The 57,671-nt window shown below is 68.3% G+C and carries 50 protein-coding genes, 1 tRNA gene and 1 pseudogene (2 of these 52 only partly in view); 29 read left to right on the top strand and 23 right to left on the bottom strand.

Going from position 1 to position 57,671, the window contains the following annotated elements; all coding sequences use genetic code 11:
* Positions 1-1,102: the 5' portion of a globin domain-containing protein gene (locus tag F7R91_RS06045; protein WP_408056008.1), read on the bottom strand. 305 nt of this gene lie to the left of the window's left edge; only the first 1,102 of its 1,407 coding nucleotides appear in the window; the start codon lies at positions 1,100-1,102; its stop codon lies off the left edge, out of view.
* 405 nt (positions 1,103-1,507) lie between these two features.
* Entirely contained in the window at positions 1,508-2,140 is a 633-nt protein-coding gene (locus tag F7R91_RS06050; RefSeq protein ID WP_150945251.1) for an HAD family hydrolase, read from the bottom strand.
* Between the two features lie 195 nt (positions 2,141-2,335).
* On the opposite strand from F7R91_RS06050, the gene F7R91_RS06055 reads away from it, so the two are divergent.
* Positions 2,336-3,202: a GNAT family N-acetyltransferase gene (locus tag F7R91_RS06055; protein ID WP_150945253.1), complete on the top strand. Its 867-nt coding sequence runs from the start codon at positions 2,336-2,338 to the stop codon at positions 3,200-3,202.
* Positions 3,203-3,222: 20 nt separating this feature from the next.
* Here F7R91_RS06055 and F7R91_RS06060 read toward each other — a convergent pair.
* Positions 3,223-3,528, bottom strand: a pseudogene (locus F7R91_RS06060) (MFS transporter); the annotation flags it as partial.
* A gap of 45 nt (positions 3,529-3,573) precedes the next feature.
* Here F7R91_RS06060 and F7R91_RS06065 point away from each other — a divergent pair.
* Positions 3,574-4,026 (top strand): GNAT family N-acetyltransferase, encoded by a 453-nt coding sequence (locus F7R91_RS06065; protein ID WP_150945256.1) that lies wholly within the window; start codon positions 3,574-3,576, stop codon positions 4,024-4,026.
* A gap of 52 nt (positions 4,027-4,078) precedes the next feature.
* Here the strand turns inward: F7R91_RS06065 and F7R91_RS06070 are convergent, their stop codons facing one another.
* Together F7R91_RS06070 and dnaB are read right to left on the bottom strand one after the other, a co-directional pair.
* Positions 4,079-5,464 carry a serine hydrolase domain-containing protein gene (locus F7R91_RS06070; protein ID WP_150945258.1) on the bottom strand — a complete coding sequence of 462 codons (1,386 nt, stop codon included), beginning with the start codon at positions 5,462-5,464 and terminating at the stop codon, positions 4,079-4,081.
* Positions 5,465-5,524: 60 nt separating this feature from the next.
* Positions 5,525-7,003, bottom strand: coding sequence for a replicative DNA helicase (gene dnaB / locus F7R91_RS06075; protein ID WP_150945260.1), 1,479 nt, complete (start codon positions 7,001-7,003; stop codon positions 5,525-5,527).
* A gap of 461 nt (positions 7,004-7,464) precedes the next feature.
* On the opposite strand from dnaB, the gene F7R91_RS06080 reads away from it, so the two are divergent.
* Positions 7,465-8,802 carry an MATE family efflux transporter gene (locus tag F7R91_RS06080; RefSeq protein WP_150945262.1) on the top strand — a complete coding sequence of 446 codons (1,338 nt, stop codon included), beginning with the start codon at positions 7,465-7,467 and terminating at the stop codon, positions 8,800-8,802.
* Positions 8,803-8,923: 121 nt separating this feature from the next.
* On the opposite strand, the gene rplI is transcribed toward F7R91_RS06080, so the two are convergent.
* The 4 genes from rplI to rpsF form a co-directional block, all read right to left on the bottom strand.
* The gene (gene rplI / locus F7R91_RS06085; RefSeq protein ID WP_150945263.1) at positions 8,924-9,370 is read right to left on the bottom strand and encodes a 50S ribosomal protein L9; all 447 of its coding nucleotides are present in this window, start codon (positions 9,368-9,370) and stop codon (positions 8,924-8,926) included.
* A gap of 18 nt (positions 9,371-9,388) precedes the next feature.
* A complete protein-coding gene (gene rpsR, locus F7R91_RS06090; protein ID WP_003949403.1) occupies positions 9,389-9,625 on the bottom strand; it encodes a 30S ribosomal protein S18 in 237 nt (78 codons plus the stop codon).
* 44 nt (positions 9,626-9,669) lie between these two features.
* Positions 9,670-10,263, bottom strand: a complete 594-nt coding sequence (locus tag F7R91_RS06095; RefSeq protein WP_150945265.1) for a single-stranded DNA-binding protein — start codon at positions 10,261-10,263, stop codon at positions 9,670-9,672.
* 78 nt (positions 10,264-10,341) lie between these two features.
* A complete protein-coding gene (gene rpsF / locus F7R91_RS06100) occupies positions 10,342-10,632 on the bottom strand; it encodes a 30S ribosomal protein S6 (RefSeq protein ID WP_004950685.1) in 291 nt (96 codons plus the stop codon).
* A 264-nt stretch (positions 10,633-10,896) separates the two neighbouring features.
* On the opposite strand from rpsF, the gene F7R91_RS06105 reads away from it, so the two are divergent.
* From F7R91_RS06105 to F7R91_RS06115, 3 genes are all read left to right on the top strand, one after another.
* Positions 10,897-11,211: a hypothetical protein gene (locus F7R91_RS06105; protein ID WP_150945267.1), complete on the top strand. Its 315-nt coding sequence runs from the start codon at positions 10,897-10,899 to the stop codon at positions 11,209-11,211.
* Positions 11,212-11,390: 179 nt separating this feature from the next.
* Positions 11,391-12,512: a peptidoglycan bridge formation glycyltransferase FemX gene (gene femX / locus F7R91_RS06110; protein WP_150945269.1), complete on the top strand. Its 1,122-nt coding sequence runs from the start codon at positions 11,391-11,393 to the stop codon at positions 12,510-12,512.
* A gap of 92 nt (positions 12,513-12,604) precedes the next feature.
* Positions 12,605-13,636 carry an alanine racemase gene (locus F7R91_RS06115; protein WP_150945270.1) on the top strand — a complete coding sequence of 344 codons (1,032 nt, stop codon included), beginning with the start codon at positions 12,605-12,607 and terminating at the stop codon, positions 13,634-13,636.
* A gap of 136 nt (positions 13,637-13,772) precedes the next feature.
* On the opposite strand, the gene F7R91_RS06120 is transcribed toward F7R91_RS06115, so the two are convergent.
* Positions 13,773-15,272: a glycosyltransferase family 87 protein gene (locus tag F7R91_RS06120; RefSeq protein WP_150945271.1), complete on the bottom strand. Its 1,500-nt coding sequence runs from the start codon at positions 15,270-15,272 to the stop codon at positions 13,773-13,775.
* Between the two features lie 109 nt (positions 15,273-15,381).
* Entirely contained in the window at positions 15,382-18,054 is a 2,673-nt protein-coding gene (locus F7R91_RS06125) for a transglycosylase domain-containing protein (RefSeq protein WP_150945273.1), read from the bottom strand.
* 375 nt (positions 18,055-18,429) lie between these two features.
* Between F7R91_RS06125 and F7R91_RS06130 the strand changes: the two genes are divergently transcribed.
* The 4 genes from F7R91_RS06130 to F7R91_RS06145 all read left to right on the top strand — a co-directional run bounded on the left by F7R91_RS06130 (position 18,430) and on the right by F7R91_RS06145 (position 22,189).
* A complete protein-coding gene (locus F7R91_RS06130) occupies positions 18,430-19,110 on the top strand; it encodes a PadR family transcriptional regulator (RefSeq protein WP_150945276.1) in 681 nt (226 codons plus the stop codon).
* 43 nt (positions 19,111-19,153) lie between these two features.
* Entirely contained in the window at positions 19,154-20,236 is a 1,083-nt protein-coding gene (locus F7R91_RS06135) for an inositol-3-phosphate synthase (protein WP_150945278.1), read from the top strand.
* Between the two features lie 95 nt (positions 20,237-20,331).
* Positions 20,332-21,594, top strand: a complete 1,263-nt coding sequence (locus F7R91_RS06140) for an MFS transporter (protein WP_150945280.1) — start codon at positions 20,332-20,334, stop codon at positions 21,592-21,594.
* Positions 21,595-21,718: 124 nt separating this feature from the next.
* Complete coding sequence (locus F7R91_RS06145) at positions 21,719-22,189, top strand: LppU/SCO3897 family protein (RefSeq protein WP_191971368.1); 471 nt, start codon at positions 21,719-21,721, stop codon at positions 22,187-22,189.
* A gap of 103 nt (positions 22,190-22,292) precedes the next feature.
* Here F7R91_RS06145 and F7R91_RS06150 read toward each other — a convergent pair whose 3' ends face one another.
* The gene (locus F7R91_RS06150; protein WP_150945282.1) at positions 22,293-23,732 is read right to left on the bottom strand and encodes a CCA tRNA nucleotidyltransferase; all 1,440 of its coding nucleotides are present in this window, start codon (positions 23,730-23,732) and stop codon (positions 22,293-22,295) included.
* 231 nt (positions 23,733-23,963) lie between these two features.
* Between F7R91_RS06150 and F7R91_RS06155 the strand changes: the two genes are divergently transcribed.
* From F7R91_RS06155 to trxA, 7 genes are all read left to right on the top strand, one after another.
* Positions 23,964-26,351, top strand: coding sequence for a DUF6049 family protein (locus F7R91_RS06155; protein WP_150945284.1), 2,388 nt, complete (start codon positions 23,964-23,966; stop codon positions 26,349-26,351).
* 44 nt (positions 26,352-26,395) lie between these two features.
* Positions 26,396-28,639, top strand: a complete 2,244-nt coding sequence (gene murJ / locus F7R91_RS06160; RefSeq protein ID WP_150945286.1) for a murein biosynthesis integral membrane protein MurJ — start codon at positions 26,396-26,398, stop codon at positions 28,637-28,639.
* A 118-nt stretch (positions 28,640-28,757) separates the two neighbouring features.
* Entirely contained in the window at positions 28,758-30,455 is a 1,698-nt protein-coding gene (locus F7R91_RS06165; protein WP_150945287.1) for a protein kinase family protein, read from the top strand.
* A 38-nt stretch (positions 30,456-30,493) separates the two neighbouring features.
* Entirely contained in the window at positions 30,494-31,237 is a 744-nt protein-coding gene (gene sigM / locus F7R91_RS06170) for an RNA polymerase sigma factor SigM (RefSeq protein ID WP_225320541.1), read from the top strand.
* Positions 31,234-32,154 (top strand): anti-sigma factor, encoded by a 921-nt coding sequence (locus F7R91_RS06175; protein ID WP_150945289.1) that lies wholly within the window; start codon positions 31,234-31,236, stop codon positions 32,152-32,154. Before sigM ends, F7R91_RS06175 begins: the two co-directional genes overlap by 4 nt.
* Positions 32,155-32,322: 168 nt before the next feature.
* Positions 32,323-33,291, top strand: a complete 969-nt coding sequence (trxB, locus tag F7R91_RS06180) for a thioredoxin-disulfide reductase (RefSeq protein WP_150945291.1) — start codon at positions 32,323-32,325, stop codon at positions 33,289-33,291.
* 50 nt (positions 33,292-33,341) lie between these two features.
* Positions 33,342-33,674: a thioredoxin gene (gene trxA / locus F7R91_RS06185; protein WP_150945293.1), complete on the top strand. Its 333-nt coding sequence runs from the start codon at positions 33,342-33,344 to the stop codon at positions 33,672-33,674.
* 77 nt (positions 33,675-33,751) lie between these two features.
* Here trxA and F7R91_RS06190 read toward each other — a convergent pair whose 3' ends face one another.
* The 9 genes from F7R91_RS06190 to rpmH form a co-directional block, all read right to left on the bottom strand.
* Positions 33,752-34,369: a GNAT family N-acetyltransferase gene (locus F7R91_RS06190; protein WP_150945295.1), complete on the bottom strand. Its 618-nt coding sequence runs from the start codon at positions 34,367-34,369 to the stop codon at positions 33,752-33,754.
* 321 nt (positions 34,370-34,690) lie between these two features.
* Complete coding sequence (locus F7R91_RS06195; RefSeq protein ID WP_150945297.1) at positions 34,691-35,788, bottom strand: ParB/RepB/Spo0J family partition protein; 1,098 nt, start codon at positions 35,786-35,788, stop codon at positions 34,691-34,693.
* Entirely contained in the window at positions 35,785-36,858 is a 1,074-nt protein-coding gene (locus F7R91_RS06200; protein ID WP_150945599.1) for an AAA family ATPase, read from the bottom strand. Before F7R91_RS06200 ends, F7R91_RS06195 begins: the two co-directional genes overlap by 4 nt.
* A 340-nt stretch (positions 36,859-37,198) precedes the next feature.
* Entirely contained in the window at positions 37,199-37,918 is a 720-nt protein-coding gene (rsmG, locus tag F7R91_RS06205; protein WP_150945299.1) for a 16S rRNA (guanine(527)-N(7))-methyltransferase RsmG, read from the bottom strand.
* A 123-nt stretch (positions 37,919-38,041) separates the two neighbouring features.
* Entirely contained in the window at positions 38,042-38,554 is a 513-nt protein-coding gene (locus tag F7R91_RS06210; RefSeq protein WP_150945301.1) for a Jag family protein, read from the bottom strand.
* 15 nt (positions 38,555-38,569) lie between these two features.
* Positions 38,570-39,847 carry a membrane protein insertase YidC gene (gene yidC / locus F7R91_RS06215; protein WP_150945303.1) on the bottom strand — a complete coding sequence of 426 codons (1,278 nt, stop codon included), beginning with the start codon at positions 39,845-39,847 and terminating at the stop codon, positions 38,570-38,572.
* A 3-nt stretch (positions 39,848-39,850) separates the two neighbouring features.
* A complete protein-coding gene (gene yidD, locus F7R91_RS06220) occupies positions 39,851-40,204 on the bottom strand; it encodes a membrane protein insertion efficiency factor YidD (protein WP_150945305.1) in 354 nt (117 codons plus the stop codon).
* The gene (gene rnpA / locus F7R91_RS06225; RefSeq protein ID WP_150945306.1) at positions 40,201-40,572 is read right to left on the bottom strand and encodes a ribonuclease P protein component; all 372 of its coding nucleotides are present in this window, start codon (positions 40,570-40,572) and stop codon (positions 40,201-40,203) included. Before rnpA ends, yidD begins: the two co-directional genes overlap by 4 nt.
* A 21-nt stretch (positions 40,573-40,593) precedes the next feature.
* Positions 40,594-40,731, bottom strand: a complete 138-nt coding sequence (rpmH, locus tag F7R91_RS06230; RefSeq protein WP_003956500.1) for a 50S ribosomal protein L34 — start codon at positions 40,729-40,731, stop codon at positions 40,594-40,596.
* A 364-nt stretch (positions 40,732-41,095) separates the two neighbouring features.
* Here rpmH and dnaA point away from each other — a divergent pair, with 364 nt between their 5' ends.
* The 10 genes from dnaA (at position 41,096) to F7R91_RS06285 (ending at position 54,300) form a co-directional block, all read left to right on the top strand.
* Positions 41,096-43,060, top strand: a complete 1,965-nt coding sequence (dnaA, locus tag F7R91_RS06235) for a chromosomal replication initiator protein DnaA (RefSeq protein WP_150945308.1) — start codon at positions 41,096-41,098, stop codon at positions 43,058-43,060.
* An 859-nt stretch (positions 43,061-43,919) separates the two neighbouring features.
* Positions 43,920-45,050, top strand: coding sequence for a DNA polymerase III subunit beta (gene dnaN, locus F7R91_RS06245; protein WP_150945604.1), 1,131 nt, complete (start codon positions 43,920-43,922; stop codon positions 45,048-45,050).
* A 139-nt stretch (positions 45,051-45,189) separates the two neighbouring features.
* Entirely contained in the window at positions 45,190-46,065 is an 876-nt protein-coding gene (gene gnd, locus F7R91_RS06250; RefSeq protein WP_150945310.1) for a phosphogluconate dehydrogenase (NAD(+)-dependent, decarboxylating), read from the top strand.
* 52 nt (positions 46,066-46,117) lie between these two features.
* A complete protein-coding gene (gene recF, locus F7R91_RS06255) occupies positions 46,118-47,239 on the top strand; it encodes a DNA replication/repair protein RecF (RefSeq protein WP_150945311.1) in 1,122 nt (373 codons plus the stop codon).
* A complete protein-coding gene (locus F7R91_RS06260; RefSeq protein ID WP_150945313.1) occupies positions 47,236-47,769 on the top strand; it encodes a DUF721 domain-containing protein in 534 nt (177 codons plus the stop codon). The genes recF and F7R91_RS06260 overlap by 4 nt, the downstream gene beginning before the upstream one ends.
* Before the next feature lie 385 nt (positions 47,770-48,154).
* A complete protein-coding gene (gene gyrB, locus F7R91_RS06265) occupies positions 48,155-50,218 on the top strand; it encodes a DNA topoisomerase (ATP-hydrolyzing) subunit B (protein WP_150945315.1) in 2,064 nt (687 codons plus the stop codon).
* Between the two features lie 42 nt (positions 50,219-50,260).
* Positions 50,261-52,855: a DNA gyrase subunit A gene (gyrA, locus tag F7R91_RS06270; RefSeq protein ID WP_150945317.1), complete on the top strand. Its 2,595-nt coding sequence runs from the start codon at positions 50,261-50,263 to the stop codon at positions 52,853-52,855.
* A gap of 22 nt (positions 52,856-52,877) precedes the next feature.
* Positions 52,878-53,642 (top strand): DUF3566 domain-containing protein, encoded by a 765-nt coding sequence (locus F7R91_RS06275; protein ID WP_150945319.1) that lies wholly within the window; start codon positions 52,878-52,880, stop codon positions 53,640-53,642.
* Between the two features lie 135 nt (positions 53,643-53,777).
* A tRNA-Ile gene (locus tag F7R91_RS06280) sits at positions 53,778-53,854 on the top strand.
* A 92-nt stretch (positions 53,855-53,946) separates the two neighbouring features.
* A complete protein-coding gene (locus F7R91_RS06285; RefSeq protein WP_150945321.1) occupies positions 53,947-54,300 on the top strand; it encodes a VOC family protein in 354 nt (117 codons plus the stop codon).
* 192 nt (positions 54,301-54,492) lie between these two features.
* Here F7R91_RS06285 and F7R91_RS06290 read toward each other — a convergent pair whose 3' ends face one another.
* Positions 54,493-54,855: a DUF6344 domain-containing protein gene (locus F7R91_RS06290; protein WP_150945322.1), complete on the bottom strand. Its 363-nt coding sequence runs from the start codon at positions 54,853-54,855 to the stop codon at positions 54,493-54,495.
* A gap of 338 nt (positions 54,856-55,193) precedes the next feature.
* Here F7R91_RS06290 and F7R91_RS06295 point away from each other — a divergent pair, with 338 nt between their 5' ends.
* Together F7R91_RS06295 and F7R91_RS06300 are read left to right on the top strand one after the other, a co-directional pair.
* Complete coding sequence (locus F7R91_RS06295; protein WP_003999697.1) at positions 55,194-55,322, top strand: DLW-39 family protein; 129 nt, start codon at positions 55,194-55,196, stop codon at positions 55,320-55,322.
* 112 nt (positions 55,323-55,434) lie between these two features.
* Entirely contained in the window at positions 55,435-56,781 is a 1,347-nt protein-coding gene (locus tag F7R91_RS06300) for a hypothetical protein (RefSeq protein WP_150945324.1), read from the top strand.
* Between the two features lie 126 nt (positions 56,782-56,907).
* Here the strand turns inward: F7R91_RS06300 and F7R91_RS06305 are convergent, their stop codons facing one another.
* On the bottom strand, positions 56,908-57,671 hold the 3' portion of the coding sequence (locus F7R91_RS06305) for a serine/threonine-protein kinase (RefSeq protein ID WP_150945325.1). It continues 937 nt past the right edge of the window; the window shows 764 of its 1,701 coding nt (coding positions 938-1,701); the start codon falls outside the window, past its right edge — the gene reads right to left on this strand; its stop codon occupies positions 56,908-56,910.

Consider the following 57,671-nt stretch of genomic DNA (forward strand, 5'->3'; position numbering starts at 1 on the left):
CGCCGTGCTCGGCGACGTCCTCCACGAGCGCCTTGATGGGGGCTATGCCGGTGCCGCCGCCGAGACAGAGCAGTCCGCTGTCCGTGGTGTGGTCGACGGTCATCGAACCGGCCGGCGGGCCGAGCCGGATGATGTCTCCGGGCCGGGCACGGTGCACCAGGGCATTGGAGACCCAGCCCGCCGGGACGGCCTTCACATGGAACGACAGCAGGCCGTCGGAGCGGGGCGCGGAGGCGAAGGAGTAGTGCCGCCAGATCCGCGGCCACCAGGGTGTCTCCACGCTCGCGTACTGCCCGGCGAGAAAGGGGTAGGGCTGGTCGGGCCGGACGGTGACGACCGCGACATCCCGGGTTCGTATGTCGTGCGCCACGATCTCCGCGTGCCACCAGGCGGGGGCCCGCAGTTCGTCGGCCGCCGCGGCATCGATCATCACCTGCGAGATCCTCGTGTACGCACGGACCCAGGCCGCCTCCGTCTCCGCGTTCCAGATGCCGCCCGCGTACCTGCTGAGGGCGCCGATGAGGCACTCGCCGACGGCCGGGTAGTGCTCGGGCCGGGTTCCGTACTTGCGGTGGCCGCGGCCGAGGTTCTGCAGATAGGCGACGAGCACTTCGGTGTTGTCGATGTGCTCGGCCGCAGTGAGCAGGGCTTTCAGGAGCCGGTCCCGCTGGGTGTCCATCGCGGCGGGGAACAGCGAGCGCAGAGAGGGGTGGCGCACGAAGAGCAGTGCATAGAAGTACGACGTGACCTTGTCGGCCACCGGGGCGACCTCGGCCATGGTGCCGCGGATGAGGACGGCGTCCGGAGAAGCACTCGCGGGCGGGTCGGCCGTCAGGGGTTCATCGGGGACGTGAGGGGGCGGCTGGGGCGGGGAGGGCCGCTGGACGGGCGCTCTCTCATCGGTCTGCGATGCGTCTGGTTCCGGCGGGGTCGGCCCGCCTGCCCTGGTTCTGTCCAGCGGGCGTGTGTCGGTCGGGCGGTTGGCCTCGGTCGTCTCCTGTTCGCTGTCCGGAGTCGTCGCCGGCTGGTTGCGCGGGGCGAACCAGCCGCCCCCGCCGCCGGACGTGCCGCTGTCGGCCGACCTGGTGGTCGGAGCGTCCATGGTGTGCCTCGCCTCGAACATCTTTCGGTCGGTCTGCGCACTTCCTCGGTCGGAAGTTGCCTGCTTTCCCCCGCAGACGGCTTGGTTTCCCGTTCGGTGCCGTGGCCAATGCGGCCACATTCAACCCGGATTTCCACCCCGTACGGACAAGTAAGGCGAGAGTGTGACATTGGCCGCAGTACTCTCACCGCAGCATCCCACTGGTCGTGGGCGCCCTGCCGTGTAACCGGAAATGCGGGTCCTCGATCTCCCCGTCCCGTTAGGCTGCATTGCCTGGCGCTCGGCCGCACGGGACGCGTCCCGCCCCGAAGCGAACCGGAGTCGACCCTACCGGTCACCGCTCCGCACACAAGTCCCCCTCCTCCGCCCCGATTGAGGAGACGCGCCAATCAGCAATTCCCTCAATTACCGGGCGCGCCGCACCAATTCATAGGCTTCCCACAGATCCCTGCCCACATAGCTGTGCGTGGAGATTTCGGACAGGTGACGGTCCGCATTGACGGCGACAGAGATCGGCACTGCGCCGAACAGGTCCTTGTCCGACCCCGAGTCGCCATAGGCGATGCAGTTGGCCCGTTGCACCCCGAACTCCGCGCAGAGCCGGTCGGCGATGAGGACCTTGGCCGCCGCGTTGAGAACACCGGCCGGATCCACCGGCTCGCTGAAGGGAACAGCGGGAAAACGGGAGCCGTACGCCGCGTGTGCACCCCAGCCGGTCAGCCGTTCCACGAAAAAGGACGGAGAGAGCGACACGACGGCGCAATAGTCGCCGTCTCCCCTGATCTCCGCCCAGACGTCACGGATACGAGCCAGCCACGGCGCACCTTCGAATGCGGCTTCCACATGCGCCTCGGTGAGATCGGTCCAGAGCTCACGCGCTCGTTTCGCGTACTCGGGCGGTCCTATCAGCCCCGTCGACACCGCCTGGTCGAGCGCCACCGCCTCGGCTTCCAGCCCGAGCTGTCGTGAGATTTCCACGGGCGCGGTCGTTCCGTGCAGCAATGTGCCGTCGAGGTCGAAGAGATGAAGTCTCGCCATGCGTGCGAGGCTAGTGGGACGTGCTGTCGTCTCCCGCATGAGATCGCCGGACTCCCATCGGTTGCCGATGTTTCACGTGAAACACCCAAGGGCTTGTCCGTAGGCTGTGCGGTGGCCACGACATTGGCCAAAAGCTCATACGTCCCTCGGGAAAGAGGTGGACGTCGAGGGTGCCCGTCAGACAGCCTGACCCGCGTGCCGACTGCCTCCCTCGCCGCTCTGCCCATCCGCCGTCTGACGCTTCGCGATCTCACCGCCTGCGCCGACTTGTCCGAGGACCGGGGGTGGCCACGCGAGGAGCACAAGTGGGGCCTCCTCCTCGCGGCAGGGAAGGGCTACGGCATGGACGACCCCGACGGCGGCCTTGTCAGCGCCAGCGTCGTCACCGAGTACGGGCCGCGGGAGCGGCCTGATTTCGGGGCCGTCGGGATGGTGCTGGTGGCCGATCGGCATGCCCGCAAGGGCGTCGGGCGACGGCTGATGCGTCACATCGTCGTGGCGATGGGCCCTACGCCCCTGACCCTGCACGCAACGCCCTACGGGCGCCCGCTCTATGAGGAACTCGGCTTCAAGGTCACCGGACGGGCCGAGATGCTGCTCGGCCGCTTCACGCCCGGCCGGCCGGCACCCACGGTCACCACGCGTGCGGCCACCGCGGACGACCTCACCACGATCCTCCGGCTCGACGTGGAGGTCTTCGGCTCCGACCGCACGCACATCATCACCCGCCTGCCCGCCTTCGCCGACCAGTTGCGTGTCGCCGAGGACAACGGCCGGATCGTCGGATACGCGGCCGCCTGGCCCAACATGGACACCCATGTCGTGGGCCCGCTGATCGCCCGCGACACGGAGACGGCGAAGGCACTCCTCACATCTCTCGCCGCCCGGACCGACCGACCGCTGCGTACCGACATCGATGTGCGGCACGAGGAGCTGCTGGCCTGGGCGAAGGAGCGTGGCCTGCAGTCCGTCGCCTTCAACGCGGTCATGACGTACGGCTTCGCGGAGCTGCCCGGGGACTGGAGCCGGCGGTTCGCTCCGCTGACGGTGGCCGCGGGCTGAGCGGCCCCACCCCGTAGAACTCAACGGCGCCCGGCAGTGCGCCGCTCGGCGGGCACAGCCCCCGCGACCACCCTGCCGGGGGCGCTGCTGTCACGGCGTTCCAGGGCGGCCGACAGGAAGGCGAGGAGCAGGGCCGCCGCGGCCAGAGCGGCGCCGACCCAGTTGGGGGCCGTGTAGCCGAGGCCGCCGAGCCAGGCGGACAGGGCGTTGCCGAGGTTGAAGGCGCCGATATTCACGGCCGAGGCCAGCGTCGGTGCACCGTGCGCCTGGTCGAGCACACGCTTCTGGAGCGGCGGAACAGGGCGAAGCCCGCGGGTCAATGCACCTGGACGCAGCCGCGCGGTCGCGCCCGTCTGCGTAAGGTGCGCCCCATGGGAGATCTTGAGATACGCCCCGCCACCAAGGACGACATCCCCGCGATCGTCGCCATGCTCGCCGACGACCCCCTGGGCGCACAGCGCGAGTCCCCCGACGACCTGAGTCCCTACCTGGCGGCGCTGGAGCGCCTCTCCTCCGACCCGAACCAGCATCTGATGACCGCCGTTCGCGAAGGCCGCGTCGTCGGCACGCTCCAGCTCACGGTCATCCCCGGGCTGTCCCGGCGCGGTTCCACCCGGTCGATCATCGAAGGCGTGCGCATCCATGGCGACGAGCGAGGCAGCGGCCTGGGGACACGGCTCGTCGAGTGGGCGATCGAGGAGTCCCGCCGTCAGGGATGCCAGTTGGTGCAGCTGACGTCCGACAACACCCGCACGGACGCCCACCGATTCTACGAACGGCTCGGGTTCACGGCCTCGCACGTGGGTTTCAAGCTCCCGCTATGACACGGCTGAGCGTCCGTTTCACGTGAAACGGACGCTCAGCGTGCTGCGATGACTACCCGATGCCGCGCCACCCCTCGGGATCCACTCCACCGGGGACAGAAGCGCCCTCGTCGTACGGCTGACGCGTGAAGACGAACGATCCGAGGTCCAGATGGTCCACGGACCCGTCAGGGCGCCGTACGGCCTTCAGGAGCTCTCCCGCGTAGTAGCCCTCCAGCCCGGTCCAGGTCCCGTCACCGTTCGCACGGAAACGCGAGCGGCGGCCGCCACCGGACAACGGCTCCAGCGACACGAGTCCGTCGGCCGTCAGCCGCAGCCCGAAGCCGTATGTCCCCCAATACCACTGCCCCGCCAACTCCAGTACGGACGGGTCGACTTCTTGCATCGGACGCCACGGCTCAGGGATGCGCGGCTCGGCCTCGGCCACAATGCGTACGAGGTCCGCGCCCACGGTGGACAGCATCGGACCGGAGGTGCAGTTGGCCAGCACCACCGCCGCGACATCGTCCGCCACGCTGATGGTGAGGTTCGCCAGGAAGCCGGGCAGCGAACCGGAGTGGCCCACGAGCAGCCGGCCGTCCCGCTGCTGGATCTGCAGCCCGAGCCCATAGGCGGAGCCGTCCCCAACGTCCGCCGTCTCGGCCGGCGCCGCGGGCGTCCGCATCTCTCGGACCGTCTGCGCGCTGAGCACCCGGTCGTCTCCCTGCGTCAGGAAGACGGCGAACCGGGCCAGGTCACCGGTGGTCGACCACAGTTGTCCGGCCGAAGCCATGAGGCCGAGGTCCTCGGAGGGCTCCGACAGCATGACATCGGCCCAGGGGTGCACCGCCCAGCCGCCCGCATGGGGTGCTCGCGGACGCACGCTCGTACGGTCGAGGCCCAGGGGTTCGAGCACTTCGCGCCGCAGGACCTCACCCCACGAAGCCCCGCGCAGCTTCTCGACCAGCGCACCGAGCAGCGTGTAGCCGGGGTTCGAGTAGTGGAAGCGGCGGCCGACCGGATGCAGGAAAGGCTGCTCACCCAGTACATCGGCGAGCTCGGGACGCAGGGACCCCGAGGTCCGCTCCCACCATGGCGCCGGTGACTCGGCCGCCAGGCCGCTCGTGTGCGCGAGCAGTTCGGCGACGGTGGCCTCCCCCGCGCCGGTGCCCGGGACATGCTTCTCCAACGGATCACCGAGATCGAGCACGCCCTCATCCCGCAGCCGCAGCACAAGAACGGCCGTGAACGTCTTGGTGATCGAGCCGATCCGGTACTGCACGTTTTCGTCCGGCCCGTGCCCGTCCACCGAGGTCCGCGCGCCATGCCACACGGCACGGCCGTCCCGTACGACCGCGGCGACCAAGGACGGTGAGCGCCCTTCGGCCTGGGCCACGGCGATCCGGTGCAGCAGCGCCCGGCGGGTGCTGGGAAGCAGCTCTTCCTGGGGTGTCGTCATGTACCCAGTCCACCCCGTGCAGCACGCGGGCGTCGAATTGATTTGCCCCAGGGCCGCGGCTCAGGTCTGCGCCATGTCCACGAAGCGCGAGTAGTGGCCCTGGAAGGCGACCGTGATCGTGGCCGTCGGGCCGTTTCGGTGCTTGGCCACGATCAGATCTGCCTCGCCTGCGCGCGGCGACTCCTTCTCGTAGGCATCCTCACGGTGCAGCAGGATGACCATGTCGGCGTCCTGTTCGATGGAACCGGACTCACGCAGGTCGGAGACCATCGGCTTCTTGTCCGTACGCTGCTCCGGACCACGGTTGAGCTGGGAGAGCGCGATGACCGGGACCTCCAGCTCCTTCGCCAGAAGCTTGAGGTTACGGGACATGTCCGAGACCTCCTGCTGGCGGTTCTCGGCACGCTTGGAGCCGCCGGACTGCATCAGCTGGAGATAGTCGATGACGACCAGCCTGATGTCGTTGCGCTGTTTGAGGCGGCGGCACTTGGCGCGGATCTCCATCATCGACAGGTTCGGGGAGTCGTCGATGAAGAGCGGGGCGGCCGAGACGTCCGGCATACGGCGGGCCAGGCGGGTCCAGTCCTCGTCGGTCATCGTGCCGGACCGCATGTGGTGCAGGGCGACCCGGGCCTCGGCGGACAGCAGGCGCATCGCGATCTCGTTGCGGCCCATTTCGAGGGAGAAGATGACGCTGGGCAGGTTGTTCTTGATGGACGCCGCCCGGGCGAAGTCCAGTGCCAGCGTCGACTTGCCCATTGCGGGACGCGCGGCGATGACGATCATCTGCCCCGGGTGCAGGCCGTTGGTGAGCGAGTCGAAGTCGGTGAAACCCGTGGGCACACCGGTCATCTCCCCGCTGCGGGAGCCGATCGCCTCGATCTCGTCGAGCGCGCCCTCCATGATGTCGCCGAGGGGCAGATAGTCCTCGCTGGTGCGCTGCTCGGTGACCGCGTAGATCTCGGCCTGGGCCCTGTTGACGATCTCATCGACGTCGTCGTCCGCCGCGTAGCCCATCTGAGTGATGCGGGTGCCGGCCTCGACCAGGCGGCGCAGGACCGCACGCTCGTGGACGATCTCCGCGTAGTACTCGGCGTTCGCCGCCGTGGGCACCGTCTGCACAAGGGTGTGCAGATACGACGCACCGCCGACCTTGTTGATCTCGCCGCGCTTGGTCAGCTCGGCGGCGATCGTGATGGGGTCGGCGGGCTCACCCTTGGCGTAGACGTCGAGGATCGCCTGGTAGATCGTCTCGTGGGCAGGCTTGTAGAAGTCGTGGCCCTTGAGGACCTCGACGACATCGGCGATGGCGTCCTTGGACAGGAGCATGCCGCCGAGCACGGACTGCTCGGCATCGAGGTCCTGCGGGGGCACGCGCTCGAAGGAAGAACCGCCGCCGTCCCAGGAGCCGTTCTCCCGGCCGCGCTCGTGCTGTTCGTCACGGCCTCGGCCGCCGTCGCTGCGTCGACGGGAGGCGGGCAGACGATCACTGGGACCGCTGTCGGCCCAGGGATCGTCCAAGGGCTCGGAAATGCTCACCGAGCCACCTCCTCCCGTCCGACCTGGCGGACCTCGCCGTGCCCCTCTTTTCTACGGCACGCCACTGACAAATGAGAGGCCCAACTCCGGTTCTGGCACGTCTGTTTTGTGACGTTTTCCAAGCCGGTCGGACAGAGCGGGCGGTGCACCACGGTAGGCCCCCGGGCACCGTCAGCCAATCTGGTTATCCACAGGCCATGTGGACGACGGCCCCGATGCTGTGGAGAACTCGGCAAAACCTGTGCACGGCACGGTGGACAGGCCTGTGAACAAGCCCTCGCCTCCTTGACGCAACGCTCCATGACCTGCAGGTTTCCCATCCACCGGCTGTGCAGAAGAAAAACTTCCCCACGCGGATCAAGATCTCTTCGAACAACGCAGGGCGACACGCAGCCCGAGACAGGAAGTAAGGGGTGCAGGTAATTTGTATCTCTTACCTGTGGACGATTAGATTGATGCTCATGACACAGGCTCCCGCGACCCCCAGGGCCGGCCGTCGACAGCACGACCGTGAGATCGTCGCCCTGGCCGTGCCGGCCTTCGGTGCACTCGTCGCCGAGCCGCTCTTCGTCCTGGTCGACAGCGCGATTGTGGGTCATCTCGGCACGGCTCAACTCGCGGGGCTCGGCGTCGCCTCGGCCCTCCTCACCACAGCCGTCAGCGTCTTCGTCTTCCTCGCCTACGCCACCACGGCGGCCGTCGCCCGCCGAGTCGGCGCCGGCGATCTCGGGGCCGCCATCCGCCAGGGCATGGACGGCATCTGGCTGGCGTTGCTGCTGGGCGCCGCCGTCATCGTCGTCGTCCTGCCCACCGCACCCGCGCTCGTGGAGCTTTTCGGCGCTTCGGAAACGGCAGCCCCGTACGCGACCACCTATCTGCGGATCTCGGCGATCGGCATACCGGCCATGCTCGTCGTACTCGCCGCGACCGGCGTTCTGCGCGGGCTTCAGAACACGAAGACCCCCCTCTATGTCGCCGTTGGTGGCTTCGTCGCCAACGGTGCTCTCAACGCGGGCCTCGTCTACGGCGTCGGCCTGGGCATCGCCGGCTCGGCCTGGGGCACCGTCCTCGCCCAGTGCGGCATGGCCGCCGTGTATCTCACGGTGGTCGTTCACGGAGCCCGCAGGCACGGTGCCTCGCTGCGCCCCGACATGGCCGGGATCAGGGCCTCCGCCCAGGCCGGTGTGCCGCTTCTGGTGCGCACCCTGTCGCTGCGGGCGATCCTTATGATCGCCACGGCCGTGGCGGCCCGCCTCGGCGACGCCGACATCGCGGCCCACCAGATCATTCTGTCGCTGTGGAGCCTGCTCGCCTTCGCCCTCGACGCCATCGCCATCGCCGGGCAGGCCATTATCGGGCGCTATCTCGGTGCCGACGACCCCCAGGGCGCCCGTGACGCCTGCCGGCGCATGGTGGAGTGGGGCATCGCAGCCGGTGTCGCTCTCGCTTTCCTCGTGGTGATCAGCAGGCCGCTCTTCCTGCCGCTGTTCACCAGTGACGGTGTCGTCAAGGACACGGCACTGCCCGCCCTGCTCATGGTGGCGCTTGCCCAGCCGATCTGCGGAGTGGTCTTCGTGCTGGACGGTGTGCTGATGGGAGCGGGCGACGGACCGTACCTCGCCTGGGCGATGGTGCTCACCCTGGCGGTCTTCGCTCCCGTCGCCTTGCTCGTCCCCGCACTCGGCGGCGGCCTCACGGCGCTCTGGGGGGCAATGACGCTGATGATGACGGTCCGCATGCTGACGCTCTGGCTGCGCGCCCGCTCGGGCCGGTGGATAGTCACCGGTGCGACACGCTGACCGTTTCACGTGGAACCGTCGTTTCACGTGAAACACAGGAGAACACGTGAAACACAGGAGAAGGGGCCGCACCCCAGCGGGTGCGGCCCCTTCTCTCAGCTGTTCAAGCCGAGCGCAGCGATCAGGCCGCGACGACCTCGATGTTGACCTTGGCGGCAACCTCGGGGTGCAGACGCACGGACGTCTCGTGGGCGCCCAGGGTCTTGATCGGAGCGGCCAGCTCGATGCGGCGCTTGTCGACCTCGGGGCCACCGGAAGCCTTGATCGCGGACGCGATGTCGGCCGGGGTGACGGAACCGAAGAGACGACCGGCGTCGCCCGAACGAACAGCCAGACGGACCTTGACGCCCTCGAGCTGGGCCTTTACAGCGTTGGCCTGCTCGATGGTCTGGATCTCGTGGATCTTGCGAGCACGACGGATCTGCTCGACATCCTTCTCGCCGCCCTTGGTCCAGCGGATCGCGAACTTCCGCGGGATCAGGTAGTTGCGAGCGTAGCCGTCCTTGACGTCGACGACGTCGCCGGCGGCACCGAGGCCGGAGACCTCGTGGGTGAGGATGATCTTCATGAGTCGGTCACCCTTCCCTTAGCGCGCGGTGGACGTGTAGGGCAGCAGCGCCATCTCACGGCTGTTCTTGACGGCCGTGGCGACGTCACGCTGGTGCTGCGTGCAGTTGCCGGTCACGCGACGGGCACGGATCTTGCCGCGGTCGGAAATGAACTTCCGCAGCATGTTCGTGTCCTTGTAGTCCACGTACGTGACCTTGTCCTTGCAGAAAGCGCAGACCTTCTTCTTCGGCTTGCGCACAGGCGGCTTCGCCATGGTGTTTCTCCTGTGTGATCAAGAAGTATGGGTACGAACCCGCCCTAGAAGGGGGGCTCGTCCGAGTAGCCGCCGCCACCGCCGCTGCCGCTGCCGCTGCCGGAGTTTCCACCCCAGCCGCCACCGCCGCCCTGGCCGCCACCGGCGGGAGCGCCGGTCGCCCACGGGTCGTCGGCGGGAGCACCGCCGCCCTGCTGGCCGCCACCGGGGCCACCGCCCCAGCCGCCGCCGCCCTGGCCGCCACCGCCGCCGTACCCACCCTGGCCACCGCGGCCGGTGGTCTTGGTGACCTTGGCCGTGGCGTTGCGCAGGCTGGCGCCGACTTCCTCGACGTCCAGCTCGTAGACCGTGCGCTTGACGCCCTCACGGTCCTCGTAGGACCGCTGCTTCAGCCGGCCCTGCACGATGACGCGCATGCCTCGCTGGAGCGACTCGGCGACGTTCTCAGCCGCCTGACGCCAGACCGAGCAGGTCAGGAACAGGCTCTCGCCGTCCTTCCACTCGTTCGTCTGACGGTCGAAGGTGCGGGGGGTGGACGCGACGCGGAACTTCGCGACCGCCGCACCGGAGGGGGTGAAGCGCAGCTCGGGGTCGTCGACAAGATTGCCGACGACCGTGATGACGGTCTCGCCTGCCATGGGGGAACCTCTCGGCGGGTTTGCTGCTGGCTGCTTGTTGCTGCTACTCGAATCCCGGGATCAGCTGAGCGGGAGAGCTCAGTGGGTCTCGGGGCGGAGGACCTTGGTCCGGAGGACCGACTCGTTCAGGTTCATCTGGCGGTCGAGCTCCTTGACGACCGCAGGCTCGGCCTGCAGGTCGATGACCGAGTAGATGCCCTCGGGCTTCTTCTTGATCTCGTACGCGAGACGACGACGGCCCCAGGTGTCGACCTTCTCCACCTTTCCGTTGCCCTCACGGACGACGGAGAGGAAGTTCTCGATCAGCGGGGAGACAGCGCGCTCCTCGAGATCGGGGTCGAGGATGACCATCACCTCGTAGTGACGCATGTGGAACCCACCTCCTTTGGACTCAGCGGCCACGGTCGTTCCGTGGCAGGAGGGTTGTGATGCGTACGCAACGGTATCGGCCGCCACTGACAATCGGGGGCTCCTCGCGGGATCCCCTGCCGTGACGTGGGCAGACACCGGTGCAGACGGTACAGAGTACCCGCACACCCGCTTCCGGTTGAAATCAGGCCTCGGGGGCCGTCAATCTGTACGCATCGGGTGTGTATGGCGCTACGATGCGCCGACTTCCGCAGGAGGTGCCCTATGGCACAGGCAATGCGACCCAACACGGCCGGAGGCCTTTTCGCCACGGACGGCCGTCCCCACCCCCTCCAGGACGCCCTGCTCGCGGTGACCCTGGTGCTCGGAGTGACGGCCTTCATCACGGCGATGTTCGACAGCCTGCACCTGGTCAGCTCGTGGACCGGCCTGGTGGGGGTCTTCACCGGCGCATACGGCCAGTGGATCTCGGTGACGACCCGCGAGCGCTTCGGGCTCATCCTGGGTCTCGGCGCCTCCGCGTTCGGCTTCTTCCTCGGTATGTCGAACGGCGGCCTCTTCGGCGGACTCATCGGCTGACGCCTCGGACACACTCCCAGAACACCGCACAAGGCACCACAGAAGCGCCCCGGCGGCCAACAGGCCGGGGCGAAGCTGCCGTACGCCCATTCGGGGCGCTCGCAAGGCGCAGTAGGCTTCGGCGCGAGAGCCGGAGCCCCTGAACCCATGGGGACACACCAGCCCGAGGAGCGCCCCGAATGAGCCTGACCCTGAGGACCATCAGTCGCGAGCAGCATCTGGCGTACATCCAGAGCCTGCCTGCGGCGAGTCACATGCAGGTTCCGGCCTGGGCCGATGTCAAGGCGGAGTGGCGCTCCGAGAGCCTCGGCTGGTTCGACGGCCGCACCGGCGAGATGGTCGGCGCGGGGCTGGTCCTCTACCGGCAGCTGCCCAAGATCAAGCGCTACCTCGCTTATCTCCCCGAGGGCCCGGTCATCAACTGGTTCGCGCCAAATCTGAACGACTGGCTGGAACCGATGCTCGCCCACCTCAAGCAGCAAGGCGCCTTCTCGGTGAAGATGGGCCCGCCGGTGATCATCCGGCGCTGGGAGGCCGGCTCCATCAAGCAGGGCATCCAGAACCCGGACGTGAAGCGTCTGCGGGACATCGAGGCCGACTTCATCGAGCCGCGCGCCTTCGAGGTCGCCGACAAGCTGCGCCGGATGGGTTGGCAGCAGGGCGAGGACGGCGGCGCCGGCTTCGGCGACGTACAGCCCCGCTATGTCTTCCAGGTGCCGCTGGCCAACCGGTCCCTGGAAGAGGTCCACAAGAACTTCAACCAGCTGTGGCGCCGCAACATCAAGAAGGCCGAGAAGGCCGGTGTCGAGGTCGTCCAGGGCGGTTACCAGGACCTCGAGGAATGGCAGCGGCTGTACGAGATCACGGCGGTGCGCGACCACTTCCGGCCCCGTCCGCTGTCGTACTTCCAGCGCATGTGGACGGCCCTCAACACCGAGGACCCCAACCGGATGCGGCTGTACTTCGCCCGGCACAACGGCGTGAACCTTTCGGCGGCAACGATGCTGGTCGTGGGCGGGCACGTCTGGTACTCCTACGGTGCCTCCGACAACATCGGCCGTGAGGTCCGGCCCTCGAACGCGATGCAGTGGCGGATGCTGCGCGACGCCTACGCGCTCGGCGCGACGGTCTACGACCTGCGCGGCATCTCCGACTCGCTGGACGAGACGGACCACCTCTTCGGTCTGATCCAGTTCAAGGTGGGCACGGGCGGCCAGGCTGCCGAGTACCTCGGCGAGTGGGACTTCCCGCTCAACAAGCTGCTCCACAAGGCGCTCGACATCTACATGTCGCGCCGCTGATCCCGCATTCTTTGCTTCGATACCTTCGACAACGTCGACAGCTCCCATACCTCTGATACACCGCAGCCACGAGAAAGGTTCCAGGTCCGGCCATGGCGCTCACGCTCTACGTCGACACCGCGCGCTGGCGGGCGCATCACAAGCACGTGCAGGAGCAGTTCCCGGGGCTCGTCCCGGTCTGCAAGGGCAACGGCTACGGCTTCGGGCACGAGCGGCTGGCGGAGGAAGCCACACGGCTGGGCTCCGACATCCTCGCCGTCGGCACGACCTACGAGGCCGCGCGCATCAAGGACTGGTTCGGCGGCGACCTGCTGGTGCTGACGCCGTACCGGCGGGGCGAGGAGCCCGTACCGCTGCCGGACCGGGTGATCCGGTCGGTGTCGTCGGTGGACGGCGTGTACGGCCTCGTGGGCGCCCGCGTGGTCATCGAAGTGATGTCGTCGATGAAGCGGCACGGCATCAGCGAGCAGGAACTTCCGCAGCTGCACGCCGCCATAGAGAACGTCCGCCTCGAAGGCTTCGCGATCCACCTTCCGCTGGACCGTACCGACGGCTCGGACGCCGTCGAGGAGGTCATCGGCTGGATGGACCGGCTGCGCGCTGCCCGACTGCCGCTGCACACGATGTTCGTCAGCCATCTCAAGGCGGAGGATCTCGCGCGGCTGCAGCAGCAGTTCCCGCAGACCCGCTTCCGCGCTCGCATCGGCACGCGGCTGTGGCTGGGCGACCACGAGGCCACCGAGTACCGCGGGGCGGTTCTGGACGTCACGCGCGTCGCCAAGGGCGACCGTTTCGGCTACCGGCAGCAGAAGGCGGCCTCCGACGGCTTCCTGGTGGTCGTGGCGGGCGGTACGTCGCACGGGGTGGGTCTGGAGGCCCCCAAGGCGCTGCACGGCGTCATGCCGCGCGCCAAGGGCGTCGCCCGCGCCGGTCTCGCGACGGTGAACCGGAACCTTTCCCCGTTCGTCTGGGGCGGCAAGCAGCGCTGGTTCGCCGAACCCCCGCACATGCAGGTCTCGATCCTGTTCGTGCCGACGGACGCCCCGGAGCCGAAGGTCGGCGAGGAACTGGTGGCCCATCTGCGGCACACCACCACGCAGTTCGACCGGCTCGTCGACCGCTGAACAGTCTGAACACAGCCGAAAGGCCGTACACGGACCCTCCCGTGTACGGCCTTTGGCGTTTCTCCCGCCTGCGTTGTTCGCTCACAGCGAACGGGCGCGGACCGGATGAGCAGACCGGGTGAACCCCGGCCGTCTGTCAGCCCGGACCGGCGCCGGCCTCCCGGCTGCCCCACTCCACCTGCGGCCCCCCGAAGTGGGCAGCGTGCCGCGGCGGATGGGCGGCGGGACCGAGGACGAAGACGTCCTCGGCGCCGTCGAGCACTCCGCCCGAGGGGTCGTCGTCACCGGCCCGGCGCACCACGTCCCGCTCCGGCATGAGGATGTCGCGCACGACGACCGCGCACAGGTACAGCGTCCCGAGCAGATGCACGGCGATGGCCCAGTGGTAGCCGTCCTGGGGCAGGCCTTTGTGGGCGTCTCCGCTCGTCGTGTACGCCAGATACATCCAGATCCCGAGGAAGTACGCCACCTCGCACGCCTGCCAGATCAGGAAGTCCCGCCACTTGGGCCGGGCCAGCGCGGCCAGGGGGACCAGCCACAGGACATACTGCGGTGAGTAGACCTTGTTGGTGAGGATGAACGCCGCGACGATCAGAAAGGCGAGCTGAGCGAACCGGGGCCGGCGCGGCGCGGTCAGTGTGAGCACGGCGATGCCCAGGCAGCACAGGAGGACGAGCAGCGTGGCGTAGAAGTTGACCGTGTCGGTGCTGAGCGGGTTCTTCGAGTTCTGGGCCATGATCAGCCAGAAGGACCCGAAGTCGACGCCCCTCTCCTGGCTGAAGGTGTAGAACTTCGACCAGCCGTCGAAGGCGAAGAGCATCACCGGCAGGTTCACCACCAGCCAGGCGACGACCGCAGCGCCCAGGGCCTTTCCGAAGTCCCGCCACTTCCAGGCCCGCCAGCACAGCACGAACAGCGGGCCGAGCAGGAAGACCGGATAGAGCTTGGCAGCCGTGGCGAGCCCCAGCAGGACACCGAAGGCGAGGGAGCGGCCCCGCGACCACATCAGCATCGCGGCCGCCGTCAGGGCGACGGCCAGCAGGTCCCAGTTGATGGTCGCGGTCAGCGCGAAGGCGGGCGCCACGGCGACCAGCAGTCCGTCCCAGGGCCGCCGGGCGTGTGTGCGGGTCACGCATACGGCGATGACGGCCGCGCACACCATCAGCATCCCGGCATTGACCATCCAGTACCACTGCTCCTGGTCCTGGATGCTGCCGCTGCCCGGCGTGAGCCAGGAGGCCACTGCCATGAACACACCGGTCAGCACCGGGTATTCGAGGTACTGCATGTCACCGGGCAGCTCGTCGAAGTAGGGAACGCGTCCGTCGGCGAAGCCGCGGCCCTGGTAGAGGTGCGGGATGTCCGAGTAGCAGGCGTGCGTGTACTGCGAGCTGGCGCCGAAGAACCAGTCACCGTTGTAGCAGGGCGCCTTCTGGACCAGGCCGAGGGCGAACACACCGATCGCCACGAGCGCGACCACCCGCACGGGAGTCCACCAGGACGTCCCGAGCAGGACATGCCGTCCGATGGGGCCACCGATCAGCTCGCTGCCGTGCGCGGCGACCTCGTCCTCTCTGGTCGGCCGCACCGGGTCCGTCTCGTGCACGCTCGCTTGCGTCGATTCAGCACTGGGCATGTCGCACATCCTGCCGTACGTTCCTGGGAATACGCCGAGGGCCGCCGCACCTGGTGGATGCGACGGCCCCTGTTTCACGTGAAACACCTCGACGGGTGCAATACGACGACTAGCCGGTCGAGCCTCCGAAGAGGCCTCCGTTGCCGTTGCCTCTGCTGCTGCCACTGCCCGACGTGTCCGTCACCGAGGGCGTGGGCGAAGAGGTCACGCCTCCGTCGGTCCCTCCGGAGGAGTCGTCGTCGCACTGCCAGCTGAACCTGCAGGACTCGCTCGCCGAGGGCGACGGCGAGGGCAGCGTCACGCTCGGGGTCGGGGTCGGGCTCGGGCTGGCCTCCTCGGTCTCGCTGACCGTGGGAGTGGGGGTCGGCGTCGGAACGTCGTTGACGATCTCGCCGATGGGCTCCGGGACCGGGAACGGTTCCGCGGGCTCCCCCTTCAGCGCCTGCTCCATGTAGTCGTGCCAGATCTGGGCCGGGAACGAGGCACCGTGGATCTTCTTCTGGCCACCCGTTCCGAACATCTTGAGGAACGTGCGGTTCTTCTTGGTCTCGTCGTCGTCGTACCGGAACATGCTGATCGAGGTGGACAGCTGCGGCGTGTAGCCGACGAACCAGGCGGACTTGTTGCCGTCGGTGGTACCGGTCTTTCCGGCCACGTCGCGGCCGGTCAGCTGGGCATTGGTACCGGTGCCCCTGTCGACCACGGTCTTGAGCACGTCGGTGACGTTGTCGGCGACCGGGGACTCGAAGGCCTGCTTGGTCTGCGTCTTGTGGCTGTAGACCGTGCCGTCCTTGTTCGTGACCTTCGCGACGGAGAACGGGTCGCGCTGCTCACCGCTGGACGCGAAGGTGGCGTAGGCGCCCGCCATGCGGATCGCGCTGGGAGCGGAGATACCGATGGAGAAGGACGGGAAGCTGGTGCCGGTGAGGCTGTCCTCCTTGATGCCCGCGTCGACGGCGGACTCCTTTACCTTGTCCAGACCGACGTCCATGCCGAGCTGCACATAGGCGGAGTTCACCGACTCCCTCATTGCCTCACGGAGGTCGATCCGGTAGTTCGGCGGACCGCCGTACGACTCATTGCCGTCGTTTGTCTGGAGCCACTCCTCGTCCTTCTCGTTCCTCCAGACGTCGCCCCTGTAGTCCTTGATCTTGAGTTTGTTCTGACCGCTGTACAGGCTCTTCGGAGAGACGACGGTCCGCTCGTCCTGCGCCTGTGAGTCGGGCCCCTCAGGATTCCGTACGCCCCACTTCATCGCCGCCGCGAGGACGAACGGCTTCATGGTCGAACCGATCTGGACACCGGTGTAGTCGGCGTTGTTGGTGAAGTGCTTGGTCGCGTCCTCACCCCCGTAGACGGCCCTGATGGCACCGGTCGCCGGATCCACCGAAGCTCCGCCGAACTGAACGTGAGTGTCCGTGTCCGGGCGCTTCTTGGGATCGATGTTCGCCTTCCGGACCTTCTTGACCGCGTCCTCGAGCTCGTTGACCTTCTTCTTGTCGAAGGTCGTGTAGATCGAGTACCCGCCCTGCTGCAGGGCTTCGGCCGTGATGTCGGTGTTGTTGACCAGGTACCCCTTGGCGAGGTCGACGAGGTAACCGATCTGCCCGCTCAGCGCGGTGTTCGAGCGCGGGTTCTTGACGTCGGGGAGTTCCGTGTACTTGGCCCGCACCGTGGGGCTCAGATGCCCGTACTCGACCATCTTGTCGAGCGTGTCCTGCATCTGGATCAGGGCTCGCTTGCGGTTCTTGGAGGGAGTGGCCTCCACCGCGTCGACGTTCGTCGCACCCGCCGGGTCGTAGTACGTGGCGCCCTTGAGCATGGCCGACAGGAAGGCACACTCACCGGGGTTCAGCTTGGCGGCGTCCTTGTTGAAGTAGGCACGCGAGGCCGCCTGGAGCCCGTAGGCGTTGCGGCCGTAGTAGGCGGAGTTCAGGTAGCCCGCCATGATCTCGTCCTTCGGGACCGTGGTGTTCACCTTTATGGAGATGAAGATCTCCTTGAACTTCCGCGTGACGGTCTGAGACTGGTCGTCCAGCCGCGCGTTCTTGACGTACTGCTGGGTGATGGTGGAGCCGCCCTGCGTGTCACCGCCCGTGGCCATGTTGAACACGGCGCGGGCGATGCCCTTGGGGTCGATGCCCCGGTCGGTCTCGAAGGTCTTGTTCTCCTGCGAGATGACGGCGTACCGCATCGCCTCGGGGATGGAGGCGTAGTTGATGATCTGGCGGTTCGCCTCACCACCCGTGGCCACCATCTCGGTGCCGTCGGACCAGTAGTAGACGTTGTTCTGCGCCTCGGCGGTGTCCGCGATGTTGGGCACGCTGACCATCGCGTACCCGACGCCCGCGACCGCGACCAGGCTTCCGATGAAGCCGAGGAACAGGCCCGTCACGAGCTTCCACGACGGCACCCAGCGCTGCAGACCCTGCTTGCCCGCGCGGGGGTAGTCGATGAACCGCTTCTTGGCGGGCGGCGCGTAGCGCCCTCTGCCTCTCCCGGGACCGTTCGGACCTCCTGGGCCCCGGCGGCCGGTGGGCTCGGCCGCTCTGCGGCGGCCGCCGCCGCTTCTCTGCGCTGCCCGCCGCGCCTCGGCGCGACCGCCGTAGGTGGGCTCCTCACCTCCCGAGCCGTAGAAACCCGACCCGTAGGAGTCGGAGGGAGACCCGGTGGCGCCTCGCGGTGCCGCACGGCGGCCGGAGGGAGGTCCGGACTGACCGCGTCGGGCCGCGGCATGTCCGCCTCCCTGCGGCTGCTGCGGTTTGCGACGGTGCTCGCTCATCGAACGACTACTCCTCGGGCAGGCGCACCCTTGCGCGCCTGGAAACGGCGGCTGGTTTCCGGTCCCCCCGAAGTACGGATGTGGTCGGTTCTGCATTCACCCGTACTGCACCGAGGACGAGGACGTCCCCAAGCGTCACTCGGTTCCCGGTGCTGTGCATGGCGCACAGACTACGCACCGTCAAAGCTCGCCTAGCCCCGAAGTCAGCCATAAATGGGACAAATCGCTGGCCAATGATTCGGGGATGTGACCCCGTTCACCGTCATCGCTCTTGCCGCTTCCGCAAGGCCGTTCTATCGTCGTGATGTATCGAGTCGATACATCAGCTCGGCATAAAGTCCGTCATGGCACATCCGCGGCAGAGAGGAGGCGACGATGAGCCGGCGTTCCGGCATCCTCGAGTTCGCCGTACTCGGCCTGCTTCGCGAGTCCCCGATGCACGGCTACGAGCTGCGCAAACGACTCAATACGTCACTGGGCGTGTTCCGGGCGTTCAGCTACGGGACGCTCTATCCCTGCCTCAAGACGCTGGTCGCCAACGGCTGGTTGATCGAGGAGTCGGGGAACACCTCCGAGGACGCCCTCGCCGCACCACTCGCGGGACGTCGCGCCAAAATCGTCTACCGGTTGACGGCGGAAGGGAAGGAGCACTTCGAGGAGCTCCTCTCGCAGACGGGCCCCGACGCGTACGAGGACGAACACTTCGCCGCTCGTTTCGCTTTCTTCGGGCAGACGTCGCGCGACGTACGCATGCGGGTGCTGGAGGGCCGGCGCAGCCGGCTGGAGGAGCGCCTCGAGAAGATGAGCGCCTCCCTGGCGCGCACCCGGGAGCGCCTCGACGACTACACGCTTGAGCTCCAGCGCCACGGGATGGAGTCCGTGGAGCGCGAAGTGCGCTGGCTGAACGAGCTCATCGAGAGCGAGCGGGCCGGGCGGGACCTGAAGGGTTCCGCCACCGGGGGGTCCGCTCAGCAGGACACAACATCTGGAGCGTCGGGCGGCCTGCCCCGGCCGGGGGACCCCCGGCCGGATACGCCCGACGACACCGCCACGTGAGTCCTACTCAGGGACTCACTCGTACACACAGGGAGCAACCGGAATGGGTTCGGTTCGCGTAGCCATCGTCGGCGTGGGCAACTGCGCCGCGTCGCTGGTTCAGGGAGTCGAGTACTACAAGGACGCCGACCCGGCGTCCAAGGTCCCCGGCCTGATGCACGTCCAGTTCGGCGACTACCACGTCCGTGACGTCGAGTTCGTCGCCGCCTTCGACGTCGACGCGAAGAAGGTCGGCCTCGACCTCGCGGACGCCATCGGCGCCTCCGAGAACAACACCATCAAGATCTGCGACGTGCCGAACACCGGCGTGACGGTCCAGCGCGGCCACACCCTCGACGGCCTGGGCAAGTACTACCGCGAGACGATCGAGGAGTCCGCCGAGGCCCCGGTCGACATCGTCCAGATCCTCAAGGACAAGCAGGTCGACGTCCTCGTCTGCTACCTGCCCGTCGGCTCCGAGGACGCGGCGAAGTACTACGCCCAGTGCGCCATCGACGCCAAGGTCGCCTTCGTCAACGCCCTTCCGGTCTTCATCGCCGGCACCAAGGAGTGGGCCGACAAGTTCACCGAGGCGGGCGTCCCGATCGTCGGTGACGACATCAAGTCCCAGGTCGGCGCCACCATCACGCACCGCGTCATGGCGAAGCTGTTCGAGGACCGCGGTGTCATCCTGGACCGCACGATGCAGCTGAACGTCGGCGGCAACATGGACTTCAAGAACATGCTCGAGCGTGAGCGCCTCGAGTCCAAGAAGATCTCCAAGACGCAGGCCGTCACCTCCCAGATCCCCGACCGGGAGCTCGGCGAGAAGAACGTCCACATCGGCCCGTCCGACTACGTGGCCTGGCTCGACGACCGCAAGTGGGCGTACGTCCGCCTCGAGGGCCGCGCCTTCGGTGACGTCCCGCTGAACCTGGAGTACAAGCTCGAGGTCTGGGACTCCCCGAACTCCGCGGGTGTCATCATCGACGCCCTGCGCGCCGCGAAGATCGCCAAGGACCGCGGCATCGGCGGCCCGATCCTGTCGGCGTCGAGCTACTTCATGAAGTCCCCGCCGGTCCAGTACTTCGACGACGAGGCCCGGGAGAACGTCGAGAAGTTCATCAGGGGCGATGTCGAGCGCTGAGGCGCCTGCGCGATAAAGCTGGTCTCCCTGTGGGCTGTTGAGGGTCCCCGAGGCATTACGCCCGGGGACCCTCCGCGTATGTGAGGCTGTGCCCCATGTCCGTCGTGCGTGATCTGCGCGTCCTGCTCCGCTTCCGGAACTTCCGACGCCTGCTCGCCGTTCGCCTGCTGTCCCAGGGCGCCGACGGCGTCTACCAGGTCGCGCTCGCCGCCTACGTCGTCTTCTCACCGGAGAAGGAGACCTCGGCCGCCGCGATCGCCTCCGCCATGGCGGTCCTGCTGCTCCCGTACTCCCTGGTGGGCCCCTTCGCCGGTGTCCTGCTGGACCGCTGGCGGCGCCGCCAGGTCTTCGTGTACGGCAATCTGCTGCGCGCCCTGCTGGCGTCGGCGACGGCCATCCTGATGATCACAAACGTCCCGGACTGGATCTTCTACGTCTCGGCCCTGTGCGTCACCGCCGTCAACCGCTTCGTCCTGGCGGGCCTGTCCGCAGCACTGCCCCGTGTGGTGGACGACGAGCGGCTCGTGATCGCCAACTCCCTTTCGCCGACCGCCGGCACGCTCGCGGCAACCGCGGGCGGCGGTCTCGCCTTCGCCGTACGGCTGCTGGTCGCGGACTCCGACGCCGCCGTGGTGCTGGTGGGCGCCGGGCTGTATCTGTGTGCGGCGCTCGCCGCTCTGCGCATGGCACCGGATCTGCTGGGGCCCGCGTCCGAGTTGGTCCAGCCACGGCTCGGGACGGCACTCGTCGGCACCGCCCGCGACCTGGCGGCGGGTGTACGGCACCTCGCCGCGCCGTCCCGCAGGGAAGCCGCCTGGGCGCTCGTGGCGATGACCCTGATGCGGTTCTGCTACGGCGCCCTGACAGTGATGGTGCTGATGCTCTGCCGGTATGCCCTGTCCTCGACCACGGACGACGGACTGCGGCTGCTGGGGCTGGCGTTGGGTGTCTCCGGCGCCGGTTTCTTCGCGGCGGCAGTGGTGACGCCATGGGCGGTCGGCCGGCTGGGACCCGGCCGCTGGATCGTCGTGTGCGCCGGGGCGGCCGCGGTCCTGGAACCGGCTCTGGGCCTTCCGTTCGCCACCGGACCCATGCTGGTCGCGGCCTTCGTCCTCGGTCTGACCACACAGGGCGCGAAGATCTCGACGGACACCCTGGTGCAGTCCTCGGTCGCCGACGGCTTCCGTGGGCGGATCTTCTCCGTGTACGACGTGCTGTTCAACGCCGCCTTTGTCGGCGCGGCCGCGGTGGCCGCCCTGATGCTGCCTCCGGACGGCCGCTCGGTGGCGCTGGTGGTCACGATCGCCGTTATCTACGGAACAGTTGCTGGCGCTATGGCCCGGTTTGAACACCAGTAAGTGTCACATCAATGACACAGAGGCACTCCTGAGTACAGAGTTGTCATAGGGGACCGGTAGCTTACGTGCGTCTTATCTCGCGCCATGTTCGCGTCACGCACCTATGTTCTAGGGGGACCTACAAGTGACTACTCCGCCGCCCCAGGGCCAGAACCCCTTCGCTCAGGGTCAGCAGCCCGCCGGCCAGCCCCAGGGGCAGGCCCCGTACCCGCCTCAGCCCGGCTTCCCCCAGCAGGGCATGGCGCCGGTTCCGCCGCAGCAGCCGAGCCGTCGACCCAAGTTCAAGACGATCAAGAACGTGATCATCGTCGCGGCCGTCGCCGTCGCGGCCGTCGTCGGCTACATCGCCAGCCAGGACGACGCCGATCACGCCAACGTGGGTGACTGCCTGAAGTCCGCGTCCTCGTCCTCGGACCGCATGGAGGTCGTGGACTGCAAGTCCTCGGACGCCGAGGCCAAGGTCCTCAAGAAGATCAAGGGCCACTACACCCAGTTCACGGCCGAATCCGAGTGCCGCAAGGTCGACGACGCCACCAGCTTCTACGCCGAGACGGGCGACGGAGAAGAGTTCCTGCTCTGCCTGTCGGACGTCTGATCCGACCTCTCCCTACGCTGAGGGCCGGTGTTTCACGTGAAACACCGGCCCTCAGCGCATCCGGGGTCGTGTTTCACGTGAAACACGACCCCGATGCACAGCCTCAGCCCTGCTTGGCCCACCACACCTTGAGTGCGGCCACAGCGTCGTCGTACTCCATCGGCCCGTTTTCCAGGCGCAGCTCCAGCATGTGCCGGTACGCCCGACCGACGGCCGGGCCGGGCCCGACACCCAGGATCCCCATGATCTGGTTGCCGTCCAGGTCCGGACGGATCGCGTCCAGCTCCTCCTGCTCCTGAAGCTGGGCGATCCGCCCCTCCAGACCGTCATACGCACGCGACAGCGCGGCCGCCTTGCGCTTGTTGCGGGTCGTGCAGTCCGAGCGGGTCAGCTTGTGCAGCCGCCCAAGGAGCGGTCCCGCGTCACGGACGTAGCGCCGGACAGCCGAGTCCGTCCACTCCCCGGTTCCATAGCCGTGGAAGCGCAGGTGAAGTTCGACCAGCCGGGAAACGTCCTTCACCAGCTCGTTGGAGTACTTCAGAGCCGTCATGCGCTTCTTGGTCATCTTCGCCCCGACCACCTCGTGATGATGGAACGAGACCCGGCCGTCCTTCTCGAAGCGGCGTGTACGCGGCTTGCCGATGTCGTGCAGCAGCGCGGCCAGGCGGAGGGTCAGGTCGGGCCCGTCCTCCTCCAGCGCGATCGCCTGCTCCAGAACGATCAGCGTGTGCTCGTAGACATCCTTGTGCCGGTGGTGCTCGTCGCTCTCCAGGCGGAGGGCCGGCAGCTCGGGCACGACATGATCGGCGAGACCGGTGTCGACGAGCAGCGTCAGCCCCTTGCGCGGGCAGGTGGAAAGCATCAGCTTGTTCAGCTCCTCCCGCACCCGCTCGGCCGAGACGATCTCAATACGCCCCGCCATGTCCCTCATCGCCAAGACGACCTCCGGAGCCACCTCGAAGTCGAGCTGGGCGGCGAAGCGAGCGGCACGCATCATCCGCAGCGGGTCGTCGGAGAAGGACTCCTCGGGAGTACCCGGCGTACGCAGCACACGCGCCGCGAGGTCGCGGAGGCCTCCGTGCGGGTCGATGAACTCCTTCTCCGGGAGCGCGACGGCCATCGCGTTGACCGTGAAGTCACGCCGGACGAGGTCCTCCTCGATGGAGTCGCCGTACGACACCTCGGGCTTGCGCGAGGTGCGGTCGTAGGCCTCCGACCGATAGGTGGTCACCTCGATCTGGTAGCCGTCCTTCTGAGCGCCGACGGTGCCGAAGGCAATGCCGACCTCCCAGACGGAGTCCGCCCAGGGCCGCACGATCTTGAGTACGTCCTCGGGGCGGGCGTCGGTCGTGAAGTCCAAGTCGTTGCCGAGCCGGCCGAGCAGCGCGTCCCGGACCGAGCCGCCGACCAGCGCAAGGGAGAACCCGGCCTCCCGGAAGCGGCGGGCGAGGTCGTCGGCGACAGGGGCGACCCGCAGCAGTTCACTCACCGCTCGGTGCTGCACCTGGCTCAGGGCACTGGTTTCTTCGTTGGCGTTCGGCACAACAGAAGAGGGTACGTGGCCCGGGCGACCGCGAGCGCCTCCATTAAACGTGCACATCCAGCCGTGCAGGCGCCCCGTACGTGCAGGCTCGTTATACCTACACATAACGGACAGCTCGGAGCACTTTCCCGATCTTGCGGAGCAGTCCGCGGCACTTCCCCTTCGCGCGCATCGTTACGATGCGTGGACACACATTCCGACGACCACTGACGACGAGGGACGGACGAACGCGTGGCCGAGGCGGCAGACTTCCAGGGAACGAGTCCCTCACCTGCCCGCCGGTGGCTGCGGCGCACCGGAGCTTTCCTGGCCGCTGCGCCCCTGCTGGCCGGCCTGTTCCAGCTGCCCGCCGCCCCGTCCGTGCACGCCGCGCCGCAGGACTCCCCGAAGGCCGCCAACGGCTCGGGCACGGTGTCCATCAGCCTCGACACGTTCAGCCCGAGTGTCCCCACGGACGGCGACACCCTGACCGTGTCCGGCACGGTGAGGAACACCGGCAAGCAGCCCGTCACGGACGCCCATGTGGGACTGCGCGTGGGGCCCGAGCTGATCACCCGCTCCTCCGTCGACGACGTCTCCAAGAACAGCACGGACGTCCAGGGCGCCACCGGCACCGAGGTCGGCGGCAAGTACATGGCGGAGTTCCCCAAACTCACTCCGGGCGTCGCCGAGCACTTCTCGATCTCCGTGCCCGTCGACAAGCTCGACCTGGGCGATGACGGCGTCTACCAGTTCGCCGTCTCCCTGTCCGGGCAGACGCCCGCCCAGCCCTGGGACCAGATGCTGGGCATCCGGCGCACCTTCCTGCCGTGGCAGCCCGACGAAGCCGACACCAGGACGAAGACGACCTATCTGTGGCCGCTCGTCTCCACCGTCCACATGACGGCCCAGACGGGATCGAACGAGCAGCAGACGCCGGTCTTCCTCAACGACGACCTCGCCGAGGAGATCGCCCCCGGCGGCCGCCTGGACCAGCTCCTGTCGCTGGGCAAGGGCCTCGACGTCACCTGGGTGCTCGACCCCGACCTGCTCGCGTCCGTCGACGCGATGACGCGCACCTACGAGGTTCAGGGCGAGGACGGCAGCACCACCGCGGGCACCCACCAGGCGCTCGCCAAGCAGTGGCTGGCCGAGCTGCAGGAGGCGGTGGCCGACAAGGAGGTCGTGGCCCTGCCCTTCGCCGACCCCGACCTGGCCTCCCTCGCCCATAACGGCACGAGCGTCACCGGCTCGCTGAGCCACCTCAAGGAGGCCACCGACGTCGTCGCCAACACGGTGGAGCCGATCCTCCACGTGAAACCGGTCACCGACTTCGCCTGGCCGATGAACGGCGCCGTCGACCCGTCGATCATCAAGGTCGCCACCTCCGCCGGCGCCGACAAGGTGATAGCCCGCAGCGACAGCCTGGAAGAGAACGGCGGCCTGCCGTACACGCCCTCCGCGCCCCGCCCCATCGGCGGCGGCACCACGGCGGTCGTCGCGGACGCCCGGATGTCGACGGCGTTCCAGGGCGACCTGACGAAGGCCTCCACCTCCACGCTCGCCGTACAGCGGTTCCTGGCCCAGAGCCTGGCCCTCAACATCCAGACCGGCAAACAGCGCAGCATCGTCGTCGCCCCGCAGCGCATGCTCTCGGCGCGCCAGGCGCAGGCGATGGCCGGGGCGATCACCGCCCTCCAGGGCGGGAACTGGTCCGAGTCCCAGAACCTCACGGCGGCCGCCAAGGCCGAGCCGGATCCGGGTGCCACGACGAAGGTGCCGTCCACGTCCGAGTACCCCTCCTCCCTGCGCAAGAAGGAGCTGCCGCGAGCGGCCTTCGAGAAGATCGCGAGCACACAGGACGCACTTGACAACTTCAAGGTGATCCTCAACGACGAGTCCCGGGTGGTGACCCCCTTCGGGCGGGCCATGAACCGTGAGATGTCCGCGTCCTGGCGTGGTCACGCGGCCGATGCGACCGGCTATCGCGACGGTGTGAAGCTCTATCTCGACGGCCTGACCGCCCAGGTCAAGCTGATCGACAAGTCCGACACCAAGCTCTCCGGCCGCAGCGCCACCATCCCCGTGACCGTGCAGAACAACCTGGTGCAGGGCGTCGAGCACCTGGTGCTGCGGCTCACCTCGACCAGCCCGCGCCTCCAGATCGGCGGGGACGCATACGAGGAACAGCCCGTCACGGTCTCCGGCGGGCACAGCCAGACAGTGAAGTTCACCACGACGGCCAAGGCCAACGGCCAGGCCACGGTGATCGCCCAGCTGTACACGGAGGACGGCCAGAAGTACGGCGACGCCGTCACCTTCGACGTGAAGGTCACCGAGTTCACGGCCACCGTGATGCTGGTCATCGGCGGCGGTTTCCTGCTGCTCGTCCTGGCCGGTTTCCGGATGTACACGCAGCGCAAACGCGCTGCCGCCCGCGAGGCCGAGGCAACCGGTCCGGACGGGACGGACGAGTCGGTGGCAGAGCCGGAGAACCCCGAGGCCCCCGATGACCGTCTCAAGGAGGAGTCGGGCACCCGGACCGGGGCAGACGACCCGGAGCAGCCGAGTGACCCGGCACCGGACACCCCAGCGGAAAGCGCCGACCCGTCCGGCACGGGTGAGAGAGTGGACCGTTGAGGATGTCGTGGCCGGTGGGCCCGGGACGATGAGGTGGGGTAACCATGAACGCGCCGTACGACGGTGACCGCGGCCAGGCCGCGGGCAGCTCGGGCCACCCCGAGGGCCCGCCGCCCGAGCACGGCCAGGTACCGCCGCAGCCTCCCGCGGACATGTACCTCCAGGACGCCTACGACCAGGACCCCTATCGGGCACAGGACCCCCACGCCCAGGACCCGGTCGCCGAGGCCCTCTACGACCGTGCCGCCCACCCCCCGCCGCCTCCGGGCACGTACCAGCCCCAGCAGCCGCTCTACGCACAGCCGCCCCAGTCGCCGTACGCCCCCGACCCGCAGGTGTGGGCGCAGACCCCGGCGCCCGAACCGGAGGGCCCGACGCAGTACCTGCCCTACGGCGACGACCCCCGTACGACCCGGTTCGTGGGCGTCGACGACCTCGTGACCCAGGCCGGCGGGGAACGCCATGAGCCGGACGCCTTCGCGCACCTCTTCCGCGACCAGCAGCAGGGCGGCGGGCGTCCGCCGACGGACCACCCGTCGGTGCCCGGCCCGGCCCAGGCACCGACCGCGGGGCAGTACCCGCCGGAGGCCCCGCCTGTCGCGGCCGAGGCCCCCGCTCCGGCTCCCACAGACACTCCCGCACCGACGGCGAAGAAGGGCGGCCGCGCCTCGGGCCTGCTGAAGTCGAGCGCCGTCATGGCGGCGGGCACGATGGTCTCCCGCCTCACCGGCTTCATCCGCTCCGCGCTGATCGTTTCGGCGCTGGGCGTCGGCTTCCTCGGCGATGCCTTCCAGGTGGCCTACCAGCTGCCGACGATGATCTACATCCTGACCGTCGGCGGCGGCCTGAACTCCGTCTTCGTGCCACAGCTCGTTCGTGCCATGAAGGAGGACGACGACGGTGGCGAGGCATACGCCAACCGTCTGCTGACCCTGGTGATGGTGGCCCTGGCCGCGCTCACCGGGCTTGCGATGTTCGCCGCGCCGCTCCTGGTCCGCATGCTGGCCAACCCCGTAGCCAGCGACCCCGCGGCCAACGAGGTCGCCGTCACCTTCACCCGCTACTTCCTGCCCTCGATCTTCTTCATGGGCATCCATGTGGTGATGGGACAGATCCTCAACGCGCGCGGCAAGTTCGGCGCGATGATGTGGACGCCGGTCCTGAACAACATCGTCATCATCGTGACGCTCGGCATGTTCCTCTGGGTGTACGGCACCGCCGCCCACTCCGGCATGCAGGTCACGACCATTCCGGCGGAGGGCCAGCGGCTTCTCGGAGTCGGTGTGCTGCTCGGTCTGGTCGTGCAGGCCCTGGCGATGATCCCCTACCTGCGCGAGACCGGATTCAGGATGCGGTTGCGCTTCGACTGGAAGGGGCACGGCCTCGGCAAGGCCGCGATGCTCGCCAAGTGGACCGTCCTGTTCGTACTCGCCAACCAGGCGGGCGCCATGGTGGTGGTCCAGCTGTCCACCGCCGCGGGCAAGACGTCCGATGTCGACGGCACCGGCTTCGCCGCCTACGCCAACGCCCAGCTGATCTGGGGCCTGCCGCAGGCCATCATCACCGTCTCCCTGATGGCGGCCCTGCTGCCGCGGATCTCGCGCTCGGCGGCCGACGGGGACGGCGGCGCGGTCCGCGACGACATCTCCCAGGGCCTGCGGACCACCGCGGTCGCGATCGTGCCGATCGCCTTCGGCTTCCTCGCCCTCGGCGTCCCCATGTGCACGCTGATCTTCGGCTCCTCCGGCACCAGCGAGGCCACCAACATGGGCTTCATGCTGATGGCCTTCGGCCTCGGCCTGATCCCGTACTCCGTGCAGTACGTCGTCCTGCGGGCCTTCTACGCCTACGAGGACACCCGGACCCCCTTCTACAACACGGTCATCGTGGCCGCGGTCAACGCCGGCGCCTCGGTGCTCTGCTACGTCGTCCTCCCGTCCCGCTGGGCCGTGGTCGGCATGGCCGCCGCATACGGTCTCGCCTACGCGATCGGCGTCGGCGTCGCCTGGAACCGGCTGCGCAAGCGGCTGCGCGGGGACCTGGACGGCGCCCGCGTACTGCGGACGTACGCCCGGCTCGGCATCGCCTCGGTTCCCGCAGCGCTGCTGGCGGGCGCGGCCTGCTACGGGATCGGCACCACGCTCGGTCAGGGCGTCTTCGGCTCCTTCACGGCGCTGTTGGTCGGCGGGGCCGTACTGCTCGGAATCTTCTACGTCGCCGCGCGCCGCATGCGTATCGAGGAGCTGAACTCGCTTGTGGGCATGGTCCGTGGACGCCTGGGGCGGTGAGGCGGGGGTACGCGCACAACCATCGTCCGCCATCGTGTGTCGTGCATAGCGGCGGACTGTGGGCACAATTGGATTCCGCGTCACATGGCGCGCATTGGATGGGGAGGCAGGAACGACGGTGGCGGAACGGAGCACGGCTGCCGTCGACGTGGCAGACAACAGCGGTGACGAGCCGCTGACCGCCAAGGCGGACCAGTCCACGGCCGACGGGGAGGCCCAGAACCGGGAGCGGGACACGGACAACGTCGAGGCACAGGGGAGTGGCGGGACCGAGAGTCCCGGAAAGGTCTCACCACCCGAGCTGCACAGCGGCCACAAACTCGCCAGACGCTACCGTCTCGAGGAGTGCGTCACTCGTCTGGACGGTTTCAGCAGCTGGCGTGCGGTCGACGAGAAGCTCCGTCGTGCCGTCGGCGTCCATATCCTGCCCGCGGACCACACACGGGCCCGTTCCGTCCTTGCAGCGGCCCGTTCCTCCGCACTCCTCGGCGATCCCCGGTTCGTCCAGGTCCTGGACGCCGTCGAGGAGAACGACCTCGTCTACGTCGTCCACGAGTGGCTTCCCGACGCGACCGAGCTGACCACGCTCCTCGCTCCCGGTCCGCTGGAGGCGTACGACGCCTACCAGTTGGTCAGTCAGGTCGCCTCGGCCATGGCCGCCGCCCATCGCGAGGGCCTCGCCCATCTGCGCCTGAATCCGAACTCGGTGCTGCGTACCTCGAGCGGGCAGTGGCGCATCCGCGGACTCGCCGTCAATGCCGCGCTGCGCGGCATCAGTTCGGGCACACCCCAGCGCACCGACACGGAGGCGATCGGCGCCCTGCTGTACGCGGCGCTCACCCAGCGCTGGCCGTACGAAAGTGACGCCTACGGTCTGTCGGGCCTGCCCAAGGACGTCGGCCTCATCCCGCCCGACCAGGTGCGCGCCGGAGTCCATCGCGGGCTGTCCGAGCTCTCCATGCGGGCCCTCGCCAACGACGGCGCGACCGCCTCCCGTCATGAGTCGCCGTGCACGACACCGGAGGAACTCGTGAAGGCGATCGGCGAGATGCCCCGCATCCGCCCGCCGGAGCCGGCGTTCGCCGCCCCGCCCGAATACCAGCGCACAACGTACCAGCAGGGCTCGTACGGCCGCCCCGCATCGCACCCGGGCGCCACGCAGCCGGTGCCGCCGCCTCCCGCCCCACTGCAGAGCCGTACGGGCAAGGTCCTCAAATGGGCCGTCTCGGCACTGCTCATCGCCGCGCTCGGTCTTGGCAGCTGGCAGCTGGCGGACGCGCTCATGGACCAGGGCAAGAAGTCCGACGACACCAACCAGACCCAGCCGACGGACGGCAACGACAAGAGCTCGAAGAAGCCTGCGACTGCCGGCAAGCCGGTCCCGATCAGCGAAGTCCACGACTTCGACCCCTTCGGCGACCAGTCCGAGAAGCCGGGTGACGTGGGGAAGGTCTTCGACTCCAGCACCGCGACCTACTGGCAGACGGACTTCTACACGAGCGCCGACTTCGGCCGGCTGAAGTCGGGGCTCGGAGTCGTCCTCGACCTCGGCAAGGTCCAGCAGGTCGGGAAGGTGACCGTGACCTTCGTGGGTGACACGTCGGTCGAACTCCTCACCGCGGGCACGGACGCGGCTTCCATGCCGGCCTCGTTCGACGCCTACACCAAGGCTGCCGAGGGCTCGGGCACGACCGTGTCGCTCAAGCCCGGCAAGTCCGTGAAGAGCCGGTACCTGCTGCTGTGGCTGACCAACCTGCCGTTGCAGGACGACGGGCAGTATCGCGGCAGAGTGGCGGACATCAAGGTGACGAGCTGACCCACTGCCCGTCCACTCCCGTACGAATTACTGTTTCCTTGACGGCAGGGTCGGGGGCGAGAGGTGATCACATCGACACCGAGGCAACAGATGCGGACCTGCTCGCTCGCCACGTCGAAGGCGACCCCGACGCCTTCGGTGAGCTCGTCCGGCGGCATCGCGACCGGCTCTGGGCGGTGGCCCTGCGGACCCTCGGGGACCGCGAGGAGGCCGCTGACGCGGTGCAGGACGCCCTTGTCTCCGCCTACCGGGCCGCCCACACCTTCCGCGGCCAGTCGGCCGTCACGACCTGGCTTCACCGGATCACGGTGAACGCCTGTCTCGACCGTGCCCGCAAGGCGGCTTCGCGCAAGACCTCTCCGGTCGACGACACCGAGCGCCTGGAACAACTCCTGGAGCCGCACGAGTCGGCCTCGGCGCCGGCGGAGCGCAACGACCTGCATCGCCAGCTCCTCGAGGCGCTCGGCACCCTTCCCCCCGACCAGCGGGCCGCCCTCGTCCTCGTCGACATGCAGGGCTATCCCGTCGCCGAAGCGGCCCGGATGCTCGATGTCCCCACCGGCACGGTGAAGAGCCGCTGTGCGCGCGGCAGAGCCAGACTGCTGCCCCTGCTGACCCATCTACGGCCGGAAAGTTCCGGTGACAGCAAGGAACCGGCCCCGGGACGGAACCGGGCGCAGGGGACATCCGTCCCACCCGCAGCGGGACCGCGGAAAACGGATCCGCCGGATACCGGGCCAAGTGATTCAGCTGCAGTGAAGGGCGGAGGTGGGCGAGCGTGACATCCTCGACGGACGCGTCCGGGCACCCGGATGTCGCGGAGATCTCCGACCTCACCGAAGGCCTGCTCCCGCCGTCCCGGACCTCGGACGTACGGCAGCACCTGGACGAGTGCGACCTGTGCGCCGATGTCCATGCGTCGCTGGAGGAGATCCGGGGGCTGCTCGGGACGCTCCCGGGACCGCCCCGCATGCCCGCCGATGTCGCGGGGCGGATCGATGCCGCCCTTGCCGCGGAGGCCCTGCTCCACGCCACCACACCCGATGCCCTGGACACACCGGCGCCCGCCGCATCGTCCCGGACCGCGCCCGACGCGGACGACGGCACGCGTGTTTCACGTGAAACACCGGCCACGGCGGACCGCCCTTCGGGCCACGCCCGCACCTCGACCACGGGACCGGGCCGCAAGGAACGCAAGAGGGGAGGGCGCCGCAGGGTCGCCGTCCTGGGCGCTGTCTTCACGGCCGCCGCCCTGGGACTCGGCTCCCTGCTGGTGTCGTCCCTCGGCGGCGGGCCATCCGGTCCTGCGGTGGGCGAGCAGGAGGCCGCCTCGGACACGTTCTCCGCGGGAAAGCTGGAGCAGCAGGTCGCCGACCTCCTCGCCAAGGGCCAGAAGTCGGTGGACGGCTCCCGTACTCCGCAGGGCCTGGGCGTGGAGAGCAATGCCGGTACCGACTCCCCCAGGGTCCTCAAAAAACCCACGGTTCCCGAATGCGTCCGGCAAGGCATCGGCCGCAACGACGCGGCACTCGCCACCGAGAAGGGCACCTATCAGGGGAAGGACGCACTGCTCGTGGTGCTGCCCGACGCGTCCGGCACCCCCCGGGTCACGGCGTACATCGTCGACGCGACCTGTGTGGACCATCCGTCGTCCGCCAAGGCCGAGGTTCTGCTGAAGAAGTCCTACGCGCGCTCCTGAGGACAAACGCTTCGCCTGCGTGCTGCGTGGTGTCCCGCACGGTCCGGTGTCTCCGTGTGCCCGGACACAGTGGGAATGCGCGCCCCGTAGGATCCGTTGGGTGGGGTGAGAGTCCCGAGAAGGGCTCCCGCCGGACCTTCGACGCAGTCCAGAGACGAGGAACAAGCCGTGAGCGACGTCCGCAATGTGATCATCATCGGCTCCGGGCCCGCCGGCTACACGGCGGCGCTCTACACCGCGCGTGCGTCGCTGAAGCCGCTGGTGTTCGAGGGAGCCGTCACCGCGGGCGGCGCACTGATGAACACCACCGAGGTGGAGAACTTCCCCGGCTTCCGGGACGGCATCATGGGCCCCGAGCTCATGGACAACATGCGCGCCCAGGCCGAGCGCTTCGGTGCGGAGCTCCTCCCGGACGACGTCGTGAGTGTCGACCTGACCGGTGAGATCAAGACTGTCACCGACACGGCGGGCACGGTCCACAAGGCGAAGGCCGTCATCATCACCACCGGCTCCCAGCACCGCAAGCTCGGACTGCCGAACGAGGACGCCCTCTCCGGCCGGGGCGTCTCCTGGTGCGCCACCTGTGACGGCTTCTTCTTCAAGGACCATGACATCGCCGTGATCGGCGGCGGTGACACCGCGATGGAGGAGGCCACCTTCCTCTCGCGCTTTGCCAAGTCCGTGACGATCGTCCACCGCCGTGACACGCTGCGCGCCTCCAAGGCGATGCAGGAGCGCGCGTTCGCCGACCCGAAGATCAAGTTTGTCTGGGACAGCGAGGTCGCCGAGATCAAGGGCAACCCGAAGCTGGAGGGGCTGACGCTCCGCAACCTCAAGACCGGTGAGACTTCCGAGCTTCCGGTGACCGGCCTGTTCATCGCGATCGGCCACGACCCGCGCACCGAGCTCTTCAAGGGCCAGCTGAAGCTGGACGACGAAGGCTATCTGAAGGTGGACGCGCCCTCGACCCGGACGAGCCTGACCGGTGTCTTCGGCGCCGGCGACGTCGTCGACCACACCTACCGCCAGGCGATCACCGCTGCCGGCACCGGCTGTTCCGCCGCCCTCGACGCCGAGCGCTTCCTCGCCGCCCTCGCGGACGAGGAGAACGCCGACCCCGAGACGGCCACCGTCTGACACCCTCATCCCCATCCGCCCCACCGCACGATCAAGTTAAGGAGCCCGCCGTGGCCGGCACCCTGAAGAATGTGACTGACGACTCCTTCGAGCAGGACGTCCTGAAGAGCGACAAGCCCGTACTGGTGGACTTCTGGGCCGCCTGGTGCGGTCCGTGCCGCCAGATCGCGCCGTCCCTCGAGGCGATCGCCGCCGAGTACGGCGACAAGATCGAGGTCGTCAAGCTCAACATCGACGAGAACCCGGGTACGGCCGCCAGGTACGGCGTCATGTCCATCCCGACTCTGAACGTGTACCAGCGTGGCGAGGTCGCCAAGACCATCGTCGGCGCGAAGCCGAAGGCCGCGATCGTCCGCGACCTCGAGGACTTCATCGCCGAGTGACGTTTCACGTGAAACACGAATGGGCCGACCCGGAAGGGCCGGCCCATTCGCTTTGAAGTCGAGCGGATGCGGTCCGGTCAGAGGGGCCGCAGTGCCGGTTCCTTCTGTACGGCCCCGAGGAGCCGGTCCAACGCCATCTCCACGTCTTCCTTCCAGGAGAGCGTCGACCGCAGCTCCAGCCTCAGCCGGGGGTACGTCGGATGGTGCCGGACGGTCTTGAATCCCACCGCCAGGAGATGGTCGGCAGGAAGGACACAGGCCGGTTCCTTCCAGCGTGCGTCTCCGAATGCCTCGATCGCCTTGAAGCCCCGTCTCAGCAGATCCTTGGCGACCGTCTGGACCATCACCCGGCCCAGCCCCTGCCCCTGATAGCCCGGCATGATGAACGCGGTCATCAGCTGCACCGCATCGGGTGAGACGGGGCTTGTGGGGAACGCCGTCGAACGGGGGACATACGCGGGAGGGGCGTAGAGCACAAAGCCCACCGGTACGTCGTCGACGTAGACGACCCGGCCGCAGGACCCCCAGTCCAACAGGACGGCGGAGATCCAGGCTTCCTTCTCCAGGGCGGGTGTGCCTGCCTTTACCGCTGCTTCGCCGCTGACTGGATCCAGCTCCCAGAAGACGCACGTGCGACAGCGCTTGGGAAGGTCCTGAAGGTTGTCCAGCGTGAGCGGTACGAGCCGACGCCCCATGAAGGCTGATCCTCGCTTCCTTCGCCCGCCGCGTCGCGGGCGGCCGTCAGAGCGCTCCGTTCCCTGAGCAGGCTGCCGACGAATCCGCCGACCGCCCCCAATCCCAGGCCCGCGCTCACCAGTCCGGTGCGGCTCACCGTTCGCATGGCCCCTGCCTCTCCTCAGAGGGTGCTCTCGAGTGCATGCCCATACCCGAACGCATCGTATCCACCATGCGATTGCATCGATACCGCCTGAAAGCAAAGAGCGGGCCGTGTCCGGTACACACCGGACACGGCCCGCATGGTCGGGTAGGATGTTGCCTCCCGCCCGACCAGAGGCTCAGTCCTCCGAGTCCTCGCTCTCGCTCTCCATGAGGCTCTTCTGAAGAGCGAGCCTCTCGCCGGGGGCGAGCGTGTTGAGGATGCGCTCAAGATCCTCGGGCGAGGCGAACTCGACGGTGATCTTGCCCTTCTTCTGGCCCAGCTCGACCTTCACCCGCGTCTCGAAGCGGTCCGAGAGTCGGGTCGCCAGGTCGGTCAGCGCAGGGGAGACACGGGCGCCGGCCCGCGGGCCCTTGGACCGACGGGCCGTCTGAGGCCGCGAGCCCATCAGCGTCACGATCTCTTCCACGGCCCGCACCGAGAGCCCCTCGGCCACGACCCGGTACGCCAGCCGCTCCTGCTCCTCCGGGTCCTCCACCGAGAGCAGCGCCCGGGCATGCCCGGCGGTGAGCACCCCGGCGGCCACCCGATTCTGGACCCTCGGCGAGAGCTTCAGCAGTCGCAGAGTGTTCGAGACCTGCGGACGGGAACGGCCGATGCGGTCCGCCAGCTGGTCGTGCGTGCAGTTGAAGTCCTTCAGCAACTGGTCGTAGGCGGCTGCCTCTTCCAGCGGGTTCAGCTGAGCCCGGTGGAGGTTCTCCAGCAGGGCGTCCAGAAGGAGCTTCTCGTCATCCGTGGCCCGCACGATCGCCGGGATCGCCTCCAGCCCCGCCTCACGGCAGGCCCGCCAGCGGCGCTCGCCCATGATGAGCTCGTAGCGCGCGGGACCGAGCTGCCGTACGACGACCGGCTGGAGGAGGCCGACCTCCTTGATGGAGGTGACGAGTTCCTGCAGCGCGTCCTCGTCGAAGACCTCACGCGGCTGGCGCGGGTTCGGCGTGATGGAGTCGAGGGGGATCTCCGCGAAGTGGGCGCCGACAGGAGCGGGCGGCATCTCCACGGATCCGTCGGTCGACGGCTCCTCGGTTTCATGTGAAACAGGCGGCAGCGTGGTGACCTTGGCCGCGGCCACTCCACGTTCGGCGGTCAGCACCGGGGAAGCCGCAGGGGACGTGGAGGCGCCCCCCAGCGCGGCCTGGGCCACCGTCTTCTCCGTCGGGGCAGCAGGGATCAGTGCGCCGAGACCACGGCCCAACCCCCTCCGTCGCTCGCTCACTGGATCCCCTCCACCATGCTCGGGTCGCTTTGTGCGCCGATGTGGGCGTGCGTCGCGTCGTAGTTGACGCCGACGCCCTTCAGCGCGATTTCTCGTGCCGCCTCAAGATAAGACAGGGCACCGCTCGATCCTGGATCGTAGGTCAGCACCGTCTGGCCATAGCTCGGCGCCTCGGAGATACGGACCGAGCGGGGGATGCTCGTCCGCAGCACCTCGTCGCCGAAGTGGTTGCGCACCTCGTCCGCGACCTGGGACGCGAGCCGCGTCCGGCCGTCGTACATGGTGAGCAGGATGGTCGACACATGGAGAGCGGGGTTGAGGTGCCCCCGCACCAGGTCGACATTGCGCAGCAGCTGGCCCAGGCCTTCCAGCGCGTAGTACTCGCACTGAATAGGGATGAGGACTTCTTGCCCGGCCACCAGCGCGTTGACGGTCAGCAGACCCAGCGAGGGCGGGCAGTCGATGAGGATGTAGTCCAGCGGCTGCTCATAGGCCTGGATCGCCCGCTGCAGCCTGCTCTCGCGGGCCACGAGGGACACCAGCTCGATCTCCGCACCGGCGAGATCAATCGTCGCGGGGGCGCAGAAGAGTCCCTCCACATCCGGGACCGGCTGGACGACATCTGCGAGCGGCTTGCTCTCGACCAGGACGTCGTAGATCGAGGGAACCTCGGCGTGATGGTCGATACCCAGCGCCGTGGACGCATTGCCCTGGGGATCGAGATCGATCACCAGGACACGACCACCGTGCAGAGCCAGCGACGCAGCAAGGTTGACGGTCGTCGTCGTCTTGCCCACGCCACCCTTCTGGTTGGCGACCACCATGACGCGGGTCTGCTCGGGCCGTGGCAGGCCCTCGCCGGCGCGGCCTAGAGCCTCCACCGCCAGTTGGGCAGCACGACCGATCGGAGTGTCGTCCATCGGGGGCGGTGTTTCACGTGAAACATCCTCTCCGATGGACTCGGTACGGGGACCGGGGACCGGATCGGTCATCGGTCCCGCGATGTTGGCGTCGGACCGCAAGGATTCACTCTCCTCGACTTCAGGCTCGCAATGAACAGAGCCTCCCATGCCTTCGGGGTCGTGAACCAGTGAGGCCTGGCGTTCTGTGGAGAAATCCACCTCTGTGGACAACTCCATGCCCCTCAGGGAGGACGATGGCTCGTCGGAAGCAGCGCCCTCTCCGAGCGAACCGAGAGGCTTGCGGTCACGGGGTTCGGCCGCGGCGCGGCCCCGACTGATGATTCCGTGCAGCAGTGAGCGACGTTTCACGTGAAACACGATGCACAGTGGCCATAGCCGGACTGCCGCGACACTCCGACCTGCGTAGGTTTGCCAGCTTGTGTGGAGTACGTCTCGTCGTCAGGACGGATCAGTGGGGCCGGTGCGGCCGGAGCGGAGGTCCTCCCGACTATCCACGACGCCGACGTGCTCGGCCCGTACGCGCGGCCTTCGCTCGCTTGGCCGCAAAGCGCACTCCTCCGGGGCTCTCCCCGACCTCCACCCGCACCACGGTGGACGGGGGATCCACCACCCCCTCACCGACATGGAGGACAGATGTCGCCACGGCGCCGAGCTTGCTCAGCGCCGTGGCCGCGCTCTTCAGCTCCTCCTCGGCGGTGTCGCCCTTGAGCGCCAGCATCTCGCCGTAAGGGCGCAGCAGCGGAATGCCCCAGGTCGCCAGGCGGTCCAGGGGAGCCACTGCCCGAGCCGTGACCACATGGACAGGGTTCAGCTTGCCCATGACCTCCTCGGCGCGGCCGCGGACCACCGTGACATGGTCCAGGCCCAGCAGTTCCACGACCTCGGTCAGAAAGGTCGTACGCCGCAGCAGTGGCTCCAGCAGCGTGATCTTCAGATCCTCCCGGACGAGTGCCAGGGGAATGCCGGGGAGGCCGGCGCCGGACCCGACGTCGCACACCGTCACGCCCTCGGGAACGACCTCCGAGAGCACGGCGCAGTTCAGCAGGTGCCGCTCCCACAGGCGGGGCACTTCACGCGGCCCGATCAGACCGCGTTGCACGCCCGCCTCAGCGAGCAGCTCCGCGTATCGGACCGCATCCGCGAAGCGATCACCGAACACCTCACGCGCCTGCTCGGGCGCGGGGGGAAGCTCCGCTGCCTCCGTCACGGGGGACCGTCCTTCCGTACCGCATCGGCGCACCGGGCGCCGACGCCAACCACCAGAACTATCAGGCTGACAAAGTTCGGCCCCGTCTGCGGGCAGACGGGGCCGGAGGAACGAACGGACCGGTCAGGCAGGGAGCACAACGACGAAGCGCTCCGGCTCCTCGCCCTCGGACTCGCTGCGCAGACCCGCGGCCTTGACCGCGTCGTGCACGACCTTGCGCTCGAACGGCGTCATCGGCTTCAGCTTCACGGACTCACCGGTGCTCTTGACCTCGGCCGCCGCCTTGGCACCCAGCTCGGAAAGCTCCGCACGCTTCTTCGCCCGGTAGCCCGCGATGTCCAGCATCAGCCGGCTGCGGTCCCCGGTCTCCCGGTGCACGGCCAGGCGCGTCAGCTCCTGAAGGGCCTCCAGCACCTCGCCGTCACGGCCGACCAGCTTCTGCAGGTCCCGGCTGCCCGAGTCACTGATGATCGAGACAGCGGCGCGGTCGGCCTCGACGTCCATGTCGATATCGCCGTCGAGGTCGGCGATGTCCAGCAGACCCTCGAGGTAGTCCGCCGCGATCTCACCCTCCTGCTCCAGGCGGGTCAGGGTGTCTGCACCCTCGGCAGCGGCGGAGGTGGTGCCTTCCGTCACGGGATGGACTCCTTCTTACTTCTTGGACGGGGACTTGGGCCGCTGCGGACCCTTGCGCTGTCCGGACTGGGCCTTGCTGCGGGTACCGGAGCCGGTCTGCTTCGGCGCGGCCTTCTTGGCAGCGGCGGGCTTGTCGTCCTCCGGCTCGTCGGCCTTGCTCAGCGACGTCTTGTGCTCAGAGTCGCCGGCCGCCTTCGGGCCGCCGGACTGGCGCTGCGCCTTGCTCTGCCGCTTGGGCTGCTGACGCCTGGGCGTACCGCCGGTGGTCGGCGTGCCGTCCTCGGTCTGGGTGGCGACGGCGCCCTCGCTCTTCAGTACACTGCCGTCGGCCTGGGCGGCGAGTCCCGCCTTGTTCAGGCCGTTGATGAACTTGCGCTCGTGCTCGTTGCGGTCGCGGCCCTTGACCACGATGGCCTTGACGATGGCGCGCTCACGGCGGTTACGCGTCTTGCCCTGGTGCGTGACGTGCTTGTACAGGCGCTCCAGATACGCGGCCTGGGCCTTGGAACCCGGGGTCGGGTTGTTGTGGATCACGTACATCTGCTGGCCCATGGTCCACACGTTGGTGGTCAGCCAGTAGACGAGGACACCGACCGGGAAGTTGATACCGAAGACCGCGAACATGACGGGGAAGACGTACATCAGCATCTTCTGCTGCTGCATGAACGGCGTCTTCACCGTGGTGTCGACGTTCTTCGTCATCAGCTGGCGCTGCGTGTAGAACTGCGACGCGGACATCAGGACGATCATGACCGCGGTCACGATGCGGACGGTGGTCAGCGAGGCGTCGAGCGCCGTGACCTCGGCGGTGCTGTCGGTGAACTTCGCGGCCAGCGGTGCCCCGAAGATGTGCGCCTTCTGCGCGCTCTCCAGCAGGCTCTGGTTGATGACACCGACGGTGTCATTGTTGGCGATGCTGTTGAGCACGTGGTACAGGGCGAAGAAGAACGGCGACTGCGCCAGGATGGGAAGGCACGAGGAGAGGGGGTTGGTCCCCGTCTCCTTGTACAGCTTCATCATCTCTTCGGACTGACGCTGCTTGTCGTTCTTGTAGCGCTCCTGGATCTTCTTCATCTCGGGCTGGAGCGTCTGCATGGCCCGGGTCGCCTTGATCTGCTTCACGAAGAGCGGGATCAGGCAGATGCGGATCAGGACCACCAGGGACACGATGGACAGGCCCCAGGCCCACCCGGTGTCAGGGCCGAAGATCGCACCGTACACCGTGTGGAACTGGACGATGACCCAGGAAACGGGTGTCGTGATGAAGCTGAAGAAGCTGGCAATCGTGTCCACTGATCATGCTCCTTGGGCATGGGACGGGGTCTCTGCGGCCGGGCTCGAAGGAGTCTGCCCCTCAGTGGCCGGTTCGGCGGAGGTGGGCCCGCCCCTGCGTGCACGCCAGGCGTCACGCAGCATTTCGTGCCACCGCGGGCGCTTGCGCGGCGGAACATGATCCACACCGCCCAGCGACCACGGGTTGCAGCGCAGGATGCGCCAGGCCGTGAGTGCCGTGCCCTTGATCGCACCATGCCGGTCGATGGCCTGGTAGCCGTAGTGAGAACACGACGGGTAGTACTTGCACACCGGTCCGAGCAACGGACTGATGGTCCACTGGTACAGCTTGATCAGTGCCAGCAGCGGGTACTTCATCGCGCGCCCCCTCCCAGCAGCCGCGTCAGGGCGGCATCCAGGTCTCGGGCCAGCTCTGCATGGTCGGCGTCACCCGCACCGGGCAGCGCTCGTACGACTACCAGGCTACCGGGGGGCAAAAGTGCGACTCGATCGCGCATCAGATGGCGAAGCCTGCGCTTCACCTTGTTGCGCACCACTGCTCCGCCCACGGCTTTGCTGACGACGAAACCCGCACGCGTCGGGGGAGCGCTCTCCCCAGGCGCGTGCGGGTCCGTGGCACCGCTACGAAGATGGACGACGAGTGACGGGCGTCCGGCCCGACGGCCTCGTCGTACCGCGGTCGCGAAGTCCTCGCGCCGCCTCAGCCGGTTCTCGGTGGGCAGCACGACGGCATGACCTGACCGGGATCAGGCGGACAGACGGGCGCGACCCTTGCTACGGCGGGACGCGAGAATCGCGCGGCCGGCACGGGTGCGCATACGCAGCCGGAAGCCGTGGGTCTTCGCGCGACGACGGTTGTTCGGCTGGAAGGTGCGCTTGCTCACTCGGGGGCTCCAGAAATAAATCGGTGGTTGCGGGGTGCCGTCCTGGCTGTCACCGTGCGCCCACGAGTAGCTCGCGTTACGCCCGAGTGCACCGCTGACCGATCACCCAAATGATCTGTGCCCATCGGAGGCAGGCGGCAGCAGCCATCGACAACTCGACCTGGTTACGGTACGCGGGGCTACGCCATCCGGTCAAACCAGGGGCCGCGGGGAGACACTATCCACAGCCTGGGGACAACAACTTGAACCGCACCCATCGCCCTGACTACCGTGACTGGACTCCGCATCGTTCCTTCGTCCCTCGACTGACACCCAACCCGTCCCCGAATCACACCTTCGAGGGACCCGTGAGAGAGCGTGCCCTGTGGCTGACGTACCTGCCGATCTTGCCGCAGTGTGGCCACGAGTACTGGAACAACTCCTCGGTGAAAGCCGCGGGCAGGGCGTCGAGGTCAAGGACGAACACTGGATCCGGCGCTGTCAGCCGCTCGCGCTGGTCGCCGACACCGCCCTGCTCGCCGTACCGAACGAGTTCGCCAAGGGCGTGCTCGAGGGCCGGCTCGCCCCGATCGTCAGCGAGACCCTGAGCCGCGAGTGCGGCCGCCCGATCCGCATCGCCATCACCGTCGACGACTCGGCCGGCGACCCTCCGCCCCCGCCTGCCCCGGCCGGCCGCTCCAGGTACGAGGAGCCCGAGCTCCCCACGGCCCGTGAGCGCGACACGTACGAGGGATACGGCCGCCACCGCGCCGACGACCGCGGGCCCGGCCGCTCCGAACAGCACCCCGGCACGGTCGGCGACCAGCTCCCCACCCCCCGCCCCGCCTATCCCTCCGAGTACCAGCGCCCGGAGCCCGGCGCCTGGCCGCGGCCCGCGCAGGACGAGTACAGCTGGCAGCAGCAGCGGCTGGGCTTCCCCGAACGCGATCCGTACGCATCGCCGACGCAGGACACCTACGGATCCGCGTCCCAGGACGCCTATGGGTCCCCCGCGCCGGACTCGTACTCGCCGCCGTCACAGGACTACCGCCCCCAGCCGGTGGAGCGTCCGCCGTACGACGGCCAGCGTCCCGACTACGACCAGCAGCGCCCGGACTACGACCCGGCACGCCCCGATTACGACCCCCCGCGCGCGGACTACGACCCGCGCGCCCCCCGCAGGGACCTGCCCGAGCCGCCGGCCGGCTCCGGGCACGTCCACCGCGGCGGTCCGGTCGGCTCCTCGCTGCCTGCGGCCAGCGGCGCCCCCGGCCCCCTGGCCGCGAAACCCGCACCGGCGACCGGCCCCGGCGAACCCACCGCCCGGCTGAACCCCAAGTACCTGTTCGACACCTTCGTCATCGGCGCCTCCAACCGCTTCGCCCACGCGGCCGCGGTCGCCGTCGCCGAGGCCCCCGCGAAGGCCTACAACCCCCTGTTCATCTACGGGGAGTCGGGCCTCGGCAAGACGCACCTGCTGCACGCCATCGGGCACTACGCGCGCAGCCTCTACCCGGGCACGCGTGTGCGGTACGTCAGCTCCGAGGAGTTCACCAACGAGTTCATCAACTCCATCCGCGACGGCAAGGGCGACAGCTTCCGCAAGCGCTACCGCGAGATGGACATCCTGCTCGTCGACGACATCCAGTTCCTCGCGGACAAGGAGTCGACGCAGGAGGAGTTCTTCCACACCTTCAACACGCTCCACAACGCGAACAAGCAGATCGTGCTGTCCTCCGACCGGCCGCCCAAGCAGCTGGTCACACTGGAGGACCGGCTGCGGAACCGTTTCGAGTGGGGTCTGATCACCGACGTCCAGCCGCCCGAGCTGGAGACGCGCATCGCGATCCTGCGCAAGAAGGCGGTCCAGGAGCAGCTCAACGCCCCGCCGGAAGTACTGGAGTTCATCGCCTCCCGGATCTCGCGCAACATCCGCGAGCTGGAGGGCGCACTGATCCGGGTGACGGCGTTCGCCTCGCTCAACCGTCAGCCCGTGGACCTCGGCCTGACGGAGATCGTCCTCAAGGACCTCATCCCCGGCGGCGAGGACTCCGCCCCCGAGATCACCTCGACGGCGATCATGGGCGCGACCGCCGACTACTTCGGGCTGACCGTCGAGGACCTGTGCGGCACCTCGCGCGGCCGCGCCCTGGTCACGGCCCGCCAGATCGCCATGTATCTGTGCCGCGAGCTCACCGACCTCTCCCTGCCGAAGATCGGCGCACTGTTCGGCGGCCGCGACCACACGACGGTGATGCACGCCGACCGCAAGATCCGCAATCTGATGGCCGAGCGGCGCTCCATCTACAACCAGGTCACCGAGCTGACCAACCGCATCAAGAACGGCTGACAGCCGCCTCGAACCGGCGCCGAGGGCGTCCCCGGGAGGAGATCCCGGGGACGCCCTTCGTCGTTCCCCGGGCACCCGGTGTTCGAATACAGGGCGGGTTACGGCCACTCTCCACAGATTCGGCGACTTTCTCCCGTCCACATCCTGGGGACTGTGGAGTTGTCCAGATCGTGTCCACAGCGCCCGCTGTTGAAAGACCATCAGACCAGCTCAGGTACTTGTGGATTCGTGGACGAACGATCTCCACAGACTGTGGACGAAGCGATGATCCACAACCTGTGCACCGAGTTGTCCACCGGCAACCCACAGGATCGGCCCGGTTGTCCCCAGCGAATCCCAGCTTCTCCACAGAGCTGTCCACTGTTCGGCAACCCGGAGCGCGTCCTCACCGTGTCGAGTGAAAGGCGTCACACAAAGGTGCCGGGTTGGGCTGTGGGAAACACGGGTAAAGCTGGGGACGGCACTGGGGAGAACTCCCGCCAGGCTGTGCACGGCGTGTGCAGAACTTTCCGTTCTCCACAGAGACCCGCGGTTGTCCACCGCTTCCGCCCACAGGGCCCGTGGACAAAATTTCCTAGCTGACCTGCGCAAACGCGGTTATCCACGGTTTCCACAGGCCCTACTACTACTCCCGACTAGAGAGAGGTCGGAATCCGTTTCGAAGAGGGTCCTGTGCACAACTCGCCGCCCGGCTCCCGGCTGCCCCTCGTCACGACTTGACCCCGAGAGGCACCTACTGTCAGTGCCGTGCGTCAGACTGGTCCCCGGTGTCCTTCCCCTCACAGGGGCCGACGACGCCGAGACAGACGACGAAGCCAGGCAGGGCGAGAAGCGCCGGCAACAGCAGGAGGCGGCAACAGTGAAGATCCGGGTGGAACGCGACGTACTCGCGGAGGCAGTGGCCTGGGCGGCACGCAGCCTTCCGGCCCGTCCGCCGGCGCCTGTCCTCGCCGGCCTTCTGCTGAAGGCCGAGGACGGCCAGCTGAGCCTGTCCAGCTTCGACTACGAGGTCTCCGCGCGCGTGTCCGTGGAGGCCGAGGTCGAGGAGGAGGGCACCGTGCTCGTCTCCGGCCGCCTCCTCGCGGACATCTCCCGCGCTCTCCCCAACCGCCCGGTCGAGATTTCCACAGACGGTGTACGAGCGACGGTGGTGTGCGGCTCCTCGCGGTTCACCCTGCACACCCTGCCTGTGGAGGAGTACCCGGCGCTTCCGCAGATGCCGAACGCCACGGGCACGGTCCCCGGCGAAGTCTTCGCCGCCGCGGCCGCCCAGGTGGCGATCGCCGCCGGCCGTGACGACACGCTGCCCGTTCTCACCGGTGTGCGCATCGAGATCGAGGGCGACACGGTCACGCTCGCCTCCACCGACCGCTACCGCTTCGCGGTCCGCGAGTTCCTGTGGAAGCCGGAGAACCCGGAGGCCTCCGCGGTCGCCCTGGTGCCCGCCAAGACGCTCCTGGACACCGCCAAGGCGCTCACCAGCGGCGACAGCGTCATCCTGGCGCTGTCCGGCTCGGGCGCGGGCGAGGGCCTGATCGGCTTCGAGGGCGCTGGGCGCCGCACGACGACCCGTCTGCTGGAGGGCGACCTCCCGAAGTACCGCACACTGTTCCCGACGGAGTTCAACTCGGTCGCCGTGATCGAGACCGCCCCCTTCGTGGAGGCCGTCAAGCGTGTGGCCCTGGTCGCCGAGCGGAACACCCCGGTGCGGCTCAGTTTCGAGCAGGGCGTGCTCATTCTGGAGGCCGGCTCCAGCGACGACGCACAGGCTGTGGAAAGGGTCGACGCCCAGCTGGAGGGCGACGACATCTCGATCGCCTTCAACCCGACGTTCCTGCTGGACGGCCTGAGCGCCATCGACTCGCCCGTCGCCCAGCTGTCCTTCACGACGTCCACGAAGCCGGCGCTGCTGAGCGGCAAGCCGGCGGTGGACGCCGAGGCGGACGAGGCCTACAAGTACCTGATCATGCCCGTGCGGCTCAGCGGCTGACGCCTCCATCAGAAACCCGCAGGTCGGGGCGTACGTCTGAGCGGGTATGCCCACAGATGTGAGCGAGCGTCCGGGTTTAGGCTCGGACGCAGGCACGGAAGTGCCGTAACGCCACGTCGCAAAACCTAAGGAACAACTGATGGAGCTCGGTCTCGTCGGCCTCGGCAAGATGGGCGGCAACATGCGCGAGCGGATACGCCGCGCAGGCCACACCGTCCTCGGATACGACCGCAACCCGGATCTCGCCGATGTCCACAGCCTGGAAGAGCTTGTGGGCAAGCTGCAGGGCCCGCGGGTCGTGTGGGTGATGGTCCCGGCCGGTGCCGCCACCCAGTCGACGATCGACGAGCTGGCGGAGCTGCTGGAGCCGGGTGACGTCGTCGTGGACGGCGGCAACTCGCGGTGGACGGACGACGAGAAGCACGCCGAGGAGCTGGCGGCCAAGGGCATCGGCTTCGTCGACTGCGGCGTCTCCGGCGGCGTCTGGGGCCTGGAGAACGGCTATGCGCTGATGTACGGCGGAGACCCGGAGAACGTCGCCAAGGTGCAGCCCGTCTTCGACGCCCTCAAGCCGGAGGGCGATCTCGGCGCCGTGCACGCAGGCAAGGTCGGTGCCGGCCACTTCGCCAAGATGGTCCACAACGGCATCGAGTACGCCATGATGCAGGCCTATGCCGAGGGCTGGGAGCTCCTGGAGAAGGTCGACTCCGTGACCGATGTGCGGGAGGTCTTCCGTTCCTGGCAGGAGGGCACGGTCATCCGTTCCTGGCTGCTGGACCTCGCGGTGAACGCCCTCGACGAGGACGAGCACCTGGACGAGCTGCGGGGTTATGCACAGGACTCCGGTGAGGGACGCTGGACTGTGGAAGCCGCGATCGACAACGCGGTGCCGCTGCCGGCGATCACCGCGTCGCTGTTCGCGCGGTTCGCGTCCCGCCAGGAGGACTCGCCGCAGATGAAGATGATCGCGGCGCTGCGGAACCAGTTCGGCGGCCACGCGGTCGAGAAGAAGTAGTCCACAGGGCCGCCCGGCGGTCCACAACCCTGGGGGAGGTCGGCGAACGACCATGCACGTCACGCATCTGTCGCTGGCCGACTTCCGCTCGTACGCCCGGGTCGAGGTCCCCCTCGACCGGGGCGTCACCGCCTTCGTGGGCCCGAACGGGCACGGCAAGACGAACCTGGTCGAGGCGGTCGGCTATCTCGCCACGCTCGGCAGTCACCGGGTCGCCTCGGATGCCCCGCTGGTGCGCATGGGTGCCGACCGGGCGGTGATCCGGGCGCAGGTCAGACAGGGCGAACGGCAGCAGCTGGTCGAGCTGGAGCTGAACCCGGGAAAGGCCAACCGCGCCCGTATCAACAGGTCCTCGCAGGTCAGACCGCGGGATGTGCTGGGCATCGTACGGAGCGTGCTGTTCGCGCCCGAGGACCTTGCTCTGGTCAAGGGCGATCCCGGTGAGCGGCGCCGCTTCCTGGACGAGCTGATCACCGCCCGCTCTCCGCGGATGGCAGGGGTGCGCTCCGACTACGAGCGGGTCCTCAAGCAGCGCAACACCCTGCTGAAGACGTCCGCGCTGGCCCGCCGACACGGCGGGCGGTCCATGGATCTGTCCACGCTCGACGTCTGGGACCAGCATCTCGCCCGCGCGGGCGCGGAGTTGCTCGCCCAGCGCATGGATCTGATCGCGGCGGTCCAGCCGCTGGCGGACAAGGCGTACGAGCAACTGGCGCCGGGCGGTGGTCCGGTGGCCCTGGAGTACAAGCCGTCGGCGCCGGGTGAGGCGCACACGCGCGAGGATCTCTACGAGCAGCTGATGGCGGCGCTCGCCGACGCCCGCAAGCAGGAGATCGAGCGGGGCGTGACGCTGGTGGGTCCGCATCGGGACGAGCTGCTGCTCAAGCTCGGCCAGCTGCCCGCGAAGGGATACGCCTCGCACGGCGAGTCGTGGTCGTACGCGCTGGCCTTGCGGCTGGCGTCGTACGACTTTCTGCGGGCCGAGGGGAACGAGCCGGTGCTGGTGCTCGACGACGTGTTCGCGGAGCTGGACACCCGTCGCCGTGAACGTCTGGCCGAGCTGGTCGCGCCCGGTGAGCAGGTGCTGGTGACCGCCGCGGTCGACGACGACGTGCCGGATGTTCTGGCGGGGGTCCGGTTCTCGGTGTCGGACGGGGCGGTGGAGCGCGTATGAGCACGGACGAGCCGGCTGCCGGCGGGACCCCTGAACCCTCCGGTGTCGATCTCGCGCGCGTGGCGCTGAGGGCGGCGAGGGAGCAGGCACGCGCGCGTGGGGACGCGGCGCAGCAGAAGAAGCAGGCACGGCGCGGGGGTCTGCGGTCGGGTGCGCGGGCGGACGGGCGGGATCCGATGGCGCTGGGTGCCGCGATCAACCGTCTGATCACGGAGCGGGGCTGGGAGGCGCCGGCCGCGGTGGGCGGTGTCATGGGGCGCTGGCCGCAGATCGTGGGCGAGGACCTTGCCAAGCACTGTGTGCCGGAGCGGTACGACGAGGACGAGCGGGTGCTGGTCGTGCGCTGCGATTCCACGGCGTGGGCGACGAATCTGCGGTTGCTCGCGCCGCAGCTGGTCGCGCGGCTGAACGAGGACCTGGGGCAGGGCACGGTGAAGCTGATCAAGGTGAACGGTCCTGGTGGTCCCACCCGTCGCTACGGCCCCCTGCGTGCCCCTGGCAGCACAGGTCCCGGTGACACCTACGGGTGACGTACATCACGTCGGCGGCTGTCGGGCGGGGCCGGCGGGGGCTCGGTCGTGGAACCGCACGCGGTTGCGAATTCCGACCTGACTCCCAAGTAGCCAAGGGTTGACGCTCGGAAGCGCTGAGTGCCGCTGTGAGCCTCTTGGAGCCCCGCTCCGTATATGGGGACCCGGCCGAGACCGGTTGAGGGCGGCACATGAGGACTCAGGTACCGGCAAACCCCCATCACTGTCGGCGCTACCGGTAGACTGGAAGCCAATCCCGCCCCACACGTGGGGACCGTCCGGGAAAAGCTGAGCAACGCTGATCAAGGCTGATCAAGGCTTACCAACGCAACATGCCGCAGCCGCTCCGGCAACCCTCCCCGGAGGGGACCCCAGAGCCTGGCTCGTGCTGTGCCAGAAAGGGCGCTTCGTGGCCGATTCCGGCAACCCCAACGAGAACATCCCGTCCACCGACGCCGGCGTGAACGGCGAGGTCAACGCCTCGTACGACGCCAGCGCCATCACCGTCCTCGAGGGTCTGGACGCGGTCCGCAAGCGACCCGGTATGTACATCGGCTCGACCGGTGAGCGCGGACTTCACCACCTCGTGTACGAGGTGGTCGACAACTCCGTCGACGAGGCGCTGGCCGGCCACGCGGACACCATCGATGTGACGATCCTCGCCGACGGCGGTGTGCGTGTCGTCGACAACGGCCGTGGCATTCCGGTGGGCATCGTCCCCTCCGAGGGCAAGCCGGCCCTCGAGGTCGTGCTGACCGTGCTGCACGCGGGCGGCAAGTTCGGCGGTGGCGGCTACGCGGTCTCCGGTGGTCTGCACGGCGTCGGTGTCTCCGTCGTGAACGCGCTGTCCTCGAAGGTGGCCGTCGAGGTCCGCACGGACGGCCACCGCTGGACGCAGGACTACAAGATGGGCGTGCCGACGGCCCCGCTGGCCCAGCACGAGGCCATCGAGGAGACGGGCACGTCGGTCACCTTCTGGGCCGACGCCGACATCTTCGAGACCACCGACTACTCCTTCGAGACGCTCTCGCGGCGCTTCCAGGAGATGGCGTTCCTCAACAAGGGTTTGACGATCAAACTCACGGACGAGCGCGAGTCGGCGAAGGCGACCTCCGGGGCCGACGAGGCGGGCGCCGACGAGACGGCCGAGGTCAAGACCGTCACGTACCACTACGACGGCGGCATCGTCGACTTCGTGAAGTACCTCAACTCCCGCAAGGGGGACGCGGTGCACCCGTCGGTGATCGACCTGGAGGCGGAGGACAAGGAGAAGAGCCTCTCCCTCGAAGTCGCGATGCAGTGGAACAGCGGCTACAGCGAGGGCGTGTACTCCTTCGCCAACATCATCCACACGCACGAGGGCGGTACGCACGAAGAGGGCTTCCGCGCCGCGCTCACCAACCTGATCAACAAGTACGCGCGCGACAAGAAGCTGCTGCGCGAGAAGGACGACAACCTCACGGGTGACGACATCCGCGAGGGTCTGACCGCGATCATCTCGGTGAAGCTCAGCGAGCCGCAGTTCGAGGGCCAGACCAAGACCAAGCTGGGCAACACGGAGGCGAAGACCTTCGTGCAGAAGGCCGTCTACGAGCACCTCAACGACTGGCTGGACCGCAACCCGAACGAGGCGGCGGACATCGTCCGCAAGGGCATCCAGGCGGCCACCGCGCGCGTGGCGGCCCGCAAGGCCCGTGACCTGACGCGCCGCAAGGGCCTGCTGGAGACCGCTTCGCTGCCCGGCAAGCTCTCCGACTGCCAGTCGAACGACCCCACCAAGTGCGAGATCTTCATCGTCGAGGGTGACTCCGCCGGCGGCTCGGCCAAGTCCGGCCGCAACCCGCAGTACCAGGCGATCCTCCCGATCCGCGGCAAGATCCTCAATGTGGAGAAGGCGCGGATCGACAAGATCCTGCAGAACCAGGAGATCCAGGCGCTGATCTCCGCGTTCGGCACCGGAGTCCACGAGGACTTCGACATCGAGAGGCTGCGCTACCACAAGATCATTCTGATGGCGGACGCCGACGTCGACGGCCAGCACATCAACACCCTGCTGCTGACCTTCCTGTTCCGCTTCATGCGGCCGCTGGTCGAGGCCGGGCACGTGTTCCTGTCGCGTCCCCCGCTCTACAAGATCAAGTGGGGCAGGGACGACTTCGAGTACGCGTACTCCGACCGCGAGCGCGACGCACTGATCGAGCTGGGCAAGCAGGCCGGCAAGCGGATCAAGGACGACTCGGTCCAGCGCTTCAAGGGTCTCGGTGAGATGAACGCCGAGGAGCTGCGCGTGACGACCATGGACCAGGAGCACCGTGTGCTCGGCCAGGTCACGCTCGACGACGCCGCCCAGGCCGACGACCTGTTCTCGGTCCTCATGGGCGAGGACGTCGAGGCGCGCCGCCAGTTCATCCAGCGCAATGCCAAGGACGTCCGCTTCCTCGACATCTGAGTCGGTCTCAGCTGACCGCATCAGAAAGGATCTTCACCAGCAATGGCCGACGAGAACATTCCCGTGACCCCTGAAGAGGGCGGCGAGATCACTCTGCGCGTCGAGCCCGTCGGGCTCGAGACGGAGATGCAGCGCTCCTACCTCGACTACGCGATGTCCGTCATCGTCTCGCGTGCGCTGCCGGACGTCCGGGACGGTCTCAAGCCCGTCCACCGCCGGGTGCTGTACGCCATGTACGACGGCGGCTACCGCCCCGAGCGCGGCTTCTACAAGTGCGCCCGTGTCGTCGGCGACGTCATGGGCAACTACCACCCGCACGGCGACTCCTCCATCTACGACGCGCTGGTCCGCCTTGCGCAGCCGTGGTCGATGCGGATGCCGCTGGTGGACTCCAACGGCAACTTCGGCTCTCCGGGCAACGACCCGGCGGCGGCCATGCGCTACACCGAGTGCAAGATGGCGCCGTTGTCGATGGAGATGGTCCGCGACATCGACGAGGAGACCGTCGACTTCACGGACAACTACGACGGCCGCTCCCAGGAGCCGACCGTCCTGCCGGCCCGGTTCCCGAACCTGCTGATCAACGGCTCGGCCGGTATCGCGGTCGGCATGGCGACCAACATCCCGCCGCACAACCTGCGCGAGGTCGCGGCCGGCGCCCAGTGGTACCTGGAGAACCCGGAGGCCTCGCACGAGGAACTCCTGGACGCCCTCATCGAGCGCATCAAGGGCCCCGACTTCCCGACCGGCGCCCTGGTGGTGGGCCGCAAGGGCATCGAGGAGGCGTACCGCACGGGCCGCGGCTCGATCACCATGCGCGCGGTCGTCGAGGTCGAGGAGATCCAGAACCGCCAGTGCCTGGTGGTCACCGAGCTGCCGTACCAGGTCAACCCGGACAACCTCGCACAGAAGATCGCCGACCTGGTCAAGGACGGCAAGATCGGCGGCATCGCGGACGTCCGCGACGAGACGTCGTCCCGTACGGGCCAGCGGCTGGTCATCGTCCTCAAGCGGGACGCGGTCGCCAAGGTCGTGCTGAACAACCTCTACAAGCACACCGATCTGCAGACCAACTTCGGCGCCAACATGCTGGCGCTGGTCGACGGCGTGCCGCGCACCCTCTCCCTCGACGCGTTCATCCGCCACTGGGTGACGCACCAGATCGAGGTCGTCGTCCGCCGTACGCGCTTCAGGCTGCGCAAGGCGGAGGAGCGGGCGCACATCCTGCGCGGTCTGCTGAAGGCCCTGGACGCCATCGACGACGTCATCGCCCTGATCCGGGGCAGTCAGACCGTCGAGATCGCGCGCACGGGCCTGATGGGCCTCCTGGAGATCGACGAGATCCAGGCGAACGCCATCCTCGAGATGCAGCTGCGACGGCTGGCCGCCCTGGAGCGCCAGAAGATCGTCCAGGAGCACGACGAACTCCAGGCGAAGATCAACAAGTACAACCAGATCCTCGCCTCCCCGGTCCGCCAGCGCGGCATCGTCAGCGAGGAGCTGGCGGCGATCGTCGAGAAGTACGGCGACGACCGCAAGACCAAGCTGATCCCCTACGACGGCGACATGTCCATCGAGGACCTCATCGCCGAGGAGGACATCGTGGTCACCGTCACCCGCGGTGGCTACGTCAAGCGCACCAAGGCGGACGACTACCGGGCGCAGAAGCGCGGCGGCAAGGGCGTACGGGGCACGAAGCTCAAGGAAGACGACATCGTCGACCACTTCTTCGTGTCGACCACGCACCACTGGCTGCTGTTCTTCACCAACAAGGGCCGTGTGTACCGGGCGAAGGCGTACGAGCTGCCGGACGCCGGCCGGGACGCGCGCGGCCAGCACGTCGCGAACCTGCTGGCCTTCCAGCCGGACGAGGCGATCGCGGAGATCCTCGCGATCCGCGACTACGAGGCGGCGCCCTATCTGGTCCTGGCCACCAAGGGCGGTCTGGTCAAGAAGACGCCTCTGAAGGATTACGATTCGCCGCGCTCCGGTGGTGTCATCGCGATCAACCTTCGGGAAACCGAGGACGGTTCCGACGATGAACTGATCGGAGCGGAACTCGTCTCGGCCGATGACGATCTGCTTCTGATCAGCAAGAAGGCTCAGTCGATCAGGTTCACCGCGACCGACGAAGCACTGCGTCCCATGGGTCGTGCCACCTCGGGTGTCAAGGGCATGAGCTTCCGCGAGGGCGACCAACTGCTCTCGATGAATGTTGTTCGACCCGGTACGTTCGTGTTCACTGCCACGGACGGCGGGTACGCGAAGCGGACCGCCGTCGACGAGTACCGCGTCCAGGGTCGCGGCGGCCTCGGCATCAAGGCCGCCAAGATCGTCGAGGATCGCGGATCCCTCGTCGGTGCGCTGGTGGTCGAGGAGACCGACGAGATCCTCGCCATCACGCTGTCCGGCGGTGTGATTCGTACGCGAGTCAACGAGGTCAGGGAGACGGGCCGTGACACCATGGGCGTCCAACTGATCAATCTGGGCAAGCGCGATGCCGTGGTCGGCATCGCACGTAACGCGGAAGCGGGACGCGAGGCGGAGGAGGTCGACGGTGACGTTGCCGTCGACGAGACCGCCGAGAGTGCCGCGACCAGCGGTACGGTCGAGGGTGAGGCGCCCCCGGCCGAGTAACACGAGGAGTGAGTGAGTCATCGTGAGCGGAGCCACGGGCGCCGGATCGACCGGTACGAACACGGACGGCAGCGGCCGTGGCTCCGCCGCGAACACGACTGACCCGCACACGACGAACCTCAAGCCGATCAAGTCATCCGCGACTGACTCGCGCTCGCGCGAGACACATGGACCCCAGGGGGGAACTGTGACGGACACCCGAGGTCCGCAGGCCCATCGGGGCCAGACCGCGGCCACCCCGGTCGCCCACGCTCAGCCGCCGGCCCAGCCCGTGGCACCGTCGGCCAACTCCCCGCTGCCCGGGGAGCGCCAGCCGCAGCAGGCCGGCGGGCCCTACCACCCGCCGCAGGCCTATCCCACCCAGGCCCCGGCGGGCGTCGTACGCCGCCCGCGCACCGGCGCGCGCACCATGCCCCGCACCCGCAAGGCACGTCTGCGGGTGGCCAAGGCCGACCCCTGGTCGGTGATGAAGGTCAGCTTCCTGCTCTCCATCGCGCTGGGCATCTGCACGATCGTCGCGTCCGCGGTGCTGTGGATGGTCATGGACGCGATGGGCGTCTTCTCGACCGTCGGCGGCACGATCTCGGAGGCCACCGGCTCCAACGAGTCGAACGGCTTCGACCTGCAGTCCTTCCTGTCGCTTCCGCATGTCCTGATGTTCGCGACGATCATCTCCGTCATCGACGTCGTCCTCGCGACGGCGCTGGCGACGCTCGGCGCGTTCATCTACAACCTCTCCGCGGGCTTCGTCGGCGGCATCGAGCTCACGCTCGCCGAGGACGAGTGACATCGGGGCAGGCCTTCACCGCGACAGCGGTTCAAACCTCTGCCGAGGGTCCTGCGACAACCGATTTTGGGACTGCCCATGTCGTGCGCTAATCTTCAGGAGTCGGCGCGCGGGACACACACCGCAGAGCGCGGCGGGGCTATAGCTCAGTTGGTTAGAGCGCATCCCTGATAAGGATGAGGCCACAGGTTCAAATCCTGTTAGCCCCACCAGCACAAAGACCCCCGGTCCGGATGGCTCGGGGGTCTTTCACATCTACGGCTGACTTCAGCCGCCGGGGTCCAGGTCGGCCTAGGATCGGCGGATGACCTTGGAATGGGAACAGGTAATCGTTCACTCGGTGGATCCGGAGGCCTTGGGGCAGTGGTGGGCCACGGCTCTTGGCTGGGTCGTGGTCCACTCCTCCGATGATGAGTTCGAGATCCGCCCGGAGCCGGATCGCCTGCCAGGGCTGGACTTCGTCCGGATTGATGAGAGCAAGAAGGTCAAGAGCCGGCTGCATCTCGACTTCAGGCCTGATGACCAGGACGCCGAGGTGGCTCGCCTTGAGACTCATGGCGCGAAGCGTGTCGACATCGGCCAGGGCGACCAGTCGTGGGTTGTCATGGCGGACCCCGAAGGCAACGAGTTCTGCGTCCTTGGCCAACTGCGCCACTGAGAACCCCTGAGAACGCGCGTGTCCAGCCTGGCGCGCATGCAGTTCAGTTGCGGCCTTTGACATACAGAAGACCCCCGGGGCTCGTGCCTGGGGGTCTTCGTCGTCTCTTTCTCAGGGGCGTTGTACGCAAGATCGCCGTTACGTCGTGGACGTGAGAGAGAAGCGGGTGACGCGCTGTGAGGTGCCGTGCTGTCAGCGCTGGAGAGGGGCCGTGGGCTTCTCGGGCGTCACGGCGGTGTCGCACAGGGAGTCTGCCGTGGAGGCCGCGTCCGTCTGGGGGCGGTGGCGGCAGCTTGGGGACTTGCCGTGGGCCTCGGCGTGGATGCGCTGCTTCATCGTGGGGGGCAGGGACCTGGCGTGGAGCCAGGACCAGTGGAGCATCGCCGGTGCCGGCCTATCGGCGGCAGGAGCGCTCGTGCTGTCGCTGTTGCGCGCTGCCTCGGTCTGCGGTACCGCCGCCGCGGCGGCCGGCGTGACGAGCCCGAGCGCCGTGAACAGCGCGAGGAAGGCGGTGACGATGGCGGTCCACAGGTTCATGACCTTGTTCTTGGTCATGGCCCCTCACTTTCGGGTCGGGCGATTTGCGTACTTTCCTCATGATGTGTATGGGGGTCGCGAAACCGTGGACCGACGCCCATGACGCGTCGATCTTCGGATGAACACCACTCGGATGGACGCAAGAGGCATGAAAAGTGGAAGAGCAGGGACGTATGCGGTCAAAGGGACCGTCCGTGAGAGAGTGATCACTCTCTGATCGGAGCAGTACCTTCCGCTTCTACTGCGGCGTTGCCCAAGGAAGTTGAGGGGCCGACGCAGGTCACCGATCGATATCGGTCGGTGTGTATAGTCGGGCGGCAGAGGTCCCCTACGTCAAGGAAAGACGAGGTCGCGCGGTGAAGAAGCTTCTCCTGGTCGCACTGGCCGCCATCGGCGGGCTCCTCGTGTACCGCCAGATCCAGGCGGATCGCGCCGAGCAGGATCTGTGGACGGAGGCGACTGACTCCGTGCCCACGGGTTCGTGAGTACCGTCAATCGAGCATTCTGAACAGACCCCGGCCGTCTTCACGGTCGGGGTTTTGTGTTGCCAGGATGGGCCCCGGTCCCACGGTCGGGGCACACGACGAAGGGTGGCGCATGATCGGGCGGCGTACGACGGGGTGGTACGCGAGGACGTCGTGCGGTCGTCCGTCCCTGCACGCGCGCGTGGCCGCCGTCGGCGCGGTGCTGTGCGCGGCCGCCCTGCTGCCCGGTCCGACCGCGTCGGCAGCAGGCACCCCGGGCCCCTACGGCTTCGCCGAGGACGCCCGCTCCGTCCAGGGCGCGACGAGCACCACGGACGCCGAACGCCTGAGTCCCGGCACGACCTACACGAGCTCCCTCCCGACCACCGGCAAGCTCTACTACAGCCTCGAACTCGACTCCACATCGAACGCATACGTCTCCGCCACCGCCGTCCCCCCTGAGGGCACGACGGTCTCCGCGAGCGACGGCATCAGGGTGTCCGTACAGGACGCCAACGGCAGCTCCTGCTCCTTCGAGACCGCGAGCATCGGCTCGAGCCGCAGCACGCACCCCATCACCGCCGTGGGCGCCCGCGAGGCCAAACCCACAGGCACCCTGTGCCAGGGCGGCGGCACCTACTACGTGGTCGTCGAGCGCGTCGCCAGAACGGAAGCCTCGCCGGCAGCCTGGGACCTGGAGCTCACCCCCGTACTGGAGCCGCGCCTGAAGCGGACCGGCGAGACGAGTGCGCCCGAAGCCTGGAACTCTGCCTCGCCCGCGCCCCTCACCGGCGGAGCGACCCGCCGCACGGGCGGCACGGGCTTCGCCTCGGCCCGCCTCCTCTCCCCGGGGGTCTGGCGCGACGACATCCGGCCCGGCCAGACCCTCTTCTACAGAGTGCCGGTCGACTGGGGCCGGCAGCTCTACGCCACCGCCGACCTGGGCAGTGCCTCGAGCGGGGACCGCGGCTTCGTGCCCGGCGCCCTGGACATGTCGCTGTACAACCCGGTGCGCGACAAGGTCGAGGACGCGGGTGTCAGCTACGACGGCAGCCAGAAATCGGCCGTCCTCGACCCACTGCCGCCGGTCGCGTACCCCAACCGCTACGCCGCCGTGGGCCGGGTGAACACCATGCGGTTCGCCGGCTCCTATTACCTCGTTGTGCACCTGGCGGCGCAGGTCGCCGACGAATTCGGGGATGTCCCGATCGGGCTGAAGCTTCGGGTGCGGGTCGAGGGTGCGACGAAGGCCGGGCCCGGTTACTCGGGACAGTCCGCACCGGAGGGCCTGTTCGGGATCACCGCACAGGACCGGGCAGCGGCGCCGGAGGGGCACGGTGGGGCCGGAGGCGAGGACGCGGACGCCACGATGAAGCTGCTCGCCGCGGGCGGGATCGGTACGGGCTCGGTTCTGCTGGCGGTGCTCGGGGTGTGGACGGCGGTCGCACGGCGGAGGGCCGGAGCCGGAGCCGGAGCCTGACGGCGCTGACGCGGGGGTGTGGCGGGGCGTGGGCCGGCCGCGGCCGAGATGCGGGCCGAGGCGGAGCCCGAACGGTCCAGAACGCCGGAACGGTCCAGCCCGCCGGTCAACGGTCCAGCCCGCCCGTCAGATGTGAGCCAGTGCCCAGAAACCCACCGCGTAGCAGGCCAGCGCGAGCAGCAGGAGCGGGACTGCGACCCGCGCCGGTGGTCCGGGACGGCGGGCGGCGCGACGGCCCGCACGGCCGGCCCGATGCCGTCGCTGGGGAATCTGCTGCGCGGGAGGCGGAACCTGCGGGCCTTGAGCGGTGTACGAAGCAGTAGAGGCATCGGTGCCCTGGTGCCGGGCCGGACCGGGAGCAGGGGTCGGCGTCAGCGCCTGGTCGGGATAGTGCGGCACATGAGCTCGGGGGGAGGACAGCACATGCGTGGGGTCGTAGGGGGAGACATGGGGGGAGTGGTCCTGGCCGTGGTGGTGTGCGGGGGCCTGATGCTGCGGCTGTGGCTGCACTCGCGCAGGCGACGGCGGCTGGGCCTGGGCAGGGGACTCGGCGTGCGGTGCCGGTGCAGCGGGCGTCCGAGAGGAGGTCACGGTCGCCTGCGGAGGCGGCAGATGGAAGCTTCCGGTGTCCGACATGCTGGGCGGCTGCGCCGGGCCCGACGGCTCCGGGGGGAGGCCCGGCACGGCCGGAGCGTGAGCGGGCGGGGACGGCGTTCCGTCCGGCACCGACTGCGGCCCGGTGCCACGAGGACCGGGTTCTACGACGCGTGCGCCCGCCGAGGCCGGCGGTATGGACCCGGTGCCGGGCCCGGCGGCCACGGAGCCGACGCCACCGCCGACAACTGGCCCGTCCTCGCCCCCCGGCAGCGACGGCGACTCACCCGCGGACC

Origin of the sequence: Streptomyces luteolifulvus (assembly GCF_008806595.1) — a bacterium.
GTDB classification, from domain to species: domain Bacteria; phylum Actinomycetota; class Actinomycetes; order Streptomycetales; family Streptomycetaceae; genus Streptomyces; species Streptomyces luteolifulvus.

Excerpts from the sequence above, each read along its gene's own strand:
- F7R91_RS06050 (WP_150945251.1), bottom strand. The coding sequence starts at position 2,140 with ATGGCGAGACTTCATCTCTTCGACCTCGACGGCACATTGCTGCACGGA.
- F7R91_RS06065 (WP_150945256.1), top strand. The coding sequence starts at position 3,574 with ATGGGAGATCTTGAGATACGCCCCGCCACCAAGGACGACATCCCCGCG.
- F7R91_RS06070 (WP_150945258.1), bottom strand. The coding sequence starts at position 5,464 with ATGACGACACCCCAGGAAGAGCTGCTTCCCAGCACCCGCCGGGCGCTG.
- F7R91_RS06080 (WP_150945262.1), top strand. The coding sequence starts at position 7,465 with ATGACACAGGCTCCCGCGACCCCCAGGGCCGGCCGTCGACAGCACGAC.
- rplI (WP_150945263.1), bottom strand. The coding sequence starts at position 9,370 with ATGAAGATCATCCTCACCCACGAGGTCTCCGGCCTCGGTGCCGCCGGC.
- rpsR (WP_003949403.1), bottom strand. The coding sequence starts at position 9,625 with ATGGCGAAGCCGCCTGTGCGCAAGCCGAAGAAGAAGGTCTGCGCTTTC.
- F7R91_RS06095 (WP_150945265.1), bottom strand. The coding sequence starts at position 10,263 with ATGGCAGGCGAGACCGTCATCACGGTCGTCGGCAATCTTGTCGACGAC.
- rpsF (WP_004950685.1), bottom strand. The coding sequence starts at position 10,632 with ATGCGTCACTACGAGGTGATGGTCATCCTCGACCCCGATCTCGAGGAG.
- F7R91_RS06105 (WP_150945267.1), top strand. The coding sequence starts at position 10,897 with ATGGCACAGGCAATGCGACCCAACACGGCCGGAGGCCTTTTCGCCACG.
- femX (WP_150945269.1), top strand. The coding sequence starts at position 11,391 with ATGAGCCTGACCCTGAGGACCATCAGTCGCGAGCAGCATCTGGCGTAC.
- F7R91_RS06115 (WP_150945270.1), top strand. The coding sequence starts at position 12,605 with ATGGCGCTCACGCTCTACGTCGACACCGCGCGCTGGCGGGCGCATCAC.
- F7R91_RS06120 (WP_150945271.1), bottom strand. The coding sequence starts at position 15,272 with ATGCCCAGTGCTGAATCGACGCAAGCGAGCGTGCACGAGACGGACCCG.
- F7R91_RS06125 (WP_150945273.1), bottom strand. The coding sequence starts at position 18,054 with ATGAGCGAGCACCGTCGCAAACCGCAGCAGCCGCAGGGAGGCGGACAT.
- F7R91_RS06130 (WP_150945276.1), top strand. The coding sequence starts at position 18,430 with ATGAGCCGGCGTTCCGGCATCCTCGAGTTCGCCGTACTCGGCCTGCTT.
- F7R91_RS06135 (WP_150945278.1), top strand. The coding sequence starts at position 19,154 with ATGGGTTCGGTTCGCGTAGCCATCGTCGGCGTGGGCAACTGCGCCGCG.
- F7R91_RS06140 (WP_150945280.1), top strand. The coding sequence starts at position 20,332 with ATGTCCGTCGTGCGTGATCTGCGCGTCCTGCTCCGCTTCCGGAACTTC.
- murJ (WP_150945286.1), top strand. The coding sequence starts at position 26,396 with ATGAACGCGCCGTACGACGGTGACCGCGGCCAGGCCGCGGGCAGCTCG.
- F7R91_RS06190 (WP_150945295.1), bottom strand. The coding sequence starts at position 34,369 with ATGGGGCGTCGGCTCGTACCGCTCACGCTGGACAACCTTCAGGACCTT.
- F7R91_RS06200 (WP_150945599.1), bottom strand. The coding sequence starts at position 36,858 with ATGGGAGGCTCTGTTCATTGCGAGCCTGAAGTCGAGGAGAGTGAATCC.
- yidD (WP_150945305.1), bottom strand. The coding sequence starts at position 40,204 with ATGAAGTACCCGCTGCTGGCACTGATCAAGCTGTACCAGTGGACCATC.
- gnd (WP_150945310.1), top strand. The coding sequence starts at position 45,190 with ATGGAGCTCGGTCTCGTCGGCCTCGGCAAGATGGGCGGCAACATGCGC.
- recF (WP_150945311.1), top strand. The coding sequence starts at position 46,118 with ATGCACGTCACGCATCTGTCGCTGGCCGACTTCCGCTCGTACGCCCGG.
- F7R91_RS06260 (WP_150945313.1), top strand. The coding sequence starts at position 47,236 with ATGAGCACGGACGAGCCGGCTGCCGGCGGGACCCCTGAACCCTCCGGT.
- gyrA (WP_150945317.1), top strand. The coding sequence starts at position 50,261 with ATGGCCGACGAGAACATTCCCGTGACCCCTGAAGAGGGCGGCGAGATC.
- F7R91_RS06285 (WP_150945321.1), top strand. The coding sequence starts at position 53,947 with ATGACCTTGGAATGGGAACAGGTAATCGTTCACTCGGTGGATCCGGAG.
- F7R91_RS06290 (WP_150945322.1), bottom strand. The coding sequence starts at position 54,855 with ATGACCAAGAACAAGGTCATGAACCTGTGGACCGCCATCGTCACCGCC.
- F7R91_RS06300 (WP_150945324.1), top strand. The coding sequence starts at position 55,435 with ATGATCGGGCGGCGTACGACGGGGTGGTACGCGAGGACGTCGTGCGGT.